Raw genomic sequence first — 57,671 nt, 5'->3', positions numbered from 1 at the left:
TTAATGTCGTGGCTAAATTCAAACTAAAAAATGTTTTACCCTCACCCGAAACTGAGGAAGAAACCAATATTACCTTATTGTCAGAACCTGTTTGAAATTTCAGATTACTCCTTATCATTCTAAGTTGTTCTGCAGTAGGAGAAATACTTTTATTCGATATAGCAATTACGCCTTTCTCTTCACTTTTGGCAATTTCACCAAGAATATGGGCATCTACAATTTTCTCAATTTTGGATTTAGAAGTAATTTTAGAGGAAAAGAAATAATTAGCAAAAACGAGTGCTAAAGGAAAGATAAAACCAATACCAAAAGCTGCTCCCATGACCATCAGTTTTTTAGGTTTGACTGGTTTTAAACTTGCAATAGGAGGGTCTACGACCTGAGCACTATTTATACCTGTTATTTCAAGTGCTAAAATAGCTTCATCCCGTTTACGCAATAAATATTGATACTGCTCCTGTTTTAACTCTTTGTTTCTATTTATTTCAACTAATTCCCTCTCTATCCCTGGAATACTCTGAGCTTTATAGATACTCTCATTTAGCGTTTGTTCATAGTTTCTTTTACTAATAGCTAAATTGGATTTAATGCTCCTAATATTGGCTAATATGGTAGACCTTACATTGGATATTTGATCATTTAAACTAAGTAACTGTGGGTTGTTTGGCTGGACAACCCTGATAATCCTTTGCTTTTGCCTTTGTAACTCATTGAACTGAGTAAGCAATCCTGAAAGTGACGGATCCAAATCAGCCAATCCACCAGGAATTAAATCAAACTGACCAGTCTGATTGTTAATATTATATTCTATAGATTCAAGAATATCTATTTTTCCACTTACCTCAGCAACTTGTCTTCTAGTTTCTGCCGTGCTTTCTAAATATATCTTAGAATTCAAGCTGACATCAGTAATATTATTCTGGTTTTTAAAATTTTCTCCAGACCTCTCAAATCCTTCTAGATCTTCCTTCACAACTCCAAGCCTATCATTTATGAAATTGATCGTTTTCAAGGATGATTCATTTTTCTGATCCAATATTCTTTGGTTGTATCCATCTATAACCGAAGTCAAAATTCGCTTTCCCATTTCAGGAGAAGAGTCCAACATTCTAATATAAAGGGTACTTGATTTAATTGAAGGATTTTCAAATTCCATAGCTTGGGAATAGTTTCCTGCTGCCACTTGAGGGTTGACAATGTCTACAAAAATTTCTGAGATTTCCTCGGAAAAATCATTTGTAATCGAATCTCTCTTAATGGATATTTCTCCAATAGCCATTTTAATTCGTTGATTAAATTCAAATTCCTTCTTTCTATCCTCATCTACAATCATTAGAAATTTTTCATCTGATAAAATTTGAACCTCAAACGATTCTGATTCTTTTAAAAAATTTTTACTAAATGAGTGTACTTCAATATCTATTGGAGATTCATATACATCTATTTTTTTCTTAAAAAATTTATCTTGAATATAATAATTTATAAAGCCTTTATTTTCAATAATTGCATCAGTTAATAGAGATATAGACTTCAATTTTTCAAGTTCATTTTCTACTGTAATTGAAGATTTCATGTTCTCTAAATCGCTTATGATTGTATTTTCTGAGACATCATTACTTCTCTCCCCTTCTTTAATAATTATTGTACTTGAAATCAAATATTCAGGCGTTACTGTCTTTAGGTATGCATAGGCAATGCCACAAAAAAGAATGATACATATTGGAAATAAATACCAATATTTTAGTATTGCTCTAAATATAAGATTAACATTTATAGGCTCCTCATGATTATCAATCTCTCTTCTAATCCTTTTCATGATTTCTTCTTAAAATTTTCGCTAAAAATCAACTTCAATTACCAAATATGTATTGCCAACTAAATAATATTGGAACTAATAATGATACACCCAAAGCTAAAAATGTCATATTCCTTTCATTGGTGCTGGCCTTCACAGATTTAAACTTTGAAGCCTGAACATATAAGATATCATTTTGTTGCAATTTATAGTAAGGTGAACTAAGGAAATACTTATCACTAAGATCTAAGTTTACAACAGTACGAACACCATCTACTTCCCTTATCAAGCGAACATCCTCTCGAATTCCATATTCAGTCATATCACCTGCCAATCCTAAAGCCTCAAATATATTCAAGTCTTCTGACGGAACATAAAAGGTATTTGGATTTTTAACTTCACCCAATACCGTAACTTTAAAATTTGCAAATTGGACTGAAACCACCGGATCAACTATATATTCCTTTATACCTTCTTCAATTAAATCTTTTGCTTCTAACTTGGTCATTCCTACCAACTTAAGTTTCCCTACAACGGGAATACTGATTTCTCCATTTTCATCAACTAAAAATCCTTTTTCATTTATATTCCCTATCACACTAGTATTGAAATCTAAATCATTATTCGAGTCATTAAACATTATATTCATTTCTGGTTGAAGGCTGCTAAGGCTTATTTTCAATAAATCTCCAGTTTGTATTCTTACGACTCTATCGGCGTCCATCTGGGTTTGATATTTTTCATCAGCTTCCAAATTTTTCATATAAATCAGATTTCTATTTGAACAGGCTGTGGAAATGATCGCCAAAAATAAAACTATAAAAATCTGATTTCCTGCCATTTTGCTTAAATAAACCTTTTCACCATTCATGTTAATTTTTCCAGTTGTTGTTTTCTCCATCCTAAACTTTTTTAAAATCAAATTTCATTCAAATAATATCAAAAAACCAAGACTAATAAAACTAAATCAATCAAATTTAACCATCTCAATTGTTGGTTTAATCATATTAAATTCTCCCCAAAACCTTAATTGTGAAATCTAAAATATTTGAACCAAAATCTCTCTCCATTTTTAGACCTCTAACTATCAAGAAGATAGCCTTCCATACTCTAAGTTAAACTTTAATCGGCCACTTCAAAAAATTACAGTAGATCAAAAAATCTTACCTTAATTTCTTTGATCTAGTTTTTCTTAATTCTATTATTTTTTATGGGAATTAGTTCTTTGATAAATGATTTTTAAATGATCCGTCAATTTAAGTAAAGAAATTGCAAGCCAAGCTAGTTAAAGTTAATTATTTAAGATTTTCATTTTCTCTCTGAAATCTAAAACTGAATTCCTTATTCAGAGATTTAAAAAGAGAGAAGGAATTAAATGGCTATTTTTCGCTTTTACCGATCAATCCACCTCTTTTACCACTAATGATAAAGAAAGGCTTGAATCAATTTTTATCAATCCCCTTTATTCAATTCAATTTGTAATTTGAAAAAAAATCATCATTAATTTAATTCTGATTATTCCCTTAATCAAAGCCCGACCTACATATGCAGGTCGGACTTTTTGATTTCTAATGAATATTAATTCCCGTTCCAATAATCAGGCATCACTACTGCCTCTTTTGATACGGTTTTGCCATTCATTTCTACCTCTACAGTGTAAGTTCCTGGACCTACTGTTCGGGTAATATATTTCATGCTTTCCATCCTCCTTTCGATATCCTCTTCTTCCATTCCAAAACTTCTGAATCGCTCTGCAGTCTGATCCAATTGCTTTTGGGTTCTCTCTCCCGTCACTTCTTCAAATGCCCAGTTAAAGGTATTCAAACCCGCTTTTGCATCGATCTCTCTATTTAGAATTTCTTTGGCACCCTTATAAATCTTTAAATTAGCTTTTCCAGCGTTCTTGGCATAGAAATGTACATGAGTACCAGGTCTTCTGCTTTCACCATCGAAATTAATGGAAGCAGTTACATTACTCAGACCTTCTACATATTGTACAGCAGGCTGAATATCAAATAGCATCAAATCGGAATTCATCGCTTCTGAATTCATGCCTTGAAGAGGTGCAATATCCGCAATGAAAATCCCTCTACCATGGGTCGCTACAACCAATTCATTATCTCTTGGATGAATTACCATATCATAAGCTGGATTGCTAGGCATATCAGTCATAAAGGTTGTCCAGTTAGCTCCTCCGTCAATACTTGCATAGGTTCCAAGTTCAGTTCCCACGAAAAGCAATTTTGGGTTTTTATGGTCTTCACGAATTACGTTAATTCCTCCTGCCGGAATGCCAGTTGCGATAGAAGTCCAGGTTTCACCCCAGTCAGTTGTTTTATATAAAAACGATTTGAAATCATCTCTTCTCATTCCATTGTATGCCACATATGCTGTCCCCGGGAAATGTGCAGAAGCCTCAATTCTAGTCACCCAATATTCTGGATTATTTGGAATCTTATCATTTAATAAAGTCCAAGTTTTTCCTCCGTCTTTGGTTACCTGAACGTTTCCATCATCAGTTCCTGCCCATAATTCATTTGTGTCTAAAGGAGATTCCTCCAAAGTTGTAATGGTACCGTACTGGATATTTCCTGTACCATTGGCTTTGACAGAGTCATTTTTAGACAAATCAGGACTGATCTCCGTCCAGTTCTCACCTCTAAAAGTAGATTTCAGCACCTTATTTCCAGCATGATAAATTACATCTGAATCATGCTGAGAGACCACAATTGGAGAATTCCAGTTCCATCTCATATTTCTGGCTCCAGAATATCTGATGCTTTTTGATTCCCCAGTTTCTAAATCCAATCGTTGGATTGGACCAAACTGTGATTCATTGTAGAGATAACGATTATTGGATTTATCCACCACGTTATACATTCCATCTCCTCCACCAGTTCTTTGCCAAGCCTCAAAAGGAATCGGGCTACCATCACGAGTAGAACTTGGACCTCTCACCGAACCATTATCCTGCAATCCACCATATACATTGTATGGATAAGCCATATCCACATCGATGGCATAGAATTGTGCCAAAGGAAGTTCATCCGGATGATACCAAGTAGCACCGGCATCATAGGTAACACCCATACCATGATCATAACCTAAAAGCATATGCTCAGAATCTGCTGGATCTATCCATAAAGCATGATTATCTCCTCCGAAACGGAAAGGCATTCCCCAGGTTTTCCCTCCATCCTTGGTCTCCCAAACTCTGATACCCAATACGTAAACATGATCAGGATCATTTGGATCAACTGTCACCTGCTGGTAATAATAGGATGGGTAACCTCCCACATCTTCTCCATCAGGATTGATTTTTCTCCAGCTTTCACCACCATCATCAGAACGGTACATTTCAGTTCCAGCCACTTTTTGGCCTTCTCCCAAAGGAATTCCAATCTCCAGCATTCTCTTTCTTTCTTCATCAGAAACTCCATCTACATTGACATTCTCAATATTGGCATAGACAATATTGGCATTGCTAGGCGCATAAGCCAAACCGATTCTTCCCAAGAATCCTCCCGGAAGGCCTGTTTCCAACTTTTTCCAGGATTTTCCTGCATCTGTTGACTTATAAATCGCACTGCCCTCTCCTCCTTCATTAAAAGTCCAAGGTCTACGGATTTTATCATAAGCCGCTGCAATCAAGGTATTAGGGTCATCTGGGCTCATCACCACATCTACCACACCTACATATTTGCCATCCTCTCTTTTGATCTCCAGAACTTTTGACCAGGATTTGCCACCATTGGTAGTTTTATAAAGTCCTCTTTCTTCATTTTCTGAATAGAGATGTCCCAAGGCTGCCACATAAACCACATTTGAATCATTAGGATCAATCAAGATTCTACCGATATGATGAGATTCAGGCAATCCCATATTTTGCCAGGTCTTTCCACCGTCTAGTGATTTGTATACTCCATCTCCCCAATAGGAACTTCTGGAGTTATTTGCTTCACCGGATCCAACCCATACTACATCAGGATTTTTTTGATCCACTGTCACATCACCGATGGAAATGACTGATTGATCATCAAAAAGGGATTCCCATGACTGCCCATTATTGACAGATTTCCAAAGACCTCCTGAAGCTGTGGCCGCATAAATCACCTTGGTGCTTTTGTCTACCACTGCAAAATCCACATATCTTCCACCCTGACGGGTTGGCCCTATCTCCCTGAATTTGATAGACTTCACTACCTGATCAGGGATTTTCTGTGCGAAAGCCTGAGGCATGGAACCCACGAGGAGCATCCCAAGACCTGCTGCCAGAACTTTCAAATTGTTTCTTGTTTGTGTCATATGATTAAGGTTGTGACACTTAAATTAAAGTAAAAAGTCCCTTCAGCCAAGATCCAATAATTCAATTATATAAACGGACAAAATCAACTTGGAAAAAACAGCCTCTAAATCCGATCTTCCAATTTCCCAATCAACAAATAAATCTTTTATTACCTTAGAAATCCTAAAACCTATCTTAACCAATGAGTACAAATTCTGTGGCCTCCAGGCTGTTGTTTCTATTTTTCTTTTCGCTTTCGATCATATTTCTGAGTTCTTTCTATAAAAAGAAAGAAGATCAAAAAACTCTCTACCTAATCGGAGATTCCACTGTGAGGAATGGCGGAGAAGGAAATCTGCAAAGAGGCTGGGGTAACTTTTTACAGGAATTCTTTGACAGCACATTACTCAAAGTCAGCAATCAGGCGATGGCAGGAAGAAGTACCCGAACTTTCATCAAAGAAGACAGATGGGAAAGGGTTTTGGAAACTTTGAAACCAGGGGATTATGTGATCATGCAATTTGGTCATAATGAAGGCTCTGAGCCAGACACCACCAGAGCCGGATATAGAGGAGTTTTGAAGGGAATGGGTGATGAAACCAAAGAGCTCACTTGGCCGGATGGTAGTAAAGAGACCGTTCATACTTACGGCTGGTATTTAGAAAAATTCATCCAAGACACTAAAGCCAAAGGAGCTACTCCAATCGTGGCTTCGATGATTCCTAGAAATAAATTTCAGGACCGGGAAGTGGAACGAGCAAATCAGGATTTCGGAAAATGGGCTCGGGAAGCAGCCAGAAGACATGGAGTTCCCTTTTTAGATCTCAACACGATCATTGCCGATCAATATGATACTTGGGGACCGGAAGTGGTCAAAGGATTATTTGAAAAAGATCATACCCATACCAATGAAGCCGGAGCAAGAATCAATGCCTTCTCCGTCGCACAGGGAATCAAAGGCTTGGAGAATACAGATCTTAAAAATTACCTAGTTAAAGACAAACCCACCCTTTTTCTAATCGGGGATTCCACAGTCAAAAATGGACAGGGCGATGGAGCTGGAGGCCTTTGGGGATGGGGAGATTTTCTGGCTCAATATTTCGATCAGGAGAAAATCAAAGTTCAGAATCATGCACTTGGAGGCACCAGCAGCAGAACATTTCAAACTTATGGGCTTTGGGAGAAAGTGCTGGACAAAATGGAGCCTGGAGATTATTTGATTATGCAATTTGGTCATAATGACTCCAGTCCCATCAATGATACCCTTAGAGCTCGGGGTACCATCAAGAGTGCCGGTTTAGAGGCTGAAAACATCCAAAACCTCATTACGAAAAAGCAGGAGATTGTCTATTCTTACGGACAGTATCTAAGACGCATGATATTGGATGCCAAAGCTAAAGGAGTTACTCCAATCGTCTGTTCTTTGATCCCGAGAAACAACTGGGAAACCGGAAAAGTTACCCGAGCTGATAAGGGATATGCCCTTTGGGCAAAGCAAGTGGCAGAAGATACCAATACAGCCTTTATTGATTTGAATGATTTGGTTGCAGATCGTTATGATAGTTTGGGTGAAGATTATGTCAAAGCACATTATTTCAATGACAAAGACCATACACATACAATCGAGGAAGGCGCTGAATTGAATGCAGAAATTGTGGCGGAAGCAATAGGGAATTTGAGTGAAATCGATTTGAAGAAATATTTGAAATAGTATTTGGTATGTTGTATCTGGTATCTGGTATCAAGAATCAAGAGCCAAGATAAGTTATAGATGAACATTATAAATCTGAAATCTTATATCATATATCTAAAATCATTGATCCTTTATGTTGAAGAAAATTGCTTTTAAAATGAAATTGATTCCTGGAAATGAGGCCGAATACGAGAGGAGACATAGGGAGATATGGCCTGAATTGGTTACTTTATTAAAAGACACAGGAGTCATTGATTATCAGATATTTTTAGATCAAGAAACTTCCATTCTTTTCGCTTATCAAATAGTATCTGGAGATGCTAATTCACAGGATCTCGGCAATACAGAAATCGTCCAAAGATGGTGGAAATACATGGCAGATATCATGGAAACCAACCCAGACAATTCACCTGTCACCATTCCTTTGCAAAACGTTTTTAATCTCTCCTAATCCCATGAACCTACCTTCGCGAATCTTCTCTTCTCTCCTATTTTTACTATTGTTGGCTTGTCAAGCCAAACAAGACTCAGGTACCATTTCAACAGATTGGCCGGAAATCACGCAAACTTCCAAACCTTGGACTCGCTGGTGGTGGATGGGAAATGCTGTGGACAAAGAAAATCTATCCAAGCTTCTTGAAAACTATCAAAAAGCCGGGTTAGGAGGTGTTGAAATCGCTCCCATCTATGGAGCAAAAGGATATGAAGATAGATATTTGGAATTCCTTTCAGAGGATTGGCTGGAGATGTTAGAATTCACCATTGCCAAAGCCGATTCCCTAGGAATGGGTGTGGATTTGACGCAGGGAACAGGCTGGCCATTTGGTGGTCCTCAGGTGAGTCTGGAGAATGCAGCTACCTCCATGAAAATCCAGAATTACGAAAAACAGGATGGTAAAGCTCTGAATACTTCGATCTCCTTTCAAAGAAGAAATGAAAACCAACCCATAGCTCAATTGGTTGCAGTTATGGCCTATGATGAGGATTTAAACGCAATTGACATCACCGAATTCCTTGATGAATCGGGAAAGCTAAATTGGAATGAGCCGGGCAACTGGCAGATCAAAGCGATTTTCTTGGATAAAACTGGTCAGAAAGTGAAGCGGGCTGCTCCTGGAGGAGTAGGTTTTACCTTGGATCATTTTAGCAAAACTGCGGTAGATTCTTACGATGCTTATTTTGAAAAGGCACTTTCTGGGAAGAATTTGGGATTCAGGGCATTCTATAATGACAGTTTTGAAGTTTATGGAGCAGATTTTACTGCCGGATTTTTTGAAGACTTCCAGAGATTAAGAGGCTATGATTTGAAGGAATATCTCCCCTACCTGGAATCTGAGGAAGAGACAGAAATGGTCAGAAGAGTAAAATCCGACTATAGGGAAACAATCAATGATTTATTGTTGAAGAACTTCACCAGAAACTGGACATCCTGGGCTCATAGCCAATCTAAAATCACCAAAAATCAGGCACATGGTTCACCAGGAAATCTCCTCGATTTGTATGCAGCAGTAGACATTCCCGAATGTGAAACTTTTGGTTCCAGCTACTTCCCTATTCCTGGCCTAAGAAGGGATAGTGCAGATATCCGCAATGTGGATCCCGATCCTATCATGTTAAAATTTGCCTCCTCAGCAGCACATATTACAGGAAAAAATCTGGTTTCATCAGAGACTTTCACCTGGCTTGGAGAACATTTTAAATCCTCTTTTTCCCAGATGAAACCAGAAGTGGAACAGGCATTTTTGGCAGGAGTGAATCATGTTTTTTATCATGGCGTAACTTACAGTCCTTCGGATGTCAATTACCCAGGTTGGTTATTTTATGCTTCGCTAAATCTCACCCAGCAAAACAGTTTATGGCCTCATTTTGATGCTTTTAACCAATTTATCACGAGGTCTCAATCCATTTTACAGGCTGGAAAAGCAGATAATGAATTATTGGTTTATTGGCCGGTTTATGATGTTTGGTCTGAGCCAAAGGGTAAAATGGAAATGATTACTGTGCATGCGGTAGATGAGTGGCTTCACCCAACGGAGTTTTATAAACAATCCAAATCTTTGATGGAATCGGGCTATTCTCTGGATTTTATCTCGGATGAGATGATTGCGAATTCCACGGCTTCAAATGGAATGATTCAGACTTCAGATCAAAATTCTGCGAAAGTTCTGATTATTCCTGACACGGAATTCATGCCTATTGAAACACTGAAGAATATTTTGAAACTGGCTGATAATGGTGCTTCTGTGATTTTTCAAAGTAAACCCAGATCCATCCCCGGACATCATGCTGAACCTGCTGCATTACAGGCAGAGTTAGACCAACTTTGGAACAGCCTGAATTTTGAAAACGGGAAATCAGCACATGGAAATGGTTCAATAATTCTCTCTGATGATATTCCAAATGCATTAGAGGCAATGAAAATTGATCGGGAAACTTTGGTGGATTCAGGCTTGGATTTCATCCGTAGAAAAGCAGAAGGTGGCACCTATTACTTCTTGGTCAATCACAGCGCTTCGGACATTCAGCAAAGAATTTCTTTGAATAAAGAATCAGAATCGGTGATGATTTTAGATCCTTTGACAGGAAAAAGAGGAAAACTGAATTGCCTGATTTCCGAAGGAAAAACTTCAATTCCTGTATACCTAAAATCCGGTGAATCCATATTTTTAAAGGTTTTCAATGATCAGGCAAACCTAGACATCCCCGAATGGCCTGATTACAGCAAATCCTCGAATACATTGGATATATCCAATTCTTGGATTTTGACTTTTGAACAAGGTCAACCGGCATTACCAGAATCAATGGAAATGGATAAGATTGAACCTTGGACAGATCATGGCAACGAAAAAGCAGATGATTTCTCAGGGCAGGCTACTTATTCCTCTGAATTTGATCTGGCAAAAACAGAAGGAAAGCAGTATTTATTGGGTTTTGAAAAGGTCTATGAAAGTTCTAAAATCTGGATCAATGGGGAGTATGCGGGTGCTGTGTGGAGTATTCCTTACCAGTTGGATATCACTGACCAACTTAAAAACGGAAAGAATTCTATTAAAATTGAAGTTGCAAATCTAATGGCCAACAGTATCCGATATCTGGACAGAAACGGGATAGAATGGCGAAATTATCATGAAATCAATTTCGTCAATATCGACTACAAACCCTTTGATGCAAGTAATTGGAAGACCATGCCTTCAGGGATTGAAGGGAGAGTGCAGATATTGGAATATTAATAAAGATTTTGGTCTTTTCTTGCTTTTAGTCAATTTGAAGAATATTTTGATTCATTAATCGATACAAGTTTTTAATTCCACCAAAATTGATGTCTAATATTTCAAAATTTGCTAAACCTTGGAGTATTGCACTGATTTATTTGGTCTTGGGTATCGCTTGGATATTTTTTAGTGATAAAGCTGCTGAGTACCTCTTCAGCGATGATCTACGCGAAATGTCAAAATTCCAGCTTGCAAAGGGAATTTTCTATGTTTTCATTACCAGCGTTCTGCTTTTTATCTTGATCAATAGCCTATATGATCAGGTGAATAGCAGAAAACAAGAACTGGAACTGCTTTTCACCAATCCAAATCTGGGAATCCTCAAATTGGATGAGTTTGGATACATTACCTATGTCAGTAAAAACACAGCCAAGCTCACTGGCTATCACTCCTCCGAATTACTAAATAAGCACATTATCCATTTTACTCCTGAAGAATGGAAGGAAATGGATCTGGAGGAACTGAAAATGATCTCAGAAACAAAAGACAGAGAGGGATTCATTTTCAACAAACATCTACTGTCCAAGTCTGGAGAAATGATCATCATTAAAGCTTATGGAATCAAAGTATTTGATGAAAAGGCAAAAAAAACCAGCTATATAGCAGCTTTTCAAAACATCACCGATCAGGTCAACTTTCTCAATAGACTGGAATCCCAAAACAAAAGCTTAAAAGAGATAGCTTTCGAACAATCCCATTTTGTGAGAGCGCCTTTAGCAAGGATTTTGGGAATCACGAATGTTATTGAGGAGTGCGAATTAACAGAATCTGAAAAAATGGACTTAATCAAGAGTCTCCACCAGTCCAGTTCAGAACTTGATCAAGCCCTAAAAGATATTGCCCTGAAAATGAAACATGCTACGGAAAAGGAAGATTGATTTAAATGATTATGATTATCCGCAATGGAGCCGGTTTTAATAAATGTGTTTAGAAAGTCGCGGATAATCGTCCTCCGACGACAGTCCACTGTCCATAGCAAGTTGAAATATACCTCAACCCCTTTTTTCATTGGGTACTTGTAAGAAAGCGGATATTCATTATTATTCATTTAAATCTCTGAAAGGAATACCCTAACTCTTCCAATATCGAAATCAATTCCTCTATCCTTAAGTAAAATTTATCCTTTCTCAATTCAGTCGTCCCAGGATGAATCAACAAATGGAAACCATTCATTCCTGTTTGTTTTTCATATCTGAAAATTGATTCCAAAATATCCTCCGAACTAATATAATTCTTCATTTCCGGACTGGTGTAATCTGCATTGGACCGAGTTCCGGGACTGAAATTCACCGTAATTTGACCCAATTCCTCTGCTATTGACACCACTTGCTTATTGTACCATTCATAGGGAGGCAAGAAAAATTGAGCTGTAATCCCAAGTTTTTCCAATTCCAATAAGTTGTCTGAAATGTCTTTTTTGATCTGATCAGGGTTCAAAAGTAAACTATCCCTTTTATCCCAATCATTGTAGAGCAAATGCTTATCAGAATGTGCTCCTACAAAATGTCCTTGATCTGATATCTTTTTAGTGAGAGCAAGATGGTTTCTGACAAAATCCCCGGTCAAAAAAAAGGAAGTAAAAACATGCTTTTCTTGCAATACATTCAGGACATGCTCAAAACCCTCATCATAATCATGCCCAGAAAAAACCAGATAAATCACCTTTTTACTGGTATCCGAACGGATCAAGGCTCCCTGCTCATCAAATAAATTCTGTGCTTTTAGGCCGGAAAAAGCAAAAACCAAAATGATTATCAGTCTAAGCTTATTTCTCATGGTTTAGATATGTCAAAATCATCAACAATTCTGCTGAGCCATCGAGCGTGGGTTCGTTGGTGCTATAATCCATCCAATCATCCATGTATTTTACATGTGGGGGCTGTAAGTGTGCATATTCATCAGCTTCGGAGAGTTCTATTCCCAGCATATTTTCATGTATACTTGTCCAAATTGGGCCATCCACCAAACTGCCTTTGACAGAAACATTCAGAATCCTCCAAAAAGGCATATGTACGTCCAAAGGAAAATCAGCATTCTCCGGCAAGCCTGTTATCATGCTGGTTCCCCAAGGGTTTAATCCCAACAGCCAGTTGACATGATTGATCATCAAAGATCTATATTTTTTGGACCCTGTCATTTGCTCATAAAGCATGGCTTGAGTAGAAACAGCCGCAGCCAAATTATTGGAACACCAAATAAATAAGTGGCCCACTCCGTAAGGGTTTTGATCAGCGCGCATTTGAATTTGCTCCAGATTGTGTTCAAAATACTCCACCATCTTCTTTTTATCTTCCTCCTTCCCTACTTGCCAAAGAGCATAATGCCCCATATTGACAAAGGGATACATTTCATAATGGCTTGCAGAGTCCCGCTCCATCCAGGACCATTCTTTAATTATAGAGGCGTATCTTCTGGCATCTTCTAAAAACTCCTTTTCCTTTGAGATTTTAAACAACTCAGCAGCAGCCCATTCCATATCATCAGCCCAAGTGTTTTCTTCATACCGATAAGGTGCGCTATAGCTATTTCCTTGCTGATAACCCTCCTGTTTTTTCCCCATTAGGTAGAGTTCATTGGCAGCTTTTAAGCATTGAACTGCAAATTCATGATAATCCGGAAAACTGATAAATACCTGATAGCCCAAAGCCAATGTAGCCGCAGACCTACCTGCTAAATTGGAAATCCCAGTTGCCTGACTTTTATACTGAGAAAGCCCCTGTGGCTCCCCAGTTGCAAAATATACTGGCCTAAAACTATTAGCTCCCCAACCATAATCAGCATTGTCCTCATGGGGCAATTTAAATCCTCTATGATCTCTATCATCCGCCACCTGATGATACAGTTCATTGGGCCCAGGATGCAATTTCAGAATCCAATCCAAACCCCATTTTGCCTCATCCAAAATATCAGGCAGCTCATTTTTCATCGGAATTCCCATATCATTCATCTCATCAATAAAGGACTCGGGTTGCATTTGAAATGTCATCAATAATCTGGCAGTGGTATTACTCCCAGTGATCAGGTATTTCAGTTGATCTCCTGCATCATGCCAACCTCCACGAGCATCTACTTTCGTAGAATCCGGCCAAATTCCGAAAAAACTTAATCCATCATCTTGATGGCAATATTCCTCTGTCAAGGGATTAAATCCACATCGCTGCGTTCGGATGAAGGAAACTACATCCTCCTGCCAAGCCGGAAATGCACCAATCTGAAATTCAGGGCTTTTAATTTCCGTTCCTGGTACTGCGAGGTAATAATTCCCTACCTCTTGAATTTCAGAAAAATCAATTTGATAGTAGGTAGAAAAAGGCTCCCAAGATTCTTCCATTTTAATTCCTGAAAATCTCTTTACCAGTTTCCCATCCTCAGTTTTTAGATCCACCTCCTTTTTACCTTCGGAGTTACTGAGAACCAAAGCTGTTTTGGGCATTTCCTTTGGATATCCTGCCAGATTAACCCGTATTTCTTCAGTTAATTCACTTTGTCCAAAGGAATCGAAAACCAATAAACTTAAAAAAATTAGAAATAAAATCTTCCTGGTTAATAACATGGAATGGCCGTTTGGGTGATCAAAAAGGAAATGATTGGATTAAGGAAAATTGAATTTAAAATAATCTTTTAGGAGAGTATTAAAAATCATTTTAACTAAAAATAAGATTTGGAAGAAAGGGAGAGGTTAAAGTGGGAAGTTGGAGGTTGGAAGTTGGAGGTTTTTTCAAATTTCGAATTAGCAATGAAAAATTATTAATGGAAACGAATCCAGTCCCCCTTAAACCATAATTACTGATTGGAAGATGATCGAATGCTTAAGGCATTTAAAATTAATAGCCCAGGGTTTTAACCCTGGGTAAAATGTTATCTAAAAAAATCAGCGCTGGCCCGAGATCGCCAATTGAAACTAAAATCGCATTGCCAGCAAGATGAAAAAGGATATCAGTTGGTAATCAATAGTATGGGGAGTTTAAATTGAGAAGTTGGTTTTTGGAAACGAATCCAATCCCCCTTAAACCATAATTACTGATTGGATGATGATCGAATTTAAAGGTGGCAGGGGATTTTATCGGTTTTATTGTTTTGACTAGGAAACTAAAATATAGGAACGTACCTACGGCACTTAGATTTACTCTATCGTGTGATTTTACCAAACTACCATGCCTACGGCACGGGTGATTAAATTGACTTGGATGTAAATTATGAAATTAATCCCGACCCCAGAGGGGTCTTAGCTTGGTAAAAAAATAGCACACAATAAATCCCAAGCGCTGGCCCGAGATCGCCAATTGAAACCAAAATCTCATTGCCAGCAAGATGGAAAGGGATATCAGTTGGTAATCAATAGTATGGGGAGTTGGAGGTTGGAAAAAAGTCAGAAAGCTGAAGCCTGCCTACCGGAGGTAGGTCAGAAAGCTGAAAGGTTAGGGACCTAAAACAGAAGTTGGTTTTTGGAAACGAATCTAATCCCCCTTAAACCATAATTTCTAATTGGAAGATGATCGAATTTAAAGGTGGCAGGGGATTTTATCGGTTTTATTGTTTTGACTAGGAAACTAAAATATAGGAACGTACCTACGGCACTTGGATTTACTCTATAGTGTGATTTTACCAAACTACCATGCCTACGGCACGGGTGATAAAATTGACTTGGATGTAAATTATGAAATTAATCCCGACCCCAGAGGGGTCTTAGCTTGGTAAAAAAATAGTACACAATAAATCCCAAGCGCTGGCCCGAGATCGCTTATTGAAACTAAAATCGCATTGCCAGCAAGATGAAAAAGGATATCAGTTGGTAATCAATAGTATGGGGAGTTGGAAGTTGGAGGTTGGAAGTTGGAGGTTGGAAAAAAGTCAGAAAGCTGAAGCCTGCCTACCGGAGGTAGGCCAGAAAGCTGAAAGGTTAGGGACCGAAAACAGAAGTTGGTTTTTGGAAACGAATCTAATCCCCCTTAAACCATAATTTCTAATTGGAAGATGATCGAATTTAAAGGTGGCTGGGGATTTTATCGGTTTTATTGTTTTGACTAGGAAACTAAAATATAGGAACGTACCTACGGCACTTGGATTTATGCTATAGTATGATTTTACCAAACTATCATGCCTACGGCACGGGTGATTAATTTGACTTGGATGTAAATTATGTAATTAATCCGGACCCCAGAGGGGTCATAGCTTGGTAAAACCTAGAACAAAATAAATCCCAAGCGCTGGCCCGAGATCGCTTATTGAAACTAAAATCGCATTGCCAGCAAGATGGAAAGGGATATCAGTTGGTAATCAATAGTATGGGGAGTTGGAGGTTGGAGTTTGGAAAAAAGTCAGAAAGCTGAAAGGTAAGGGGCTGAAGACAGAAGTTGGTTTTTGGAAACGAATCTATTCCCTCTTAAACCATAATCTCTGATTGGATGATTTTCGAATTTAAAGGTGGCTGGGGATTTTATCGGTTTTATTGTTTTGACTAGGAAACTAAAATATAGGAACGTACCTACGGCACTTGGATTTACTCTATAGTGTGATATTACCAAACTATCATGCCTAAGGCACGGGTGATTAAATCGACATGAATTTAAATCATGAAATTAATCCCGACCCCAGAGGGGTCATAGCTTGGTAAAAAAATAGTACACAATAAATCTCAAGCGCTGGCCCGAGATAGCTTATTGAAACTAAAATCGCATTGCCAGCAAGATGAAAAAGGATATCAGTTAGTAATCAATAGTATGGGGAGTTGGAAGTTGGAAGTTGGAAAAAAGTCAGAAAGCTGAAGCCTGCCTTCCGAAGGTAGGTCAGAAGTCTGTAAGGTTAAGAACCAAAGACAGAAATTGGTTTGTGGAAACGAATCTAATCCCCCTTAAACCATAATCTCTGATTGGATGATGATCGAATTTAAAGGTGGCAGGGGATTTTATTGGTTTTATTGTTTTGACTAGGAAACTAAGATATAGGAACGTACCTACGGCACTTGGATGTACGCTATAGTGGGATTTTACCAAACTATCATGCCTACGGCACGGGTGATTAATTTGACTTGGATGTAAATTATGTAATTAATCCGGACCCCAGAGGGGTCATAGCTTGGTAAAACCTAGAACAAAATAAATCCCAAGCGCTGGCCCGAGATCGCTTATTGAAACTAAAATCGCATTGCCAGCAAGATGGAAAGGGATATCAGTTGGTAATCAATAGTATGGGGAGTTGGAAGTTGGAGGTTGGAAGTTGGAGGTTGGAAAAAAGTCATAAAGCTGAAGCCTGCCAACCGGAGGTAGGTCAGAAGTCTGAAAGGTTAGGGACCGAAGACAGAAGTTGGTTTTTGGAAACGAATCTAATACCCCTTAAACCATAATTACTGATTGGATGATGATCGAATTTAAAGGGGGCTGGGGATTTTATCGGTTTTATTGTTTTGACTAGGAATCTAAGATTTAGGAAAGTACCTACGGCACTTGGATTTATGCTATAGTATGATTTTACCAAACTATCATGCCTACGGCACGGGTGATTAATTTGACTTGGATGTAAATTATGTAATTAATCCGGACCCCAGAGGGGTCATAGCTTGGTAAAAACTAGAACAAAATAAATCCCGAGCGCTGGCCCGAGATCGCCAATTGAAACAAAAATAGCATTGCCAGCAAGATGGAAACGAACACAACTTGCATTGGAATATCATCCGTTGAAAGAAAATCGCTAATCAATAAACCACCAACTCATCCACAAACATAAATCCATGTTGGGTATTGCTTGCTTTTACCTTGATATATCGGGCGGATTTCCCTTCCAGGGAACCTCCAAAATTCTTGATCGTCAACTTTTCTTCCTCTGGGGAAATATCATTTTCCAAATTCAATACCTGCTCAAAATTCTCTCCATCCTCAGAAAGCCAAACCTCCACAGAGGCAGGTAAAAATACTCCTGGACCTTTCAACTGCATGAATTTTGCCGAAAAGGAATTTAATTTAGTGACTTCTTCCATATCCACGATTACCACAAAATCGGAAGTAAATCCCTGCCAATATCCATCAGCATAGGAGGCCCCTCCCCTATATCCATCTGTCATGGAACCTGCATCTCCAGCAGCATAAGATGGATTCCAAGGTTTTTCATACACAACCGGTTTCCCAATGGCTTTATGGTAATCTACCTCCTTTTTCAACAATGGCTCCTGAGCACCATTTTCATCAAAAATTGCAGCGACAATAGAGGCTGAACCCTCCACAAAAAATTCACCTTGATAAAGGTTTGATTCGGTAGTTGGGATACTTCCATCTGTGGTATAATAGATTACCGGATCAATCAAATCTGTTTCAAAACTGATCCCGATCTGTTTATTCTCCACATCAACATTCATAAATGGCACCAACTCATTACTTGGTGTAAATTCATATTTGATACCAAGTTGATCTAAATGTGCCAACTGCGGTTTTAACCTCTTTTTAAAGGAATTCCAATCTTGCTGAGATTCTGGAGACCAAGACCTCTCCGCCAAAACCAATACATTTGGAAACAGCCTGGCATCTGCCAATGCCTCTGAAGGAATTGTCTCCGTCCATAGGCAAGCCTGCATTCCTTTTATTAAATTCCTTTTATCATCAGGGAATTTCGAACCGATTAGCTCTTTTGTATAAATATTAAATAGTTTGGTCTTTGGACTTGAAAAATAAAAAGGATTACCTGCCGAGATTATTAACTCATTCCCATTGGCTACGGTATTTTCCGGCACATTAGCCACCCAGTTTCTCCAATACATCACTTTCAAATCCGAAGGAATTCCACCTCCTAGCGCATCATCCCAGACAATCACTTCTTTACCTTGATCTTTCAAGTAATCTGTTACTCTACTCACAAAATAGCTTTGCAAAGCTTCATAATCTTCTATCCCCTCTTTCTCCATAAATTGGGTGACTGCTACAGATTTTTTCCAGTCGCTTTTATCCACCTCATCAGCACCGATATGGATGTATTTTGATGGGAAAATGGCAATAACTTCGGCCAAGATATTTTCCACAAAAGTGTATACCTCCTCATTAATTGGGCATAGTGGCGTGGAAAAAACATCTCCCCAAGCCGACTGCCCATTGCAGGTGAGTTCCGGGAAAATATCAATCGCAGCCATCATATGACCAGGCATATCGATTTCAGGAATGATCTCCACATGCCTAGCGCTCGCAAATTTTACAAATTCCTTCAACTCCTCTTGAGAATAAAAACCACCATAAATGGTCTTCCCCTCCCTTTCATAAATATGTTCAGGATCAATGGCAAAACGAGGATCCTCTTTCGACCTTTCTATACAGATGGAATCTTGTTCATTAAATTCCCGCCAAGCACCTTTTTCCGTCAATTCCGGATAGTTTTTGATTTCGATTCTCCAGCCTTGATCATCTGTCAAATGAAGGTGAAGCTTATTCAACTTGTATAGAGCCAATAAATCCACATACCTTTTCAGGTAATCCATGGAAAAGAAATGACGGGAAACATCCAGATGCATACCTCTCCATTCGTAGTTTGGCTGATCTTTGATTTCTAAAGCAGGAATGCTTATTTCTCCAGAATTTTGACCCTTGTCAGAATTGGAAACAATCAATTGCTCAAGAGTGATTAGACCGTAAAAAATCCCTTTTGAATCAGCCGCTTCCAATAGAATCCTATCTCCATCAATAGAAAGATGATAAGCTTCAGAGCCTTGGATTTGTTCTGATTTGACAAGTTCTATTTGATTGCTCCCGGCTTCCTGACTTAGTTCTTCCCCTAACTGACTCTTTATAAACTCCTGAAAAAAGTCAACCTCCTGATCAAAGCCTTCAGTTGAATTGAACACCAATTGGGTGGATGAACTCAGCTTAAATTCTCCAGATTTAACAGTCATTTCAGCAGGCATGGGAACCAAAGAAATCTCTTTTTGCTGAGGAGTGTTACAGGAAAAGAACAGACTAAATGCGAGGGATAGGAATACGAGGTACTTCAAGGGAATTAATTCTAAATGGGCTTCAAAGATAGGAAGGAAAGGGAAAATGCCTGTTTAAATGTTATGATTTCCCCTAATGTTGCTACAGGGACTGTTTGATTTGTTTGAAGGGACAGAAGACAGGAGACGGGAGACGGGAGTCTGAAAACTGATGACTGATAGTGTGAGACTGAAGACTGATGACTGATGACTGAGACTGTTGACTGATATTGATGATGTTAGTAGCCTATTTCAAATAAATCAAAAATCCCTGTTTTTGAATCTCCATTCCCCTCGACATAAATACCAGCTTTGATCCCCCAGGACCAGAAATCCAGATGATCTCCAATTACTTCTTCTTTTTGATCCAATTTATCGGGAACGTTTATCCAATTCTGTCCATCTAAACTATAGTAGAATTTAGCCTCATGTCCATTATTAACTTCCGTTTTTAATAGAACTTCTTCTTGGCTATCAAATTCAATTTTATTCAACTCTTCCAAATTCCCATCTTTTACTTTCCACAAAAGCAATTGGTTTTCTGCCACTCCCATCCCCATACTTTTATCTCGGGTTGCATAAATTGCCAAACCTTTCCAAGCCTCATTCCCAGTTTCTACTTTAGTACTGATCGTAAAATCTGCTGACTCAGGATTCAGTCCTAAGAAGGTCCCCGAAAGGTTTGATGGATCTATTTCTTTCTCGGTCAGATGGAGTTTCCCATCCTTTAAACTTGCATCAAATTGATATGCAGGTATATCAAATCGCCAATGGGGAGATAGCTTCTCCGATGAAAAATCATCTTTTATAGTTGACTTAAGAGTGGCTGTTTCTGAAACCTCATTGCTTACTTTGAAATAAGGCCAACCTGTCTCCTCATCCCAAAACATTTGGCTTAGCAAAGTGCTTCTACCGATATAAGGAAAACCATCCGTCGAATAGGCGTGGTATAAGTAAAACCATTCATTTCCGGTTTTAATGGCGGTGCCATGTCCGGGGCATTTCCAGGAATCATTTCCAACCAAAACTGGATTTCCAGAAAATTTCTCCCACGGACCTTCAAAACTTTTTGCCCTAGCCAAACCCACCATATAATCACATCCAGCGCCGCAACAGGCATTTCCAGAGTAAAGCATGTACAGAAACCCATCTTTCTCAACAATGGATTGCCCTTCAATTCCTCCCTTTTCCCAATTATCAGAATCGGCCACCAGCATTTCAAAGGCTTCTCCCTGCAATTGAAGTCCATCATCAGAAAGTTGAGATCCCATCAGGGTGATTGGCTTATCAGGATTCAGCCCGTAAGCTTTCCAACTGACAAATAACTTGTCTCCTTCCTCCAGCACAAAAGCATCAATCGATTCATTTCCCCACTCGAGTAGTTGACCATGATCTTCAAAACCGGATTCAATGTCATTCGAACTTGCTACTCCAATCACGGATACTCCATCTTTCCTCTTCGCAGTGTAATAGACAAAGAATTTACCCTTTCTATAGAAGAGTTCGGGTGCCCAAAAGCTGGAGCTTGTCCATTCAGGAATTTCATCAAAAACATAATTCACAAAAATCCAATTTACCAGATCGGTAGACTTATAAATCGGATACAGCGGTTCCCAGTCATTCGACGAACCTGTGGCATAATAAATTCCATCCACTTCGATGATAGAAGGATCTGGGAGTTCTCCGGGTATCACTTGTAGTTGAATCAGCTCATTTTTAGGTTCAGAGCCTGTGTTTTCAGTCTTGGAATTACAGCTAAAAAAGAGAAAAATAAGTGCAGCGAATAGGACTTGCTTCATAGTGAATGAAATAGGTTTGATTCGTAAATATGGGCAAGAATATTAAAAAAGGATTCAGCTTTTGTGCTGAGCGGTTACTTGGCCAGTTGTTTCTCCAATTCTTCCCAATCTCCTTTTAGACCTTTGACAATCCAGATATTCCATCGCTCCTGAGCTTCTTTATTCAGTCCGTTTTGGCTTTGGTTATCATACAATTCCTGAAGTCGGTTCATTTCCCGATAAGCATCAAAATAAAAGGTATTGATTTTGGCTTCATAAAAATCAGTATCCAAATCCAGATTCTTCAAACGATGGATCAATCTGTCCACCACAATCTTTACCACATCAAAATGCTTTTGCTCATGGTTGATTCCGTAATCATCAGGATTTTTCACCCAAGATTGATTAGGTAGCATGTAAGCCCGAATCAATATGTTCTGTTGAATAATCCCATCCACCATTTGGGCCGAACCCTCCACCGAAAAACTACAGGTGATGGTGGCATTGTACTTACTTGATACTGAAGGCCTATCCTTAAAATACTCCCATTTCAAAGGCTGGTTGATATCATAATAAACTGTGTCAGAAGTACTTTCTGGGAGGTTATAGAATACATTCAGCGCTACCGACTTTGCCAGATTCCTATTGGTTCCTGTCTGCGTTTTCATCCAGGAATCAAAGTACCTCAAACTTTCATCGAGGTATTCATTTATGATTTCCTGAAGTTTATTGATGCTATTGAGTGTTCGCTGGTATTTCACCAGGTTGGAATAATCTACCAAATGCACAGGATCCAGCTTTCCTTTGAGATAAAAGGCTAGCTTTATTTTCAACTCACCTTCATACAGCTTAGTGGCATGGTTGGGACTTTCCTGAATTGACATTTCCAGGATCCGAACTTGTATATCAGTACTAGTTGATTGATCAAATTCAAGTTGGGAATTATAATAAGCCGCTAAAGAAGTCTCCAGACTCTTTTCGAACTTAACAGGAATACGGTTTTTGGTTACATAAAAAACCTCTCCCAGTAGTTCCTTATTTTCTCTTTGGTCCAAAACATTCCCAAAACTATATTCAGCAGAATAGCTAGTTTGGAGATGCGGTCTCAGCTTGATATTTACTTCCTGAGCATAGACAGAGGATTTAAAAAACAAAAATCCTATCCATACAATGCTCAGAAGTTTAATAAATAGTTTCAATGAAGCTGGGTCTATTGCTGTTTGAGTTTAACTAAAAACCTCCAGAATAGATAATGTTCAACATTTTTTAAGAGTCTTTCTTTGAAAACACTTATCAGGAATAGGTTTTAATTCAGTTTCTCTACCCTTGTTGGTGTATCTTTTCCACTGATGATGCTTTGGCTACTGATGGCAATAGATTTGATAATCTCAGTCATATTTTCCATATCCAAGGTTTCAAATTCATCACTTGCTTTGTGATAATTAGGCTCATCATTTGGTGCTTCCTCCATTTTTGCGGTAGAGATGGTATGTGCAGGCACCCCTAGAGCGGCCAAAGTTCTATTATCTGATCTATAAAACAGGTTTTGCTTAGGATAAGGATCAGGCTCAAAATGAAACTTTGAACCCGTTAGATTACTTTGCAAAATCTCTCCCATATTACTCTTTTCATAGCCCGTGATATAGGCACTGTTTTTACCCCACTTGCTATCCGTACCGATCATTTCAATATTAAACATGGCTACAATCTGATCTGGATCGAGTTGCTCGGAAAAATATGTACTTCCAAATCCGCCAGATTCTTCCGCTGTAAAGGCCACAAAAATCAAGCTCCGCTCATTGTTGTTCATCTTTTGAAAATACTTGGCAAGCATAATTACAGCGGTAGTTCCAGCTGCATTGTCATTGGCTCCATTGTAAATGCTATCCTGGTTGGAATCGGATTTCCGAATACCGATATGGTCATAATGACCTCCGAAAACCACATACTCATCCGGCTTGGACTTACCAGGAATCATCGCCACCACGTTTTTAAGCTCCGACTCCTCCACTTTATTTTGAATTTGAAGTTGAATGTTTTTTGGATCCAGATTATCGGTGAAAATGAATATCTGAGAAAACTCAGTTGGGAATTTTGCTCTTGAAGCACTTCTCGCCAGACGGGGCAAGTTCTCAAGATGGGAAGGATCAATTAAAACCAACAGGTTTTTAGATTCCCGAAGCAAGGGAAATACGCTTTGATTGAAAATATCATCTTTTGCAACGCTATAAACCTGATAATCTGAAAATGAATCTAGGTTCAATTCTCCCTTTGTAGTACTTACTATGACATTTTCTGAGTTGAGTTGAAAATCATCCAATGTCCCTGAAATCTGTTCAGGAATAGTTTTATACATGGTGAATTTCTGAAAGTAAGAATCGCTTCCCTCCAAATAAGGAAAATCATTTTTCTGAAATTCAGAAGCAATGAAATTAGCCGCTTTTTCCAGACCAAGAGTAAAAATCATTCTCCCCTCCATATCATCTGCCGAAAGAGTTTTCTCTATTCTGGAAACTTCATCAATAGAAATAATAGACTCTATTTTTGGCTGACAGGAATAAAGTGTACTTGCGAAAACGGCTAATAGTAAATATGTTTTTTTCATCTTCTGAGGATAAATTTTAAAAATTTAGGAAAAAGGATTCAATTCAAATAGCAGCAATCAAATCCTGAGTGTTATTTCAATTTTTTATAAAAGTATCCTCTTTCTATCGTTTCAGCATACCTTTTACATAAAATTGTCGGTTCTATTGCTGGCAGTCCATTCTTTGATTTCATTTTTTAGATAGGAAGAGCAGAAAAGTGGATATTATTATTTTATATATATATATCCGCTTTTATATCAGTAAATATCCAAAAGCTTCATAAGAAATGGAGGGCTAAAAATTTTGGTTGCTTCTTAACCAAGGACTGTCTCATACAGAGCTTTTCAATCATTGATTAGGTTCCATCTTGCTGGCAATAAGATCTATATCCGAATGACAATTCTGGGCCAGCGCTTGGAGAAATCTAATGCATTTTACCCAGGGTTGAAACCCTGGGTTATAAAGCTTTGACCCCGATGGGGTCTAGATTTTACTAATTAATCATATGTATTACCAATTTTATTCAAGTAGGTATTCAAAAGTATCATATGATCAGGCGAGCTCAAAAATTTTGGTTGCTTCCGTCTTTTATCTTCTGGCAAGGTGAGTAAAAAAACTTTTGGGTACTGGCAAGATTGTGGATATACTTATTATTTTTTATGTAAATCCGCTTTCTCACCAGTAACCAAAGAAAATTGGGCTTTTGTATATTTCAACGTCCTGTGGACAGTGGACTGCAGTCGGTGGACGATTATCCGCGACTTTGTAAACTCATTCTTTAACTATTAGCTCCATTGCGAATAATCATATTACTTTTTCAAACTATATCAGGCACTTCAAAGCCAGGTCTATAATTTCTGGTCAGCATCTTATCTGCTTCTGCGTCATTTACAAAGGTTTCAGATTGCGGATCGAAGTGCAATACTCTTCCAAGTCTATAAGCAATGTTTCCTAAATGAGCCAATCCAGAGGATAAATGCGCTGTCTCAACCGGTCCATTCAATATAGAACGATCATGCTTTCGTACCGCCTCAATGAAATTAGCGAAGTGCCCATCAGTTCCACCGGCACCTCTGTCCATTCCTGTGGCAGCTACTCCCCCATCATCTCCTGATTTTCCAGGAGTCCTATCTGGCCCTAAGAAAGATTGGTACTTATCATAGCCATCCACAACAATATAGCCTTTATCACCATAGAAGATATTTCCAACAGTCGCTCCACCTTCAGCATTGGTGTACCAAGGTCTTACCTCAAATTGAATGATTTTTCCTTCTTCAGGGTAATTATAAATGGAAGTCAAAACCTCAGGAACTTCCTTGCTATCATTCCATAAATATTTACCTCCCATGGAAGTTATCTCCGTTGGGAATCCTACATCCAGTCCCCACATACAAAGGTCAGTTTCATGAATCCCCTGATTTCCCACATCTCCATTGCCATAATCCCAATGCCAATGCCAGTTGTAATGAACCAGATTTCTGGTAAATGGCCTTTTTGGTGCAGGCCCCGTCCAAAGATCATAATCCAATCCTTCAGGAACTGGCGAAAAACCTTTATCTCCGATATCTCCTCTCATTCTAAATACTAAGCCTCTTGCCATGTAAACCCTTCCGATATAACCATCCCGCATGAGTTGAATGGCTTCCTGAACTGCCGGCGAACTCCTTAACTGCACTCCGTGCTGTACAATACGATCATATTTATTGGCTGCTTCGATCATTTTCCTCCCCTCCGAGATATTATGGGAACCGGGCTTTTCCACATAAACGTCCTTTCCAGCCTGGCAAGCCCATATGGTAGCCAATGCATGCCAATGATTTGGCGTAGCCAGACTAACCACATCGATATCCTTATTGTCAAAAACCCTCCTGAGATCCTGCTCCAAGGCAACATCTAGGTTGTACTTCTCTTTAAAAGTTTTTTGCCTTTCTTTCAAAAGGTTCATGTCTGGATCACAAAGCGTGGTCACCTGCACATCCTTTTGTGCCATAAAGCCCTGAACATGTGAATTTCCTCTTCCATTGATTCCCAAGACAGCTGCGTTGATTCTGTCATTCGCCCCAAAGGCAGAAGCTGGAATAATGGTAGGAGCAATCATGGCAGCTGTACCTGCCAGAGCAGTTTTCTTGATAAAAGTTCTCCGAGATGCTTCGTTTTTCATTACTGGTTATTTTAGGTTTTATACTTCCAAATCTAAACGCATCCTGTTTTTATCCATCCTGTAGTCTAAACAGGATGCTCAAAGTTATAGACAAAAGATGCTTTGGAACAGATGATTATTCTAAGAATTATATAAAACAATCACTCAATTACAAGTTATAAACCAATAGCCAATTGACCTAATCAGCTAATTTTCAATGAAAAATATTTGATTAAGGGAAAAGGAAGAGTTTTCTTTCAGATTGTATCATTGAAAAGCTTTTCAAGAACCTAAATGGGATTAATCTATTTTGGGAAAAGCCAGAAAGATTTTAGTTCCTTTCCCCTCTTGGCTTTCAGCCTTAATTTTCCCTTTGTGATGCTGCATTATTTTTTTGCAAAGAGCCAATCCCATCCCGGAACCTGTATATTCGGAATTGCCGTGAAGCCGGGTAAAAATATTGAATACTGATTTGGCATATTGCTGGTCAAAGCCAATCCCATTGTCCTCAAAAATCAGATAATGATATTCCTCATCATCCTCCTGATCCTCCCAATCTATTGATTCCGGAGATGAAATTTTAATCAAAGGAGCATTTTCCGGGTTTCTATATTTGATGGAATTGCGGATGATATTGGAAAAAAGCTGTCGAAGCATAAAACTTTCACCTGTGACTATGGGAAGATCTTCGATTTCAAAATAAAGTTGGAACTCGTAATTTTCCCGAAACTCTTCGATCAAATCCTGAATCACATCTGAGACCTCCACCTCAAAAAATGGCTCTGTATTGTATTTCACCTTATTGAATTTCAGCAAATCAGAAAGCAAGGCCTGCATTTTCTCAGCCGAAAGATTCAGCTTGTTCAACATTTTACCCACTGATGGTGGAAGATCTTCCTCATTGACCAGCATGGAAGATATCAATTGAATCTTTCTTAAGGGTTCCTGCAAGTCATGCGAACTGATCCAGTTGATATTCTCAAGCTCAGCATTAGTTTCGCTAAGCAATTCACTCAGTTTCCTGTATTTCTCTTCCTCTTTGGCCACCAAAATCAAACTGATCTGCCGCTGCAAACTGTAGGAATAGGCAGCTACAGTCTCCAACTCAGGTTGCAGCCATTTCTTAGAGGAGAAGTTGACGATCTCCTTCCAAAGTTCGAATGAGTTTCTAGGAGAAAGTCCCTTTTTGTCTTTGATGATGGATTTAGATGGATCTCCTGCCCAGTTTACTTCTGTTTTCGTCTCAGGTCTAAACCAAATGATGCAATTTGTGCCCTCAATATCCAAGGAATGGAAAATGACACCGGGTGTATGTTTACTTAATTCAGGATGATTTGGCAATAAATCCAGCAGCTTGTTGGTATGAAAACTACTGTTTTTGGATTTCTTAGCCAGGAAACCAGTTAGAAACAAGATGTCTTTCTCTTCCGGCACATGCCCATGGCTGTAAACCTGATCATCAATAATCAATGCCACTCCTGCAGCATTACAGATATTCAAGATCTCTGGATTAGATACCAGTTCCTCGTATTTTTCTTCCCCATCAACGGCCAACTCAAACATGCTCAATTTATCGTAGGCCATATTCACTTTTCGGGAGACCTCATATTCCTCACTGGATTGTCTCAAATCGATCTGGGAGGTAATAAAATGACCTTGCAACTGGGCGGCAAGTCTGATATCCGGGCTAAGATTCTTTTGGGAATAATGATGACAGGCAATCAAACCCCAAAGCTTTTGCTTGTGAATCAATGAAATGGTCAAAGTAGCTCCAACCCCCATGTTTTGAAGGTATTTCACATGGATAGGTGAGGTACTTCTAAGAATGGAAAGACTCAAATCCAGATTTTTCCCTTCTTGATCATCCAGGGTGTAAATGGGTACCGGATTGTAATCAATATCCGTAATCAAACGGAGCAAGTTCTTTAAATACAGCTCTCTAGCCTGTGCAGGAATATCCGTATGAGGATAATGCAAACCTAAAAAGGGTTCTAAATCCTCTCGGCAACATTCGGCAAATACCTCTCCGTTGTATTGCTCATCAAATCGGTAAATCATCACCCGATCATATCCCGTCACTTCTCTGGTCCCTTCAGCGACCAACTGACAGAGATCTTTCATGGTATTACTTCCATTCAGATAGGTCAAAAACTGGGTGGTATGATCGTAAACTTCGTTGGCATTTTTAGACTGTTCATTCGAAGGTTCTGCCTCCAGAATGTATATACCATCCGAGAGATGAACCGTGCAAACGAAAAGCTGCTTATCCAATTCTACTTTCAAAAGTAAAGAGGATAGCATGCGGTTATTGGAAATGTAATTTTGAAGTTCCTGCTGGGCAAAAGTCCCAAATACTTCTTCAAACCTATGACCCAGTAATTCCTTATGGGATTTTGAAATAAAATCACTGACGTTACCACTACAATAATCAATCGTAAAGTCTTTCGATTTTAATCCCAGCAAAAATCCATGGGGCTGAATGCTACCCGGAATATGTATTGGTTCTTGCTCGCAATTTGTCAGGTTGACAAGTTCTCTATTGACGATATCCCTGATTTTCATACGAGGTGGGCTGCAGATTGAAAAGTGTTCTTGATTTGTTCAAAAGCATAATTAGCTCCGGCTATGATGGCTTCTGCTTCTTGGCTATGGGATTCAAAAGAATTTAAATCCTCAAGAAATTCTTTCCACATTAATCCGGTTTTCTCTCCATAGCCCCAGAAATAGGAAGCTCCTGAATCATATTTCACCCCCAATTTCTCCTCCACATGACGGTAAATCATTCTCCCTCCCAGGGTGGAACCTTCAAATACATAAGCGACTCCAAAAGCGAATGCTTCTGTAAATTCCTGGTCAAAATTAGCCTGAGTATTTTTCAGGTTTTCTGTTTTCCATTCTAAAAAATCCAGATCTTTTTCGATTAAATAAGCCTTTCCCCTAGCTGAGCTATGTTTGATATGTTTGGATAGCAAATGGAACACATGAGTTTCTGCAGCATGCAAAAGCCCCTGCATCAACTGAAGGTAAGTACAATAATCCTTTTTAGAAATATCGTTAGAAAGTAGGGCCTTGGAAATTTCCTGATCCTCTAGTTGACTATGTGCTACAGCAGTAGCTTTCTTAAGTTTTTCAGAAAACTTCATTTAATTCTGATAATAAGCCCGGGCTAATTGTCTTTATATAAAAATGTATTGGAATCGGGCACAAAAGTTTCCCAATTGATTTGCAGGGAATGCTCAATAGACTTTTTCAATTCTTTAAACCCGGCAGATTTAGGCACATAGTAATTTGCTCCAAGTTCCAAAGTTTCTTGGATCACCGAGCCTTCTTTTGAGGTAGAGAAAATGACAATGGGTAGTTTCCCAAATTTCTCTGACTGCCGCACTCTTTTTAGGACCTCAATTCCATTCATACGAGGCATATTGATGTCTAAAAATATTACATGTGGACTAGGTGGTGGATTTTCTAAAGCCTCCAACAACTGAATCCCGTCCATGTGTTGCATTACTTCATATTTTTCGCTCATACGATCAATAATGATCTTGAAGAAATCCTGATCATCAGGATCATCATCAGCATAAAATATGGTCAATTTATCGTTCATATAAAACGTTTACTAGGTATTAGAAACTAAAACTGACAGGCAATTCAATTATTGTAAAATGCGCTGCTTTTACTGTTACTTGTTTTTCTAACTATTAAAGCAAATCTACTACAAATAATAACAGAATTTGAAGCTTACCAAATAGATAAATTCTAAGTAAATTCTCACTTTACCCAACAATAATCATTCAAAATGATTCAAATATGGTAATTGTAAGACTAAATCATACTTTCAGAACCACAAAAAACAGATTTTAAAACACTCAATTTTAAGCAAAAAAAAACCAATATTGGTTAGAAATATTGGTTTTATAGTTCGTTAGACAGTATCTATCGCGTATTAGAAAACATCAGTCTGAGTTTATTCCTATTTCTCAAGTTTATAAACTTTTGGTTCCTGGTTTAATGAATGCAATTTACTCCCACTTCGTAATATCAAATATCCACCAGCCAAGCCCAAAGCTATCCTAACTGCTGCATTTCCTTTAGTCAAAGCAAGGGATAAAGTATAAGTACCGGCAAGCAAGGATGTAATCCCCTCTGAATAATCCGTTACTCTTTTTAATGCCTGGATCAAATGATGACTTTCAGTTTTCATATCAAGTTGGGAAAAGTTTAGTTATTGAAGTACAAAGGCCATGCTAAAGCCATTATTGATTCCTAGCCTCAATTCGAAAGCATTATTTTCAGGATTTTAACCTAATAGCGTAAGATATACCACAATTTGAGTAATTGATTGAATCAAAACCCGGTGCCTTAATAGGCCTACTTCAAATACTTAAGGAAAGTTTTACTGGATGCACCCGACACTTCTGAGATCAAAGCATATCTTCATCAAAGAAAAAATCAAACAAGAAATAAGTCTAATTTAAGTGTTTAGATTAATTAGGAATCAAAGCCTTCAGATCATCCAGGCTGTTGGCATCCGCAATAGTCTTGTCTTTTCTCCATCTCAAGATTCTGGGAAACCGAACCGCCACCCCACTTTTATGCCTGCTAGAAAATGCTATCCCTTCAAATGCCAATTCAAAAACCAAGGTTGGCTCCACACTTCTCACTGGACCAAATCGTTCCAAAGTTGTCTTTTTGATAATGGCATCTACCTGCGCAAATTCCTTGTCGGTCAAACCCGAATAGGCTTTTGCAAATGTCATTAATTCCTGCTTTCCTTCCTCATTCGTTTCCCAAAGCCCGAAGGTATAATCAGTAAATAGATTGGTTCTCCGCCCATGACCTCGCATGGCATAGGTCAAGACCGCATCAATGGTCAAAGGATCTATTTTCCATTTCCACCAATCCCCCTTCTTCCTACCAACCCGATAAGGTGAGTCATTACGCTTTAGCATTAAGCCCTCAGACCTTTTTTCTCTTGCCAATTCCCTCTCAGCAATGGCCTCTTCCCAGGAATTAAAACTTAGCCTTTCTGACAGTTGTAAAGAATGATGGGCAATATCAGCGATTAAAGGCTCTAATAACTCTCTTCTTTCTTGATAACTGAGCTTTCTCATATCCTTTCCTTCAAATTCCAAAAGATCATAAGCTCTAAAAACAATAGGCACTTTTTTAAGGATAGATTTACTCACCGTCTTTCTTCCGATCCGCGTTTGCAGATCGTTGAATGTACCAATCTCTCCATCAATAAAGGGCAATATCTCTCCATCCAAAACCGTCCCATCAGGAATAAAATCAACCAACTCCAAGAGTTCGGGATACTTATCCGATACCAGTTCATCCCCTCTAGTCCAAAGAAACAACTCTCCCTTCCTACAAATCAATTGGCCTCGGATTCCATCCCATTTATGTTCGAATGACCATTCCGAAACATCTCCTAATTCCTCCAGCTCATTTTCCAATGCATATGCCAAGTAAAAAGGGAAAGGTTTAGACACATAGGCCTGCTCATTTCTACCAAAAATCAATTCCTCAAAACTCGTTGAAGCAGGAGTCCAGTCTCCCATCAGTCTATAGGCTAGTTCATCTTCCGGCACATCCGTTACCTGAGAAAGGGCTTTGGTCATGAGCTTTTGGCTGATCCCTATTCGAAAACCTCCAGTCAACAGTTTGGTAAAAACAAAGCGGGAATAATAATCCAATTGCATCCACTTTTGCTGGACATATTCTTTTTTCTCTTGCTCTGCTTTGGCTTTTAAAAGGATCAATTCCTCTAGAATTTCGGATAGGGATTGATCACTTTTCATTTGGTCATTTGGTATGACCAAAGCAATAGATTCTGCAAGATCTCCAACTATATGGTAACTGTCCTCAAATAACCAAAGTGGGATTTGGGCAAGTTCGGCTGCATATTCACGAAGCAAAGTAGTATTGACCGGTCTTGGAGGTCTTCTGTGGGAAAGAATGGCAATGGTCCAGATTTTATCGGCTTCAGAGGCATTTCTAAAATACTCCGCCAAAGCCGCCACTTTTCTATTGGTTTTAGTGGTAGCATCCAGTTCCTCGATTAGTTGGGCAAAATCCTTCATACGCTATCCTTTTCTGCACCACTTGACACTTCTTCTTTTTCACCATCATAGTCTGTATTTTCCACGCTGGCATCGTAGCCTAATTCACTCAGGTATTTGCTAAAAATATCAGTATATCCATGAGTGCAGATTACTCTTTCTGCTTCACTGGCTTTAATGCTATTCAACAAACCCTGCCAGTCACAATGATCTGAAATCACAAATCCTTTATCAGTCGCTCTTCTTCTCCTTGCTCCACGAAAGGCCATCCAACCGCTACAGGTTCCGGTTTCGTAAGGAACCAGTTTACGCATCCAAGAAGATCCATGGGCACTGGGAGGCGCAATGACCATCCCTCCTTGAATCTCTTTTCCTTTAGTTTCCCTAGTGATCAAATGGGTGGGTGGAAGTGAAATCTGAGGCCTGAGAACCTCTGTCATATTTTCAATTGCTCCATGGGTAAAAATAGTACCAATAGAAGGGTCCAGGTATTTGAGAATCCTCTGTGCTTTGCCCAGGCTATAGCCAAAAAGAACCGAGGTCTTACCTTCTTCTTTATTCTCTTTCCACCAGGCATTGATTTCGTCAAATACTTGCTGCTGTGGCTTCCATTTGAAGGCAGGAATCCCAAAAGTACATTCCGTGATCATCGTATGGCATTTGATGGGTTCGTATGGCACTGCCACCCCATCATTCTCATCTTTGTAATCTCCAGTAAAAACCCAAACTTCTCCTTTGTATTCAACCCGCACTTGCGAGGAACCAATAATATGTCCAGCTGGATGCAAACTAAAAGTCACTCCATTAATTTCAAAAGGCGTATTCCATTCTACTCCTTGAACAGAGATATCTCCAAGCCTATGTTTCAAAATGGGAATATTCGAATAATGAGTCAGGTAATTTTTATGCCCAAATCGAGCATGATCAGAATGACCATGAGTAATGATAGCATGACTGACCGGTCTCCATGGATCCAAATACACCTTTGCTCTAGGGCAATAAATACCTTTTGAATTAAAAACTAGGAGATCGGGGTTTTTCATTTCATGAAAATAATAAACAATACTAACCAATAAGGTCAATGATTGTTCCAAGTCAGTAGGCAGTTTTCAGTAGGCAGCTTGCCTGCCGAAGGTAGGTTGCAGCTTCAGTATGCAGTCGCAGTGGACAGTCGCAGTAAGCAGTGGGCAGCTTGCCTGCCGATGGTAGGTGAGAAGTCAGAAGTCTGAAAGGAAAGGTAGTTTAAAGTGGAGAGTTTAAAGTTTAAAGTGGAATGCAGGAAATTATAAGTTGAATGTTGAAAACGGATCCAATCCCCCTTGGACCATAATTTCTGATTGGAAGAAAATCGAAATCTAAGGGGGCTGGGGGATTTTTGACGTATCGAGGTAGGTCTGAAGTCAGAAGTCTGAAATCAGAAGTCTGAAAGATTTAAAGAAATTCAAAAAGACCCTGTAGGGGTCAAAGCTTGGTAGACGGGTATGAAAGCCTGAGGGACGAAGGCTGAAATGCCCGTCAAAGAAATATAAATTTTCCCAGCGCTGGCCCGGGATCATCATTCAGAGACGGAACGTTAAGCCAGCAAGATGGAAAGAGATCTACAGGCAGTTTTCAGTAGGCAGCTTGCCTGCCGAAGGTAGGTCGCAGTCGTTTGGGAATTTAAATTAAAAGTCAGAAGTCTAAAGTGAAAAGTTTAAAGTTTAAAGTTTAAAGTGAAAAATCAGAAGTCAGAAGTCTTAATTCAGAAGTCTGAAAGGAAAGGTAGTTTAAAGTGAGTAGTTACAAGTATCAGTGAATAGTCTCAGTAGGTAAATTGGAAACGGATCCAATCCCTCTTGGAACATGATTTCTGATTGGAAAAAAAATCGAAATCTAAGGGGGTTAGGGGAATTTTTGACGTATCGAGGTAGGTCTGAAGTCAAAAGTCAGAAATCAGAAGTCTGAAAGATTTAAAGAAATTCAAAAAGACCCTGTAGGGGTCAAAGCTTGGTAGACGGGTATGAAAGCCTGAGGAACGAAGGCTGAAATGCCCATCAAAGAAATAAAAATTTTCCCAGCGCTGGCCCAGGATCATCATTCGGAGACGGATCGTTAAGCCAGCAAGATGGAAAGAGATCTAGTTGCAAGTCTCAGTGGGCAGCTTGCCTACCGAAGGTAGGTCGCAGCTTCAGTATGCAGTCGCAGTGGGCAGTCGCAGTAAGCAGTAGGCAGCTTGCCTGCCGAAGGTAGGTCTGAAGTCAGAAAGCTAAAGTCAGAAGTCTGAAAGGAAAGGAAGTTTAAAGTGGAGAGTTTAAAGTTTAAAGAGGAAGAGGGAAGTTGGAAGAAGGAAGAAGGAAGTCTCTGTGAACAGTCGCAGTGGGTAAATTGGAAACGGATCCAACACCTCCTGTAAAATGATTTCTGATTGGAAAATAATAGAAATTCAAAAAGACCCTGTAGGGGTCATAGCTTGGTAGACGGGTATGAAAGCCTGAGGAACGAAGGCTGAAATGCCCGTCAAAGAAATAAAAATTTTCCCAGCGCTGGCCCAGGATCATCATTCGGAGACGGAACGTTAAGCCAGCAAGATGGAAAGAGATCTACAGGCAGTTTCAAGTAGACAGCTTGCCTGCCGAAGGTAGGTCGCAGCTTCAGTATACAGTCGCAGTAAGCAGTGGGCAGCTTGCCTGCCGAAGGTAGGTCTGAAGTTAGAAGTCTTAAATCAGAAGTCTGAAAGGAAAGGAAGTTTAAAGTGAGGAGTTTAAAGTTTAAAGAGGAAGTTGGAAAAAGGAAGTCTCAGTGAACAGACTCAGTAGGTAAATTGGAAACGGATCCAATCCCCCTTGGAACATGATTTCTGATTGGAAAATAATAGAAATTCAAAAAGACCCTGTAGGGGTCATAGCTTGGTAGACGGGTATGAAAGCCTGAGGAACGAAGGCTGAAATGCCCGTCAAAGAAATAAAAATTTTCCCAGCGCTGGCCCGGGATCATCATTCGGAGACGGAATGTTAAGCCAGCAAGATGGAAAGAGATCTACAGGCAGTTTTCAGTAGGCAGCTTGCCTGCCGAAGGTAGGTCTGAAGTCAGAAGTCTAAAATCAGAAGTCTGAAAGAAATAGTAGTTTAAAGTGAGGAGTTGCAAGTCGCAGTTCACTGCCTCAGTAGGTAAATAGGAATCGGATCCAACACCTCTTGAAACATGATTTCTGATTGGACGAAAATCGAAATCTTAGAGGGAATTTGGCGAAGGGCTTAATTCAATTTTAGTCAATATTCCCAAATATCCTCTCAGAAAAATTAGTATTCCACATCCTTACTTCACCTTGACCAGCATTTCTACATGCTCGATACCATCTTCTAAATACACCTCCCCAACAGCTTCAAATCCAAAGGAGGAATAGAAAGCTCTCAAGTAAGTCTGGGCACTGATTCTAACTTGGCAAGGACCGTATTTCTCCAAAATAAATTCCAGCGCTTTTTTCATTAATTCCCTTCCAACACCCGTTCTTCTCGCATTTGGATGACTCACTACCCTGCCGATAGAAACTTCCTTATAAGAAACCCCAGGAGGCAAAATCCTAGCATATGCCAATAATCCATCCTCCCCTTTGATCATCAAATGATCTCCTTTCAGATCCTTATTATCTGCATCCTGATAGACACAGTTTTGCTCCACTACAAATACCTCGTTCCTTAATTTTAAGATGTTGTAAAGTTCGTAATTGCTGAGTTCGGCAAATGATTTAACCGCAGATATACTAGTCATGTGTTGATTTAGAATTTAATCCAAAAGAGATCCGCTCTTTCAAAATCCAAAGCTCAAAAATCGTAGGTAATTCTGAAAGGACCTTGAGAAAAATTATTCAACATGATTATCCGCAATGGAGCCACTAATTAAAGAATGAGTTTGGAAAGTCCCGGATAATCGTCCACTGTCGACAGCACTATGAAAGATGCTTTAACGCCCTTTTTCTTTGGCTACTGGTAAGAAAGTGGATATACATATTATTCAAAAAGGAAATTGAACCATATCCTGAATCCAAAAACCATCCTTACCCTTAAAAAGCTTCTCCAAAGTAAAATTTGTAGCTTAAGACAATACACCTGATTAAATTCCCATATACCTATTTCTCTCCTTATGAATTCTTTCCGGCAAAAACTGATTCAGCTTTTTACTGCAACTATTTTAATCCTGTTTTTTTCATTTGGGGTACATGCTCAGCGAAATATCACGGTAAGGAAAAATATCCCCTTAGACTCCATCAGACTGAGTGATCCCTATATTCTTGCGGATCAAAAGTCTAATTCCTACTACATGACCGGAACTGGAGGAATGATTTGGAAAAGTAAGGATTTGAAATCCTGGGAAGGCCCATATCGTGTTACCAAAACTGATCCTGAATCCTGGATGGGACATAGGCCGATGATTTGGGCAGCCGAGCTCCATGCCTACAAAGGGAAATATTACTACTTCGCTACTTTCACCAACACCAACGTCAAAATTGACACTGTTGCCGGAAATATCATCGATCGTCGTGCGAGTCATGTGCTGGTGAGTGATCAGCCCGAAGGCCCTTACCTCCCCATGGCTGATCCTACCTACCTTCCAGCCGATAAACCCACTTTGGACGGTACATTTTGGGTTGATAAGGACGGAAAACCATACATGGTTTACTGTTATGAATGGCTACAAAATCTCAATGGGACCATTGAAAAAATCGAACTGAAGCCAGACTTAAGTGGATCTTTAGGCGAGGGAAAATTGCTTTTTAAAGCCAGTGATTCTCCATGGAGCAGGGAAAAAGATAAAGATGGAAATGATGTTCCCAATAAGGTTACCGATGGCCCTTTTCTGTTTAATACCGGAAGTGGAAGGTTAGGAATGTTATGGACTAGCTGGATTTATGATAAGTATGTTCAAGGAGTCGCCTATTCCGAATCTGGCACCTTGGACGGTCCTTGGATCCAGGAGAAAGAGCCGATTACACCGCTGAATTTTGGTCATGGGATGATATTCACAACTTTTGAAAATAAAACTTTGATGAGTGTTCATAGCCATAGATCCGAAAATGGCCGATATATCAGAGTTCCCCATTTATTTGAAGTGGATTTAACTGGGGATAAATTGGTTGTTGTGGGACCATACAAACCTTGATTGTCGGATGAAGGATGTCAGATGTTTGAAGAGTCGGAAGACTGAAGACCGAAGACGGAAGTGGGATGTCGGATGTCAGATGTTTGATGTCAGATGTTTGATGTTTGAAGGGACAGAAGACAGAAGAAGGATGTCGGAAACAGATCCAAATCCCCCTTGTAGATAATTATTGATAGGAGAAAAATCGTAATCAAAGGGGCTGGGGGATTTTTAACGAATCGCAGTAGGCAGTCGCAGTTTGCAGTTTGCAGTTTTAAAAGTTTAAAGTGGAGATTTTAAAGTGAAGAGTTTAAAGTTTAAAGTGGAAGTAAGGAAGTTGGAAGTTGGAGGTTCGAAAAGTCAGAAAGCTAAAGTCAGAAGTCTGAAAGGTGTTGGAAATTTTTAACGTCACTGCGATCCGCCACAGGCGGAGTGGCAGTCCCGATATGCAAGGAGGAGAAGTCGCAGTTCACAGTCGCAATATGCAGTTTTGAAAGTTTAAAGGGAGGTTGGAAAAGCAGAAAGGTGAAAGGTGAAAGGTGAAAGACCGAAGACGGATGTCCGATGTCCGATGTCAGATGTTGGATGTCAGATGTTGGATTTAGGATGTTTGAAGGGACGGAAGACCGAAGACGGAAGTGAGATGTCGGATTTGAAATTTGGAATTTGAAATTAAAAAGACCCTGTAGGGGTCAAAGCTTGGTAGACGGGTATGAATGCCTGAGGAACGAAGGCTGAAATGCCCGTCAATGAAATAAAATTTCCCCAGCGCTGGCCCTGGATCGTATAACGGAGAGGAAAGCGTCACGCCAGCAAGATGGAAACGTAATCATTGTTCAGTGGGAAGTCTCAGTGGGCAGTTTAGAACTTTATATTTTTTCAAAACCAATTTATTGCTTGGATAACAACCTAAGCTCTTACCAAATCCCTTTTTCCTTCAGGCGATTTCGGATTTCGGCATTATTCTTCCAGAATTTATCCACTACCCTAGCCCAAATTCCCCTGAATTCCGGATTTTTCATAATCTGCTCAGCCAAAGGATCCTCTGGCAAAAACAAAATGACCCAATATTGAATATGGTCTTCTTTTTCAAATTCACGGAAATGGGATAAAGCCTTTTCAAAATCTCCTTCATGGGCATAATACATCGTCAGTCCCAGATTTTTGTAGGCCGTTTGATCATTTTCCAAATAGGCTCTGTAGCTCTCGATAAATTTCCTTCCTTCCTCCGCTTTGCCTACTTTTTCATAGGTTTCCCCTATGATCATATTCTCATGCACATAGACATTCAACTGAAGCTTTTCCCTAATCTCGTTGAATTGAATATAATAATTATAAGCAGTCTCATATTCTCCTAAATAATAACTGACCTTGCCGAGATCCTGCAAAATATCAAAACGGGAACTGTCTTTTTCATATTCAATCTGCAACAAATCCCTGGTATGTCTTAAATCTTTATCCTTTGCATAGCTTATAAAGGCCTTTACATAATGGCTATAGGCATTACCGGAAAAGTACTCCAATGACTTATCCAGATAGGAAGATGACTCCTCCACGAAGCCCGTTTGAATCAGGGCATTTCCAACCCGTAGATAAAAATAACTTGTTGCAACCGAATCACTGGGACCAGCCTCCAACTGCATTCCCATCAACGCATATTCCAGATATTTTTCGGTATCCGGGAGATTGTTGGCATAAAAATCAGCCAATAAACCAATGATCTGGGATGAGTTGGGCTGAAATTCCAAGGCTTTTTCCAAAAAAGGTAATGCCTCAGTATATTCTTTTTTGGCCAAATAATACATGGCTTTTGCTACCATACTTTCTCCTAGACCAGGATCATAAAGCATGGCTTTATCTGCATAGGCCCCTAAAAGTTCCAAATGTTCCTTTTCGGCTTTAAAAAAATCATAATAGTAATAGGCCATTCCTGCGCAGGCATAAGCCAATGCAAAGCGCTCATCTTCGGCAATTGCATCTTTAAAATACTCAACCGATTCAAGCAGGTTTTCATCTCTGCCTTGGTTTAACAATTCCAAGCCCTTCATAAAGGAATCGTAGGCTTTCAAATTATCGGTAGGTTCCTTTTCTATCCTGAATCTCTCCTCTGGCGTAATTACCGCCTGAATCTCTTTTGCAATATCCTTAGAGATTTCCTGCTGCAAGGCAAAAATATCACTAACCTCTCTCCTATACTGTTTACTCCATAGATGCTGATCCTTGGCTCCATCAATTAGCTGAATATTCAAAACAATATTATCCCCCATTTTCTGTCCACTACCTTCCACAAGATAATTGACATTCAACTCTTCAGCCATTTCGGGAATAGACTTGGTACTCTCTCGATATTTTTCGGCAGAGGTTCGACTTAAAACTCTTAAATCCTTGATTTTTTGTAGGTTATTCAGCGTAGCCTCCATAAGGCCATTAATCAAATACACATTAGTCGAATCCGAACTGTCATTTTTAAAAGGAAGAACAACAATTGACTTTTCCTTTTCAATCCGGTCTTTGAATAAATCTCTACCAAACCAAGTCAGTGCTAAAATCAGAATCAATACTACTCCCGATAGAGCCAAAATCCAGGGTCTCTTTCTTGAATCTTTGGAATGCAACTCTGGCCCTTCTTCTGAGAGTTCAGGATGTTTTCCCACCTCCCCTGGCGGATAACCATAGTGTTCACGGAAGCATTTAATAAAATAAGAAGGGCTATTGAAACCAACCCGATGGGAAACTTCAGAAACATTATAACTGCTAGACCTCAGAAGTTCCATGGCTTCTTGTAGGCGGATCTGATTAATAAATTGGCTAACGGAGAGATCTGTCATCTTTTTGACTTTTCTCAGCAGGTTGGACCTGCTCATATTCATTTCCTCCGCCAGATCCGAAACCCCAAACTCCTCCTCACTGATATGCCCCTTGATCTTTGCAATCAGTATTTCTAAAAACTCTTTTTCCTGAGAAGATAATTCGGGCATTTGGGGTAATAATCAGTATATTCTTAATTTTCAAATCAAGGCAATTTTTCAATTTAAAAAAAGCCTCATTCGCAGCGAATTTAGGGTATTTGCGTCATTTTTTATATGCCTGCGTCATAATTGATATTGCCATGTGCAAAGCTTATGTTTTTGGAAGCAAGGCTGTTTCCCATGCGTCAGCGTACGGTTTTTACTTTGTGCTATTCAAACAAAACAAAAAATGTCATGAAAAAAACAATGTTTCAAAAACCAATTATTGCACTATTTAGCATCGCTGTTTTAATCTTTTCTTCCTGCAGCCAATCATCAGCACAGAAGGAAGGAGCCCCGGATATTGATTTGCATACTGCGGTCATCACAGGAAATAAAGAGGCCGTGAAACAACATATTGCAGCTGGATCAGACCTGAATGAAAGAGATCCTTTTGGGGGTTCGAGTCCATTAATTACAGCAGCAGTATTTGGTAAGCCGGAAATGGCAGAGATTCTATTAGATGCTGGTGCTGATATCAATTTCCAGAATAATGATGGTTCCACTGCCTTGATCTCTGCAGCATTTTTCGGTAGACCAGAAATTGTCCAGCTACTTTTAGAAAGAGGTGCCGACAAATCCATTAAAAACAAATATGGGACGACAGCCTATGAAAATGTTATTCCACCATTTTCTGAGGTAAAAGAAGTGTATGATGTCATGGGCGGAATGCTTGAACCTATGGGATTAAAGCTTGACTATGCTTACCTGGAAAAAATCCGCCCGGAAATTGCCAACATGCTGAAATAACAAGATGGAAAGTCAAACACTAAAAGATAGCCGCCGCTATGATATTGATTGGCTAAGAGTGATAGCCATCGGACTACTTCTGATTTATCATGTTTCCATTGGTTTTCAACCTTGGGGCAGAATGATCGGGTTTATTACTTCCAAAGAACCATGGGCAGCCTTATGGGTGCCCATGTCCTTACTCAATATCTGGAGAATACCACTCCTGTTCTTTGTATCAGGTATGGGAGTTTATTTTGCCATGCAATCCCGAAGCTGGGGAGAATTATTGAAGGAAAGAGCAAGAAGAATTCTTTTGCCCTTCATTTTCGGTATGTTCGTAATCGTCCCAATCCATTTATTGATTTGGAGAAAGTATTATGGCATGGAGATGTCCTACAACTGGGATCCTGGACATTTATGGTTTTTAGGAAATATCTTTTGCTATGTACTTGTTTTAAGCCCTTTATTTTATTGGATAAGAAAAAATGAAAATAGAGCTTGGGTCATTCAAGCAAAGGAAATCCTTTCAAAACCTTGGGGTTTATTGCTTACACTAATTCCATTTTTAGTAGAAGCAGTCTGGATCAACCCACTCCCTTTTGAATTATATGCGATGACATGGCATGGCTTTGTATTGGGCTTATTGGCTTTCTTTACCGGTTTTTGTTTTGTCATGTCTGGTGAAGGGTTTTGGAAAATGATCCAAAAATGGCGCTGGCTATTTCTGGGAATTGGATTGAGCTTATACCTATTAAGAACTTTCAATATCCAGAGCTTCCCTCCTTCTTATTTACTGGCCACAGAATCCTATTCCTGGATTTTAGCGGTATTTGCATTTGGAAGCCTCTATCTCAAAGGTCCAAGTAAATCGCTTCGCTACCTAAGCCAAGCTGCTTACCCGGTATATATTCTACATATGATCTTCCTATATCTTGGTTCATCATGGATTTTTCCTTTGGATATTCCTATTGCTTTACAATTCATTTTGGTAATCCTAATCACTTTCGCAGGATGCTTTGGGAGCTTTGAGCTGATTCGTAGAGTTTCATTTTTAAGACCCTTTTTTGGGTTGAAATGAGGGATGTGGAGATGTGGAGATGTGGGATGTTGGATGTCGGATGTCGGATGTTTGATGTCAGATGTCCGATGTAGGATGTTAGATGTCCGATGTCGGGTGTTTGAAGGGACGGAAGACAGGAGACGGAAGAAGTCTGAAGTATGAAGTCAGAAAGCTGAAAGCTGAAAATGTTTGGATGTCGGATGTTTGATGTCCGATGTCCGATGTAGGATGTTTTTACCGTCACTGCGATCCGCCACAGGCGGAGTGGCAGTCCCGAAATTAGGGGGAACATTCGCAGTGAACAGCTTGCCTGCCGAAGGTAGGTCGCAGTTGGATGTCGGATGTCAGATGTTGGATGTAAGATTTTTGAAGGGACGGAAGACAGGAGACAGGAGACGGAAGGCAAGGCAGAAGTATGAAGCCTGCCTACAGAAGGTAGGTCAGAAAACTGAAAGGGTTGACATATCCGATGTGGGATGTTGGATGTCGGGTGTCGGAGGCGGTTTTGGAATTAAGGGGACCCTGTAAGGGTCGCAGCTTAATAGCCCAGGGTTTCAACCCTGGGTTTAAAGGATTGTTATTTGATCAGCGCTGGCCCGGGATCGTCATTCGGAGACGAAGGCTAAGTGCCAGCAAGATGAAAACGAGATGATGGATTAGACCAGCTTCTGGAGTAGCAGGACAACGGGAGTTTGATGGAGGGCAGATGTCCGATGTCGGATGTTTGAAGGGACGGAAGACAGGAGACGGAAGAGAAGTCTGAAGTATGAAGTCAGAAAGCTGAAAGCTGAAAATGTTTGGATGTCGGATGTTTGATGTCCGATGTCCGATGTTTTTTACCGTCACTGCGATCCGCCACTGGCGGAGTGGCAGTCCCGAAATTTGGGGGAACAGTCGCAGTGAACAGCTTGCCTGCCAAAGGTAGGTCGCAGTCGGATGTAGATTATCTGTTGTTGGATGTCCGATGTCGGATGTCCGATGTCGGGTGTCGAATTTGAAATTTGAAATTATATAAACACATCGGGGTCTAAGATTAATAGGAAAAAATAATGATTCAAATTTCCCTAGCGCTGGCCCGGGATCGTCATTCGGAGACGGATGGTTTTGCTAGCAAGATCTACTACAAAGCGGATTGGAAATCCGAGGATAATGGTTCGGGATTGCATCCTCGGTAATTACCGGGACCCGAACAGCAGGGAAGGCAGAAGGCTAAAGCCTGCCTACCAGAGCTAGGCCAGAAAGCTGAAAATTCTGAAAATCTTTTTGAAAAACTCTCTTTTTGGCTCACAATTCTTTCTATACAAAATCCAAATAATATTCTATATTATACACTTTTATTGGAATTAAATTTAAGGGAATTATATACACATAAAAAATGTGCAACTAATAATGTATTTTTACACAAGGTTCATTGACAGCAAAAAAAATGATCCTATATTCCCACTTGAACAACAACCCTTAAAGTAGTCATCCGATTTGTTTTTTGTCGGTACTATCTAGTTTGGGGTACCTTAAGAAGGTTTTTTGTAAAACCTATGAAATTTAAAGACTTGAATGAGGAAGGCTGAACTTAGGTATTTCTTTTTTTTCCTGGCCTCGATTTTTTTGATTTGCCAACCGGAAAAACATGCATTTTCCCAATCTCAAGCAGGTATAATCGATGGCTCTGAAATCGCCCAAAACTATGTGATGGAAATTTGGGACAACAGCAAAGGTTTGCCCCAAAATGCGGTCTTTGCAATGGAGAAGGATAATTATGGATACTTATGGGTTGCTACCGAAGAAGGTTTGGTCAGATTTGACGGGAAGACTCCAAAGGTTTTTGATGAGGAAAATTATCCGGAAATGCTGGAGCAGACCTATTACATTTTTTTCAAAACCGAAGGAGGTATTTGGGCATCTGGAGACCGTAGCATAGTCCTGATTGATAAAAACATCAAAACGGTAATAGATGCCACTGAAATTGCAGATAAAACCTGGATCAGGGCCATTGCAGAAAATGGCAATGGAGGTTTACTTGTAGGCAATCAAAAAGGAGAGATCTTCTCTTGGGATGAGGGTACCTTCAGTCCCCTTCCCTATTGGAATCCGGAAACTCAATCTGAAATCCTTGGTTTTTATCCACTTGGGAATTCAATCATCCTAGTGGGAACCACCAAAGGAATCTATGAATTGAACTTAGAATCCAGCCAAGCAAAATTGGTGACTGAACAGGATTTTACCGCACAGAAAATTTTTGGAAATGGGGATAATCTATTTGTTTACAGTCAGGATAAAGGGATTTTTAGAATTAAGGAGGACTACAAACTGGATCAGGTTTATACTTTTGAACAGTCCATTGGGGTCAATTCTTCCAGTCTTATCGTGGATTCTGAAAACAACATCTGGGCTGGTTCCCTTGAAAACGGACTGATCAAAATGTCTGAAGGAAATATTTCTAAGGTTATCTACCCGGAACTTCAAACCTATACTGTCCGAAAAATCATCAAAGAAAATAACAATCTCTATCTGGGAACTTTAGGAAAAGGATTGGCAATCGTCAGACCTGCCAAAATCAAGCAACTAAATCTTGGTTTACTGGAACAAAAAAACATCAAACCTATTTATCAGGCTGGCGATAGCAGTATTTGGATTGGGACGAAATCAGATGGTTTGTACCAAATAAAAAAGGGGAAACTTAATTCCTGGAATGATCAAAATGGATTATTGCAAAACAGGGTCAATACAATTGGAGCTGCCAATGGAAAAGTGTATGTAGGAAGCATTGCCGGCATTTCCATAATTGACCAAGAAAGTGGCAAAATCACAGGATATCTTACGAAGGAAAATGGGCTGAAAAGCAATTACATTTACGCCATTTACAGGGATTCAAAAAATTGGCTTTGGATTCTGACCCGCTACGGTGGAATCCATTATTTAGATGAAAATGGAATCTTTCATCCAATTGAATTACCGGAAAAGTTTACTAGCACCGGCTTTATCAGTATCCTGGAACTCCAAAACAAGCAGATTCTGATTGGTTCGATCAGTCAGGGTTTTTTCCGGTTTGAAAATGATAAATTAATTGAAAGCCAAAACCTCCCTCTCACCCCGGGTGAAGACCTGATTTATAGCATGTATGAAGACAATGCAGGAGACCTTTGGTTTGCTACTCATGGTGGAATTGTCCTGTATCATCAAGGGAATTTTAAGATTTTAAGAAAGCATAATGGGCTAAAATCGCGAAGTGTATTCACCATTATATCCGATGGCAAATCGGGCGTCTGGACCACTAATAATTTTGGCGTTCAGTACTTTCCAAATTCGGAGTTAGATAAGTTTAAAACTTCTGGCGAAGAAGACTTCCACATTGCTAATAACTTCTACAATGAAAGTCATGGCATGCCGAATTCAGAAGCTAATGGATTGATTTTCCCATCAGCGATAAAAGACTTTTCGGAAAGGATCTGGATTCCGACCGTAGAAGGAGTAGGAATTATCCAAAGTCCATCAATGTATGAGGAGCAGTCCAGCGGCTACCTTTTTATTTGGGATAACCTCTTGGTGGGCGATCAAAAAATCGATATTGAAAATGAAGTTGTCATCCCTCGGGGGGAACGGATGTTTCAGATATCTTTTAGCTTGATTGACTTTGATAATCCAGATCAATATTCATTATACTACCGAATCAATCAAAATTCGGAGCAATGGCAACCGATCAACGAACAAAGGTTGTTGAATTTCACTGGGTTAAAACCGGGTCGTTATACGCTGGAAGTAAAAATTCACCGCCATGGCAACCTGGAACAGATTTACTCTTTACCAATTCAAGTAAAGGCAATTTGGTTTGAAACCATTGCTTTCAAAATCTTTGTATTGCTGGCCTTTGGGGTACTGATATACTTTATGATGAAGTATTATTCCAATATGAGGATGAAGCGAAAATTGGAAAGTATGGTCAGCCAAAGAACATTCGAGCTAAGTAATGCCAACGAGCAATTGAAAAAGGCTTTGAGTGAAATTGAAAACAAAAACAAAGTTCTTCTGGATATCACTTGGTACCAGTCCCATTTGGTAAGGGGACCACTGACCAAAGCCATGGGAATTGCACAGGTTTTAAACCAATTTTCAAATTATCAGGAGATAGGTCTCAGCAAAGAAGAGTTGGAGCAGGAGCTGTTGGAAACGCTCGAGCAACTGGACCAAATGGTGCGGGAAACGCATTCCATGTCCGAAAACATTAAAAACAATGAAGCTTAAATCACCACGAATATATATAGTAGACGATGATCAAGTAGTTATTTTACTTCACAAATTACAAGTCAAAAAACAAGGATTATTTGATCAGACTCAGGTATTTTTTGAAGCCAAAAAAGCCTTGGATTCCATCATCCCATTAGATAGCGAAGACCAAAGAATTTTGATTTTTTTGGATATCAACATGCCAGAAATGAATGGTTGGGAGTTTTTGACACATCTTCAAAAAAAAATCAAACTATCCGACATCAAGGTAGTAATAGTAACTTCATCTCTGAGCAAATCAGACAAGGAGAAAGCCCGAGGATTTAATATGGTGATTGATTTCTGGGAGAAGCCCATGGTACCTGCGCAATTGATCAAACTAAAGGAAGAATTGGAGGATTGGTTGGGAGGAAAGACAGAAGGCTAAAGCCTGCCTACCGGAGGTAGGTCAGAAGTATGAAGTCAGAAGTCTGAAAGGGTTGGGATGTCAGATGTCGGGTGTCGGATGTCAGATGTTGGATGTCGGATGTCGGATGTTGGATGTCGGATGTCGGATGTCGGAAACGGAACCAATCCCCCTTGTTGACAATTTTTGATAGGATAAAAATCGTAATCAAAGGGGGCTAGGGGGATTTTTAACGAATCGAAGTAGGCAGTCGCAGTTTTAAAAGTGTTAAGTGAAGAGTTTAAAGTTTAAAGAGTAAAGAAGTGGGATGTCAGATGTCCGATGTCTGATGTCGGATGTCGGGTGTCGGAGGCGGTTTTGGAATTAAGGAGACCCTGTAAGGGTCGCAGCTTAATAGCCCAGGGTTTCAACCCTGGGTTTAAAGGATTGTTATTTGATCAGCGCTGGCCCGGGATCGTCATTCGGAGACGAAGGCTAATTGCCAGCAAGATGAAAACGAGATGATGGATTAGACCAGCTTCTGGAGTAGCAGGACAACGGGAGGTTGATGGAGTGCAGATGTTGGATGTCGGATGTTGAAAGGGACAGAAGACGGAAGACAGGAGACAGGAGACGGTAGGCAAGTCAGAAGTATGAAGTCAGAAAGCTGAAAGGGTTGGGATGTTTGATGTCGGATGTCGGATGTCGAATTTGAAATTTGAAATTATATAAACCCAACGGGGTCAAAGCTTTATAGCCCGGGGGTTTAACTCTGGGTAAAAAGGAATATAGTATTCTCTCCCAGCGCTGGAGCGGAATTGTAATACGAAGACGGGAACGTTTTGCCAGCAAGATGGAAACGGGAACCGTTGGTAGTCCCTTCAGCAGTTTTAAGAGTTTAAAGGGATCATGGAAAGCCTGCCTACCGGAGGTAGGTCAGAAGTATGAAGTGAGAAAGCTGAAAGGGTTGGGATGTCGGATGTCGGGTGTCGGAGGCGGTTTTGGAATTAAGGAGACCCTGTAAGGGTCGCAGCTTAATAGCCCAGGGTTTCAACCCTGGGTTTAAAGGATTGTTATTTGATCAGCGCTGGCCCGGGATCGTCATTCGGAGACGAAGGCTAATTGCCAGCAAGATGAAAACGAGATGATGGATTAGACCAGCTTCTGGAGTAGCAGGACAACGGGAGGTTGATGGAGTGCAGATGTTGGATGTCGGATGTTGAAAGGGACAGAAGACGGAAGACAGGAGACGGAAGGCAAGTCAGAATGATGAAAGGAAAAGTAGTTTAAAGTGGAGAGTTTAAAGTTTAAAGAGTAAAGAAGTGGGATGTCAGATGTCAGATGTAAGGTGTTTGTAGGGACGGAAGACAGGAGACAGGAGACGGAAGGCAAGTCAGAAGTATGAATTCAGAAAGCTAAAAGGGTTGGGATGTCAGATGTTGGATGTCGGATGTCGGATTTGAAATTTGAAATTATATAAACTCAACGGGGTCAAAGCTTTATAGCCCGGGGTTTTAACCCTGGGTAAAAAGGAATATAGTATTCTCTCCCAGCGCTGGCCCGGAATTGTAATAAGAAGACGGGACGTTTTGCCAGCAAGATGGAAACATTTTTTTATGTCGGTCAAAACTCTTAACCTTACAGCTTAGTTGGAATACCTGCACCTTATCTCTCCCCTACTCTAACTACCCAAAATCACATCAACAATCGCTGGACCCCAATATTTTTTGGTAAAAAAATAGGTGGCAACTATCAGGAATAAACTGGCAGCACTCAAACCCGTCATGGCAAAATATTTAGCCGTTTTGGTTCTTAATACCTGATATCTTCCAATGAAAATTTCTGCTACCAATAAATTTGGCAGGTAGAAAAAGAAGTCCATAAAATAATCAAAGACTCCAGTGAAATCTGAATTATGTCCCAGTCGATCGGTAACCATAAACCAAAAACCATAATCCATTCTATAAAGCCAGGAACCAATAGCCAAAGCAAAAAGTCGGATGGCCCAAGCCCTATGTTGATCAAAACTCTGGGCTCTCGCAAAATAGATTGTTGCTATGGCTGTAGTAAAAGTCAAAATGCCATAACCCGCAAAACCAATATCCATGATCAATCCTCCGATGGTTCCCTTGGTGAAAATAAAAACCAAACCACCAATAGCAGCTGCAATAGAAGCAAAGACGTACAATCTGCCTATAATACGATGCAAAAGAGGATATTTTTCCCGAACTGAATTGACTAATTGTATACATCCCAAAATCAAAATAATACCACCTGCAGCAAAGTGAATCCCAATTCCCATAGTAGCAGTGGTCGACTCTTTATCATAAATATCCGGAAGTACCTCATTCCATTGACTGGTATTTCCCTGAATCAATGCTATAAAGTAAAAAGCTAAAATATATAAGCCGAATAAGATGGCTGAGCTCCAAACAATAATCACCAGAATACGAGCCAAAAGCAGCATGTTTTTATCCAGTTTATTCCGGGGAACTGGAACGGAAAAATCTTTCATCTCCTAAATTTAGTTTGTTCACCCGAAAATACTGAATGGATGATTTTTTTATTTGGTCTAGGATGGGAATTAGAGGTTAAAGTTTAAAGAGGAAGTTGGAAGTAGGCAGTCGCAGTGAACAGTCGCAGTGAGAAGTAGGCAGTCGCAGTTGGATGTCGGATGTCAGATGTCGGATGCAAGGTGTTTGTAGGGACGGAAGACAGGAGACGGAAGAGAAGTCAGAAGTTTGAAGCTTGCCTACCGAAGGTAGGTCAGAAAGCTGAGAAGGTTGGGATGTCGGATGTTGGATTTCAGATGTCGGATGTTGAAAGGGACGGAAGACGGAAGACAGGAGACGGAAGGCAAGTCAGAAGTTTGAAGCCTGCCTACCGAAGGTAGGTCAGAAAGCTGAAAGGGTTTGGATGTCGGATGTTTGATGTCCGATGTCCGATGTCCGATCTTTTTACCGTCACTGCGATCCGCCACAGGCGAAGTCCCGAAATTAGGAAGAACAGTCGCAGTGAACAGCTTGCCTGCCGAAGGTAGGTCGCAGTTGGCAGTTTTGAAAGTATAAAGTGGAAGGAAAAAAGTGGAATGTCAGATGTCGGGTGTCGGGTGTCGGGTGTCGGGTCTCGAATTTGAAATTTGAAATTTGAAGTTTGAAGTTTTACAAACCCCATCCTTTAGATTTGAAAAATATCAATTTCCAAAGATTATTGATCAAAAACTAAGATCGAAAAAAATATAAAAATCCTAACTAAGCTGATTTTATTTGTAAACTTTCTGATTATCCGCAATGGAGCCAGTAGTTAATAAATGTGTTTAGAAAGTCGCGGATAATCATCCTCCGATGACAGTCCACTGTCCATAGCACGTTGAAAAATCCCTCACCCCCTTTTTTCTTTGGCTACTGGTAAGAAAGCGGATATACATTATAAACTTTTAGAGAATGAAAATTCAATCTTTAGGAATAAAGATTTTAAAGAATAAAACTTGAATACTGAAGTCGGATCGGGATTCTTAACCGATACAACAGGATAGTAATCTTTGGATATATTGGTAAATCAATTCGAATGCCTGTATTAAATCTGGTATTATTTGATATACAAAGATTTAAACTAAAAATAGCTTATATTATACTAAGCAATTAAACCCAAAATTATTTTCTTGAATTCGATGGAATCGAAAATTTCTGAAGATCTCGAAATCTGGTCAAACCTAAAATCTGGAAAAATCCATGGATTAGAATCTCTTTATGAGAAATATGTTCAGGATTTATTCAGATTCGGAATGAGCATTTGTCATGAGGAAGTTTTAGTTCAGGATGCAATTCAAGAGTTATTTTTAGAGATATGGCAGTATCGAGAAAATCTCTCAACTCCCCAGAATTGTAAATTCTATCTTTTAAGATCCCTCAGCAATAAGATCAAAAGAGATTTAGGCAAAGAAAAACATCTTTTCCTAGAAGATCTTGACTTGAATCAGATGGAATCTAATTTGCTTCAACCTCAAAAAGATCCTATATCAGAAGAGGATCTTTTTTATTTAAAAAAGGAAAAATTGGATCAGGCTTTCGAAAAACTCTCTACCAAACAAAGGAAAGCCATACACCTATTATTCTTTGAGAATTATAGCTATCAGGAAACAGCTGATATCCTTGAAATCAACCTTAAGTCAACTTATACTTTGGCTTGGAAAGCTTTAAAAAAGCTACGAAAGATCCTTTTAACCTTTATATATATAACAATAGAATGGTTTATTTTTTTATGATTTTACAGAATTTTTAAATATTCATTAGAATTTCTATAAATATTATTTTTTTCTCGAAAAAAGAGGATAACAAATCAAGCTTTCCCCCTCTGTAGGGTAATTGATTTAAAATGAAAGCATCAAATTATTCTACAGTTGAAGAGTTTGCCTTAGACCGTCGGTTCAGGAAATTCATCCTTGATCCCAATCAAAAAGATCAGGAAAAGTGGGAGAAGTTCCTCAAAAATCATCCTGAAAAGATTCTATTGGTGCGTGAAGCCAAAGAGTTAGTCATTTGGTTAAATGATTCAAAAGCCATATCAAATGAATTAAGATTAGAGGAGCATGATAAAAAGCAGCTCTGGAAAAGGATTATTTCAGAAGCAAAAGCAAAACAGGTCAGTAAAGTCCCGGAATATCGAATAAAAGACGAAGCAAGAGACTTGCCTATCAACAATCGATTCAACTTAAAAGTATTAGGCATTGCTGCTTCCTTAGCAATGTTGTTGACAGCTGGAATTTGGGTATACATGAAAGAACTCAGTATGGAACCTCCTGTTGAGTTACATTCTGTTGAATGGGTTTCAAATGAAAATGCTCCAGGGATAAAGTCATCGATCAGATTATCAGATGGGTCAAAAGTGATTTTAAATGCCGGAAGTAAAATCAGATACCAAAATCAATTTGAGGAAAGTTCGAGGGAAATCTTTCTAGAAGGTGAAGCATTCTTTGAAGTGGCTAAGGACACTATAAGACCATTTATTGTTCATACAGGTCAGTTCACCACCATGGCATTAGGCACTTCCTTTAATATCCGAAGCTTTGAGGGAAAGGCGACTGAGGTCACACTGGTTTCAGGTGTCATTCAGGTTGAAAATCAAAATCATTTAGAAAGCGAAATTCTTTCTCCTGGAGAGGCAGTCACATTAGATAAATCAATCAGTCCTAAAAAGAAAGTCGATACGAAAAGAGTTATTGCCTGGACCAAAAAGACCATCACATTTGACAAAGCTGAATTCCAGGATTTAGTAGATGAACTCAGCAATTGGTATGGAGTCAATATCAAAACTGAAGGTATGAAGAGACGAACCCCCACCATTACCGCAACTTATCAGGACGAAAGCTTAGAAAACATTTTATTAGGCTTAAGCTATAAGCTCGACTTCAATTATAAAATCAATGGAAAACAAGTGGAAATAACTTTCAAATAAAATCGAATGCCCATGCAATAAAAAAACAAAAAAGTAGGCTGAAAGTGCTGCAACACTTCCAGCCGGAAAGCAGAAAGAAAATTCCTTCTGTCAATTAGCTAAACCCCATATTCAAAGATTTAACCTAAAGTAAAGGTATGAAAAATGTTATAATCTATCATTTATTGGACATGTCCAAAAAACTTGCATATGCTTTCTTACTTCAGATTTTTTCGATGAGCTTTTTATTGGCAAACAATACAGAAGCACAGACAAAAAGTATTGACAAAGTATATATAGAATTGAAAAATTCCTCCTCGGAAATTCTTAAAGTCCTTGAGGAAATAGAAAAGCAAACAGATTTTAAATTTGTTTATTCATTTGAAGAAATTAATCAGGTAGAACTGATCAATATCCCCAAAAACGGAAGTGTTTATGATATCTTACTGGGAATTGCCAAAGAATCATCTTTGAATTTCAAACAGATTAATGAGAATATCATCGTCAAAAATGCTCCAAGGCAGGCTAAGAATCTGATTGAGATTTCTATTGAGCAATCCAAATTTCAGCTTTTACAAGGATTAGTTAAAGATGAACAGGGACTGGTATTGCCTGGAGTCACGGTTTTGATAGAAGGTACCACTAGGGGGACAGTCACTGATGAAAATGGTGAATTTCAAATAGAAGTTGAACCAGGTGAAAAAGTAGTTTTTTCTTTTGTTGGATTTCAAAGTCAAACTATTGCTATTGAAAATCAAACTTCTATCGAAGTTATTTTGGCAGAAGATTCAAAATCTCTGGATGAGATTGTTGTGATAGGTTATGGCACGGTCAATAAAAGTGATTTAACCGGTTCAGTTGCCCAGGTCAAGTCGGAAGAATTAAATGCCTTTCCTACCTCCAATGTCATGCAAGCCTTAAACGGAAGAGCAGCAGGAGTCCAGGTGATTCAGAATAACGGTTCTCCAGGAGCACCTACCAGTATCAGAATCCGTGGTACCAACTCTATTCAAGGAGGGAATGACCCACTTTATGTGGTGGACGGTTTTCCTTATTCTGGAAACCCTACACAACTCAACAACAATGATATTGAAAGTATTGAAGTGTTAAAAGATGCTTCAGCTACAGCAATATATGGTTCCAGGGGAGCCAACGGCGTGGTATTGATCACTACCAAACAGGGTACCGAAGGAAAAACCCGGGTAGACCTAGAGACAAGCTTTAGCAGTCAGAAACTCAGGAAAAAACTCGATTTACTCAACGGTACCGAGTATGCCAGACTGCAAAATATGCAGGCAGGGAATGACAACATCCCACTTTATTTTACAGAGCAAGAAATCAATTCTTTCGGAGAAGGGTATGATTGGCAGGATCTGATCTTTCAAAATGCACCAATTTACTCTAGTTCACTTACAGTCAGTGGAGGAAATAATAAAACTAAGTTTTCACTTTCAGGTGGATATTTTGGTCAGGAAGGAATCGTAAAAGGCAGTGATTATGACAGGTATACATTAAGAGCAAACATCAGCCATGAAATAAACGAAAAATTCTCCCTTATTTTCAACTCCAATCTTTCCAGTTTAAAAACAGAAAGAAGAGATAGTGGCGGCGGACAACGGGGGAATTCCATGATAGGTGCTGCAATCTCAGCCTCCCCTATTTCCCAACCTTATGATGAAGATGGAAATTACACAGTCCTAGGCAATGAGTTTCCTTTCGTTGCACCAGACATCATCAACCCATTGAACTACATCAATGAACAAAGTAATGTAGTCAAAGCAAATATTGTCTTAAGCAACCTCACTTTTGAATATAAGCCCATTCCTGAGATTTCCATCAAAGCTACGGGAGGGATAGAAAACAGAGATGATCGAACAGATTCCTATACTACCAGAAATTTCTTTAATTCGGACGGAAGTGCAAGTGTAAGCACTTCACAGTTTAGAAGTTTATTGGGTGAGGCCAATGTGACTTACCAAAAAACCTTTAGTTCCATCCATAAGCTGACCGTGCTTGCGGGATTTACCTACCAGGATTTTCAAACAACCTTTCTTTCTGGTAGCGGGATAGGTTTTTTAAGTGATTCTTTTGAAACCTATAGTTTAGGAGCCGCGCAAACACCGGGGATTCCGAGCAGTGGCTATAGCAATTCTGTACTTTTATCTTACTTGGGAAGATTAAACTATTCCCTAAAAGACAAATACCTGTTTACTTTTAGTTTTAGAACTGATGGTTCTTCCAGATATAGTGAGAATAACAAATGGGGTTATTTCCCCAGTGGTGCTTTTGCCTGGAAAATCTCAGAAGAGGAATTCCTGCAAAATAACCCCACTATATCTGACCTAAAGCTTCGAACCAGTTACGGATTTACAGGAAGCCAGGCCATATCGCCTTATGCGACATTGAATCAGTTGAGTCCCGGAAACACCATTTTCAATAATGATTTGTATACCACTTTTGCTCCAAGCTCAGTACTTCCGGGGGATCTGAAATGGGAAACCACAGAGCAATTTGATATAGGTGTAGATGTGGGGATTTTGGATGATCGCTTTACTTTCAGTGCCGATTACTATGTGAAAAACACTAAAGATCTATTGAATACGGTCAGGCTACCAAGTTCACTGGGATTTACAACTACTATCCAAAATGTAGGAAAAGTACAGAACAAAGGAATAGAATTCGGACTAAATGCCAATGTAATCAACAACAGTTCTTTTAAATGGTCACTCTTTGGAAATATTTCTTTTAATGAAAACAAGGTAATTAGTCTTAACAATGGAGAAGATATCCTGGGTGCGTTTACAAATGTTCTGGTAGTAGGAGATAATATCACAATCCTGAGGGAAGGAAGACCTATTGGTCAATTCTGGGGATTTGTTGAAGATGGATATGATGAAACCGGCAGAATAAAATTCAAGGATTTGAATGAAGATGGCTCCATCAACAACAGTGATAAGACCTACATAGGAGATCCTAACCCAACTTTCATCTATGGGCTTAATTCAAATATGCAATTCAAGGGATTTGAACTTAATATCTTCATCCAAGGCTCACAGGGTAACGATATTTTTAATGTGAGTTCCATTCCGAGTACTTTAGATTACGGACAAGGAATGAATATGCCAAAAGAGGTCCTTAATGATCATTGGTCTCCGGATAATACAGATGCCAAATACCCGATCATCAGCAGAAATGTTTCAGCCAGGATGTCTGACAGATTTGTGGAAGATGGATCCTATTTAAGATTCAAAAATATCCAACTCGCCTATAATTTTCCTTCCCAAAAAATGGGAATGCGGAACTTCCAGATTTATATAAGTGCGCAGAATTACATCACTTTAACCAAGTATTCTTGGTGGGATCCAGAAGTGAATTCAAGGGGAACAGGAACACAACAAGGAATAGACCATTACTCCTATCCTATCCCAAAAACAATTACTGCCGGTCTAAGACTGGGTTTCTAAAATGTTTACTGGAAAATTAATTCTTATGAAAATCAAAACTCAAAATATATTTATAGCAGGGCTTTTTCTGATAGGATTTAGCTCTTGTTCAGACCTTTTGGACGAAAGTCCAAAAACAGTGGCAGTGGAAAATTTTTATAATACAGCAGAAGAGGCAGAAGCAGCTGTCAATGCAATTTACACCCCACTAAGATCCACCCGTGCTGAACAGATCGTGATTTTAGACACTCACACTGACTGGGGATACGGAAGAGGAAGCAGGGCCCAATACAATGATTTTGCTGCCCTTAATGCGACTAATACGAATACAGCTGGTAGTAGATGGGATTCATTTTATTTAGCAATTAGGAATGCAAACTTGGTGATTTCGAATGTTCCCAATGGAAATTCCATCAGTGAGGAGGATATCAATTATTACACCGCAGAAGCAAAATTCCTTAGAGGACTTGCCTACTTTGATCTTGTCAGAAATTGGGCAGGTGTTCCGTTAAGAACAGAAGAAACGATGGAGCAAATAGACCTTCCCCGCAGCAGCTCTGAAGAAGTCTATCAACTAATCGTCAATGATTTAAAATTCGCAGAGACCCATTTAAAAGAAAGTCCAAAACACCTGGGAAGACCCACAGTTTTTGCCGCAAAAGCCATGCTTGCAGATGTCTATTTAAACATGGGCGACTATGAAATGGCCAGGGAAAAAAGTAAAGAGGTAATAGATTCCAACCAATTCAGTCTAGTCCCAATCAGTTCCGCAGAAGATATTCGAAGTAAAATTTTCGGCGCTGAATTGTTAACAAGTTCAGAGGAATTATTCTACCTAAAATATGCTCGGGAACCCGGCCAGGGAAATTACATCCTCTGGATTCTCAATCATCCAAGTACAGGATATTTTAGTTTTGGAGGAGCATATGCCCATTACAGTGATTCTACAGATTTATTTTATCAGGAATGGGATGAAATGGATATACGAAAAGATCTTTGGGACAATATAGATTTTGGTTTGGGGCCAACAACTTTGGTTAGCAATAAGTATGTGGATCCTGATGCAATCAGTCAAAACGGTGCTGGAAATGATTTACCCATCTATAGGTATCCTGAAGTACTTTTGATTTTTGCGGAGGCAGATGCAAGAACTTCCGGTAGTCCAAGCCCAGAAGCTATTGAAGCTTACAATCAGGTTCACCGGAGAGCATACGGTTTTAACCCGACCCAGAGTTCGGAGGTAGATTTAGTGGCTGAAAGCAACAGTTTGGAAGAGTTTATCGATGCTGTACTTCAGGAAAAAGCCTATGAATTTCAATTTGAGGGAAAGAGATGGTATGATTTAAAAAGGACAGGTAAAGCTGCAGAAACTATATTGACTTACCGTGGCAAAACTATTGCCGAAGCCCATTACCTATGGCCTATCCCCCAGCAGGAAATCAATTTTAACGGAGCCATCAATCCCGAAACAGATCAAAACCCAGGTTATTAATCCAAAGAACATCCTAGGAACAAAGATTATTTTCTGGGATGCTTTTTCCAAAAACTAACAACATGAAAAGGAGAAAAATGCTTTCAACCTTAGGGGTTATATCCGTAGGGTTAACAGCACCATCTATATCTAAAGGGGACGTTTATGTCGCCCCATTTAAATTCCAGGAAAGAGAAATTGACACAGATATTGTCATCGTAGGTGGTGGGACTGCAGGTGCAGTTGCCG

General features: G+C 39.4%; 33 protein-coding genes (2 of these 33 only partly in view). 14 read left to right on the top strand and 19 right to left on the bottom strand.

The genetic code is table 11. The features are described from left to right. The 3 genes from FHS59_RS17360 to FHS59_RS17350 all read right to left on the bottom strand — a co-directional run. Positions 1-1,816, bottom strand: the 5' portion of a protein-coding gene (locus FHS59_RS17360; protein WP_184496636.1) for a GumC family protein. The gene continues 530 nt to the left of window position 1, outside the view; 1,816 of the gene's 2,346 nt are visible here — the first part of the coding sequence; its start codon is at positions 1,814-1,816; its stop codon lies beyond the left edge, outside the window. A 34-nt stretch (positions 1,817-1,850) separates the two neighbouring features. After that, complete coding sequence (locus FHS59_RS17355) at positions 1,851-2,696, bottom strand: polysaccharide biosynthesis/export family protein (protein ID WP_184496635.1); 846 nt, start codon at positions 2,694-2,696, stop codon at positions 1,851-1,853. Between the two features lie 677 nt (positions 2,697-3,373). Continuing rightward, positions 3,374-6,100 carry a WD40/YVTN/BNR-like repeat-containing protein gene (locus FHS59_RS17350; RefSeq protein WP_184496634.1) on the bottom strand — a complete coding sequence of 909 codons (2,727 nt, stop codon included), beginning with the start codon at positions 6,098-6,100 and terminating at the stop codon, positions 3,374-3,376. Positions 6,101-6,282: 182 nt separating this feature from the next. Between FHS59_RS17350 and FHS59_RS17345 the strand changes: the two genes are divergently transcribed. The 4 genes from FHS59_RS17345 to FHS59_RS17330 all read left to right on the top strand — a co-directional run bounded on the left by FHS59_RS17345 (position 6,283) and on the right by FHS59_RS17330 (position 11,923). Then, a complete protein-coding gene (locus FHS59_RS17345; protein ID WP_184496633.1) occupies positions 6,283-7,791 on the top strand; it encodes a rhamnogalacturonan acetylesterase in 1,509 nt (502 codons plus the stop codon). 115 nt (positions 7,792-7,906) lie between these two features. Then, positions 7,907-8,224 (top strand): L-rhamnose mutarotase, encoded by a 318-nt coding sequence (rhaM, locus tag FHS59_RS17340; protein WP_221444531.1) that lies wholly within the window; start codon positions 7,907-7,909, stop codon positions 8,222-8,224. A gap of 4 nt (positions 8,225-8,228) precedes the next feature. After that, entirely contained in the window at positions 8,229-11,003 is a 2,775-nt protein-coding gene (locus FHS59_RS17335) for a glycosyl hydrolase (protein ID WP_184496632.1), read from the top strand. 89 nt (positions 11,004-11,092) lie between these two features. Then, positions 11,093-11,923 (top strand): PAS domain-containing protein, encoded by an 831-nt coding sequence (locus FHS59_RS17330; protein ID WP_184496631.1) that lies wholly within the window; start codon positions 11,093-11,095, stop codon positions 11,921-11,923. A gap of 166 nt (positions 11,924-12,089) precedes the next feature. Here the strand turns inward: FHS59_RS17330 and FHS59_RS17325 are convergent, their stop codons facing one another. From FHS59_RS17325 to FHS59_RS17260, 14 genes are all read right to left on the bottom strand, one after another. Beyond that, complete coding sequence (locus FHS59_RS17325; protein ID WP_184496630.1) at positions 12,090-12,821, bottom strand: polysaccharide deacetylase family protein; 732 nt, start codon at positions 12,819-12,821, stop codon at positions 12,090-12,092. Beyond that, positions 12,811-14,598 (bottom strand): glycoside hydrolase family 9 protein, encoded by a 1,788-nt coding sequence (locus tag FHS59_RS17320; protein ID WP_184496629.1) that lies wholly within the window; start codon positions 14,596-14,598, stop codon positions 12,811-12,813. The genes FHS59_RS17325 and FHS59_RS17320 overlap by 11 nt, the downstream gene beginning before the upstream one ends. A 3,138-nt stretch (positions 14,599-17,736) precedes the next feature. Further along, the gene (locus FHS59_RS17315) at positions 17,737-20,010 is read right to left on the bottom strand and encodes a glycoside hydrolase family 20 protein (RefSeq protein ID WP_184496628.1); all 2,274 of its coding nucleotides are present in this window, start codon (positions 20,008-20,010) and stop codon (positions 17,737-17,739) included. 218 nt (positions 20,011-20,228) lie between these two features. Continuing rightward, a complete protein-coding gene (locus FHS59_RS17310) occupies positions 20,229-21,788 on the bottom strand; it encodes a family 43 glycosylhydrolase (protein ID WP_184496627.1) in 1,560 nt (519 codons plus the stop codon). 74 nt (positions 21,789-21,862) lie between these two features. After that, positions 21,863-22,966, bottom strand: a complete 1,104-nt coding sequence (locus FHS59_RS17305; RefSeq protein ID WP_184496626.1) for a hypothetical protein — start codon at positions 22,964-22,966, stop codon at positions 21,863-21,865. Between the two features lie 107 nt (positions 22,967-23,073). Next, complete coding sequence (locus FHS59_RS17300) at positions 23,074-24,372, bottom strand: M28 family peptidase (protein ID WP_184496625.1); 1,299 nt, start codon at positions 24,370-24,372, stop codon at positions 23,074-23,076. Positions 24,373-25,169: 797 nt separating this feature from the next. Further along, a complete protein-coding gene (locus tag FHS59_RS17295; protein ID WP_184496624.1) occupies positions 25,170-26,513 on the bottom strand; it encodes a Gfo/Idh/MocA family protein in 1,344 nt (447 codons plus the stop codon). A gap of 279 nt (positions 26,514-26,792) precedes the next feature. Next, positions 26,793-29,054, bottom strand: a complete 2,262-nt coding sequence (locus FHS59_RS17290) for an ATP-binding protein (protein ID WP_184496623.1) — start codon at positions 29,052-29,054, stop codon at positions 26,793-26,795. After that, entirely contained in the window at positions 29,051-29,635 is a 585-nt protein-coding gene (locus FHS59_RS17285) for a biliverdin-producing heme oxygenase (protein WP_184496622.1), read from the bottom strand. Before FHS59_RS17285 ends, FHS59_RS17290 begins: the two co-directional genes overlap by 4 nt. A 23-nt stretch (positions 29,636-29,658) precedes the next feature. Then, positions 29,659-30,096 carry a response regulator gene (locus FHS59_RS17280; protein WP_184496621.1) on the bottom strand — a complete coding sequence of 146 codons (438 nt, stop codon included), beginning with the start codon at positions 30,094-30,096 and terminating at the stop codon, positions 29,659-29,661. 366 nt (positions 30,097-30,462) lie between these two features. Then, entirely contained in the window at positions 30,463-30,693 is a 231-nt protein-coding gene (locus FHS59_RS17275) for a hypothetical protein (RefSeq protein ID WP_184496620.1), read from the bottom strand. Positions 30,694-30,976: 283 nt separating this feature from the next. Beyond that, entirely contained in the window at positions 30,977-32,575 is a 1,599-nt protein-coding gene (locus FHS59_RS17270) for an ATP-dependent DNA ligase (RefSeq protein ID WP_184496619.1), read from the bottom strand. After that, positions 32,572-33,597, bottom strand: a complete 1,026-nt coding sequence (locus FHS59_RS17265; protein ID WP_184496618.1) for a ligase-associated DNA damage response exonuclease — start codon at positions 33,595-33,597, stop codon at positions 32,572-32,574. Before FHS59_RS17265 ends, FHS59_RS17270 begins: the two co-directional genes overlap by 4 nt. A gap of 2,251 nt (positions 33,598-35,848) precedes the next feature. Beyond that, positions 35,849-36,301 carry a GNAT family N-acetyltransferase gene (locus FHS59_RS17260; RefSeq protein WP_184496617.1) on the bottom strand — a complete coding sequence of 151 codons (453 nt, stop codon included), beginning with the start codon at positions 36,299-36,301 and terminating at the stop codon, positions 35,849-35,851. A 372-nt stretch (positions 36,302-36,673) separates the two neighbouring features. Here FHS59_RS17260 and FHS59_RS17255 point away from each other — a divergent pair, with 372 nt between their 5' ends. Then, positions 36,674-37,690: a glycoside hydrolase family 43 protein gene (locus FHS59_RS17255; protein ID WP_184496616.1), complete on the top strand. Its 1,017-nt coding sequence runs from the start codon at positions 36,674-36,676 to the stop codon at positions 37,688-37,690. An 896-nt stretch (positions 37,691-38,586) separates the two neighbouring features. On the opposite strand, the gene FHS59_RS17250 is transcribed toward FHS59_RS17255, so the two are convergent. Continuing rightward, the gene (locus FHS59_RS17250; protein WP_184496615.1) at positions 38,587-40,647 is read right to left on the bottom strand and encodes a helix-turn-helix domain-containing protein; all 2,061 of its coding nucleotides are present in this window, start codon (positions 40,645-40,647) and stop codon (positions 38,587-38,589) included. Positions 40,648-40,872: 225 nt separating this feature from the next. Between FHS59_RS17250 and FHS59_RS17245 the strand changes: the two genes are divergently transcribed. The 4 genes from FHS59_RS17245 (at position 40,873) to FHS59_RS17230 (ending at position 47,117) form a co-directional block, all read left to right on the top strand. Then, complete coding sequence (locus FHS59_RS17245; RefSeq protein WP_184496614.1) at positions 40,873-41,427, top strand: ankyrin repeat domain-containing protein; 555 nt, start codon at positions 40,873-40,875, stop codon at positions 41,425-41,427. A gap of 4 nt (positions 41,428-41,431) precedes the next feature. After that, entirely contained in the window at positions 41,432-42,487 is a 1,056-nt protein-coding gene (locus tag FHS59_RS17240; protein ID WP_184496613.1) for an acyltransferase family protein, read from the top strand. A 1,536-nt stretch (positions 42,488-44,023) separates the two neighbouring features. Then, positions 44,024-46,708 (top strand): ligand-binding sensor domain-containing protein, encoded by a 2,685-nt coding sequence (locus tag FHS59_RS17235; protein WP_184496612.1) that lies wholly within the window; start codon positions 44,024-44,026, stop codon positions 46,706-46,708. Further along, on the top strand, positions 46,698-47,117 hold the full coding sequence (locus FHS59_RS17230) for a response regulator (protein WP_184496611.1): 420 nt from the start codon (positions 46,698-46,700) through the stop codon (positions 47,115-47,117). The genes FHS59_RS17235 and FHS59_RS17230 overlap by 11 nt, the downstream gene beginning before the upstream one ends. A gap of 1,639 nt (positions 47,118-48,756) precedes the next feature. On the opposite strand, the gene FHS59_RS17225 is transcribed toward FHS59_RS17230, so the two are convergent. After that, positions 48,757-49,590 carry a DUF2306 domain-containing protein gene (locus FHS59_RS17225; RefSeq protein WP_221444530.1) on the bottom strand — a complete coding sequence of 278 codons (834 nt, stop codon included), beginning with the start codon at positions 49,588-49,590 and terminating at the stop codon, positions 48,757-48,759. A gap of 1,155 nt (positions 49,591-50,745) precedes the next feature. Here FHS59_RS17225 and FHS59_RS17220 point away from each other — a divergent pair. The 5 genes from FHS59_RS17220 to FHS59_RS17200 all read left to right on the top strand — a co-directional run. Continuing rightward, entirely contained in the window at positions 50,746-51,339 is a 594-nt protein-coding gene (locus FHS59_RS17220; protein ID WP_184496610.1) for an RNA polymerase sigma factor, read from the top strand. A gap of 110 nt (positions 51,340-51,449) precedes the next feature. After that, positions 51,450-52,529: a FecR family protein gene (locus FHS59_RS17215; protein ID WP_184496609.1), complete on the top strand. Its 1,080-nt coding sequence runs from the start codon at positions 51,450-51,452 to the stop codon at positions 52,527-52,529. A gap of 137 nt (positions 52,530-52,666) precedes the next feature. Continuing rightward, on the top strand, positions 52,667-55,972 hold the full coding sequence (locus tag FHS59_RS17210) for a SusC/RagA family TonB-linked outer membrane protein (RefSeq protein ID WP_184496608.1): 3,306 nt from the start codon (positions 52,667-52,669) through the stop codon (positions 55,970-55,972). A 25-nt stretch (positions 55,973-55,997) separates the two neighbouring features. Further along, on the top strand, positions 55,998-57,443 hold the full coding sequence (locus tag FHS59_RS17205; protein ID WP_246388504.1) for a RagB/SusD family nutrient uptake outer membrane protein: 1,446 nt from the start codon (positions 55,998-56,000) through the stop codon (positions 57,441-57,443). A gap of 62 nt (positions 57,444-57,505) precedes the next feature. Continuing rightward, a protein-coding gene (locus FHS59_RS17200; RefSeq protein WP_184496606.1) for an FAD-dependent oxidoreductase crosses the window boundary here: on the top strand, positions 57,506-57,671 show its 5' end (the start). Its footprint extends 1,202 nt past the window's final position; only the first 166 of its 1,368 coding nucleotides appear in the window; its start codon is at positions 57,506-57,508; its stop codon lies beyond the right edge, outside the window.

The sequence above is a fragment of the Algoriphagus iocasae genome (assembly GCF_014206875.1).
Taxonomy (GTDB): Bacteria; Bacteroidota; Bacteroidia; order Cytophagales; family Cyclobacteriaceae; genus Algoriphagus; species Algoriphagus iocasae.
Note: the sequence above shows the minus strand (reverse complement) of the source record. Positions and strands in the feature narration are given on the sequence as shown.

Bases quoted from the DNA above. Each gene is read 5' to 3' on its own strand.
- FHS59_RS17330 (WP_184496631.1), top strand. From the start codon at position 11,093: ATGTCTAATATTTCAAAATTTGCTAAACCTTGGAGTATTGCACTGATT.
- FHS59_RS17250 (WP_184496615.1), bottom strand. From the start codon at position 40,647: ATGCCCGAATTATCTTCTCAGGAAAAAGAGTTTTTAGAAATACTGATT.
- FHS59_RS17215 (WP_184496609.1), top strand. From the start codon at position 51,450: ATGAAAGCATCAAATTATTCTACAGTTGAAGAGTTTGCCTTAGACCGT.
- FHS59_RS17265 (WP_184496618.1), bottom strand. From the start codon at position 33,597: ATGAAAAACCCCGATCTCCTAGTTTTTAATTCAAAAGGTATTTATTGC.
- FHS59_RS17230 (WP_184496611.1), top strand. From the start codon at position 46,698: ATGAAGCTTAAATCACCACGAATATATATAGTAGACGATGATCAAGTA.
- FHS59_RS17225 (WP_221444530.1), bottom strand. From the start codon at position 49,590: ATGAAAGATTTTTCCGTTCCAGTTCCCCGGAATAAACTGGATAAAAAC.
- FHS59_RS17255 (WP_184496616.1), top strand. From the start codon at position 36,674: ATGAATTCTTTCCGGCAAAAACTGATTCAGCTTTTTACTGCAACTATT.
- FHS59_RS17240 (WP_184496613.1), top strand. From the start codon at position 41,432: ATGGAAAGTCAAACACTAAAAGATAGCCGCCGCTATGATATTGATTGG.
- rhaM (WP_221444531.1), top strand. From the start codon at position 7,907: ATGTTGAAGAAAATTGCTTTTAAAATGAAATTGATTCCTGGAAATGAG.
- FHS59_RS17355 (WP_184496635.1), bottom strand. From the start codon at position 2,696: ATGGAGAAAACAACAACTGGAAAAATTAACATGAATGGTGAAAAGGTT.
- FHS59_RS17300 (WP_184496625.1), bottom strand. From the start codon at position 24,372: ATGAAAAAAACATATTTACTATTAGCCGTTTTCGCAAGTACACTTTAT.
- FHS59_RS17275 (WP_184496620.1), bottom strand. From the start codon at position 30,693: ATGAAAACTGAAAGTCATCATTTGATCCAGGCATTAAAAAGAGTAACG.
- FHS59_RS17325 (WP_184496630.1), bottom strand. From the start codon at position 12,821: ATGAGAAATAAGCTTAGACTGATAATCATTTTGGTTTTTGCTTTTTCC.
- FHS59_RS17270 (WP_184496619.1), bottom strand. From the start codon at position 32,575: ATGAAGGATTTTGCCCAACTAATCGAGGAACTGGATGCTACCACTAAA.
- FHS59_RS17220 (WP_184496610.1), top strand. From the start codon at position 50,746: ATGGAATCGAAAATTTCTGAAGATCTCGAAATCTGGTCAAACCTAAAA.
- FHS59_RS17245 (WP_184496614.1), top strand. From the start codon at position 40,873: ATGAAAAAAACAATGTTTCAAAAACCAATTATTGCACTATTTAGCATC.
- FHS59_RS17260 (WP_184496617.1), bottom strand. From the start codon at position 36,301: ATGACTAGTATATCTGCGGTTAAATCATTTGCCGAACTCAGCAATTAC.
- FHS59_RS17295 (WP_184496624.1), bottom strand. From the start codon at position 26,513: ATGAAAAACGAAGCATCTCGGAGAACTTTTATCAAGAAAACTGCTCTG.
- FHS59_RS17235 (WP_184496612.1), top strand. From the start codon at position 44,024: ATGAGGAAGGCTGAACTTAGGTATTTCTTTTTTTTCCTGGCCTCGATT.
- FHS59_RS17310 (WP_184496627.1), bottom strand. From the start codon at position 21,788: ATGAAGCAAGTCCTATTCGCTGCACTTATTTTTCTCTTTTTTAGCTGT.
- FHS59_RS17280 (WP_184496621.1), bottom strand. From the start codon at position 30,096: ATGAACGATAAATTGACCATATTTTATGCTGATGATGATCCTGATGAT.
- FHS59_RS17290 (WP_184496623.1), bottom strand. From the start codon at position 29,054: ATGAAAATCAGGGATATCGTCAATAGAGAACTTGTCAACCTGACAAAT.
- FHS59_RS17285 (WP_184496622.1), bottom strand. From the start codon at position 29,635: ATGAAGTTTTCTGAAAAACTTAAGAAAGCTACTGCTGTAGCACATAGT.
- FHS59_RS17210 (WP_184496608.1), top strand. From the start codon at position 52,667: ATGAAAAATGTTATAATCTATCATTTATTGGACATGTCCAAAAAACTT.
- FHS59_RS17205 (WP_246388504.1), top strand. From the start codon at position 55,998: ATGAAAATCAAAACTCAAAATATATTTATAGCAGGGCTTTTTCTGATA.
- FHS59_RS17335 (WP_184496632.1), top strand. From the start codon at position 8,229: ATGAACCTACCTTCGCGAATCTTCTCTTCTCTCCTATTTTTACTATTG.
- FHS59_RS17320 (WP_184496629.1), bottom strand. From the start codon at position 14,598: ATGTTATTAACCAGGAAGATTTTATTTCTAATTTTTTTAAGTTTATTG.
- FHS59_RS17345 (WP_184496633.1), top strand. From the start codon at position 6,283: ATGAGTACAAATTCTGTGGCCTCCAGGCTGTTGTTTCTATTTTTCTTT.
- FHS59_RS17350 (WP_184496634.1), bottom strand. From the start codon at position 6,100: ATGACACAAACAAGAAACAATTTGAAAGTTCTGGCAGCAGGTCTTGGG.